Here is a 57,671-nt window from a genome sequence, read left to right on the forward strand (position 1 = left end):
CGGCGGTTTTTCAAAAGCGGGTAGACAGTGGGGGCGAGTCCATACATAGCAGCTGCCGAGCCCGCGAGGCTGCGTCCGGCTGCGAAGCAGTCGTGAAATCAGGCACTGCGGTCTTTCAGGTGAATCGCATGCGCAGGGTTTACGACTGCTCCGCAGCCGAACGCAGCCTCGCGGGCTCGGCAGCTGCTACAGGGCGTGCGTGCAACCCGGATTATCCGGTTTAACCCTAGCCAATCCTCGCGCAACAAGCGAGTTGGCGCGATGTGCCTGCTTATTGGCAGGGATTGCAGCCATGGATCGATTGTCCGGTTTCGGGTGAATGGCCGTGGGTTTCCTGAAGCACACATAAAAAAAACCTCACTGCCTTTCAGGGAGTGAGGTTTTTTGTACGACCGGTTTTAAGCCGCTTCCGGCGCCGGGGCGCGACGCACGTCCGGTTGTTTCCAGGAGTCGGCAGCACCTTCTTCGATCGCCTGCTGAATCGCACGTTTGCGACTTTCTTCAGCACGGCGGCTGAAGAACCAGACCAGGAACGTCATAAACGACACCGCCAGCAGAATCAGACTGGCCACGGCGTTGATCTCGGGTTTCACGCCCAGACGCACCGCCGAGAACACTTCCATTGGCAGAGTCGTCGACCCCGGACCGGACACGAAGCTCGCCAATACCAGGTCATCCAGCGACAGGGCAAATGACATCATGCCGCCGGCCCCCAACGATGGCGCGATCATCGGGATGGTGATCAGGAAGAACACCTTCCATGGCCGCGCACCGAGGTCCATGGCCGCTTCTTCGATGGACAGGTCCAGCTCACGCAAGCGCGCCGACACCACCACCGCCACATACGCCGCACAGAACGTGGTGTGGGCGATCCAGATGGTGATGATGCCCCGCTCCTGTGGCCAACCGATCATCTGCGCCATGGCCACGAACAGCAGCAACAGCGACAGACCGGTGATCACCTCGGGCATCACCAGCGGCGCGGTGACCAGGCCACCGAACAGCGTGCGTCCCTTGAAGTGGGTGATACGGGTCAGCACGAACGCCGCCAACGTACCCAGCGCCACCGCCGCCACCGCCGTGTAGCAGGCGATTTCCAGCGAGCGCACCACCGAGCCCATCAGTTGGGTGTTGTCCATCAAACCGACGTACCACTTGATCGACCAGCCACCCCAAACCGTCACCAGTTTGGAGGCGTTGAACGAGTAGATCACCAGGATCAGCATCGGCGCGTAGATGAACAGCAAACCCGCTACCAGCATGAAACTTGAGAAACGGAAGCGCTTCATTCCTTGCCCTCCATTTCTTTGGCCTGACTACGGTTGAACAGGATGATTGGCACAATCAGGATCAGCAACATAACCACTGCCAGGGCAGACGCCACCGGCCAGTCGCGGTTGTTGAAGAATTCTTGCCAGAGCACTTTACCGATCATCAGGGTTTCCGGACCGCCGAGCAGTTCCGGGATCACGAACTCACCCACCACCGGGATGAACACCAGCATGCAACCGGCAACAATGCCGTTCTTGGACAGCGGAATGGTGATCTTCCAGAAGCTGTTAAAAGTGCTCGAACCCAGGTCCGATGCGGCTTCCAACAGGCTGTTGTCGTGCTTCACCAGGTTGGCGTAGAGCGGCAGGATCATGAACGGCAGGTACGAATAAACCACGCCGATGTAAACAGCGAGGTTGGTGTTGAGGATCTGCAGCGGTTCGTCGATCCAGCCCATGGTCATCAAGAAACCGTTGAGCAGGCCGTTGTTGCTGAGGATGCCCATCCACGCGTAAACGCGGATCAGGATCGCGGTCCAGGTCGGCATCATGATCAGCAGCACCAGCACCGTTTGCATCTCTTTGCGGGCGCTGGCGATGGCATAGGCCATCGGGTAACCGATTGCGAGACAAAGGATGGTGCTGATCAGCGCCATCTTCAGCGAGCCGAGGTAAGCGGCAATGTACAGTTCGTCGCCGGCCAGCATCGCGTAGTTGCCGAGGTTAAGCAGCAACTGTAGTTTCTGTTCGGCGAAGGTATAGATCTCGGTGTACGGCGGAATGGCCACGTCGGCTTCGGCGAAGCTGATCTTCAAGACGATGAAGAACGGCAACATGAAGAACAGGAACAGCCAGATGAACGGAACCCCGATGACCAGCTGACGGCCACCGGGAATTATTCGATTGAGGCGACGTTTGAATTTGCGCATGTTCATGAGCGAAGTACCACGCCGCTGTCGTCTTCCCAATACACGTAAACCTGATCACCCCAGGTAGGGCGCTGACCGCGGCGCTCGGCGTTGGCGACGAAAGACTGGACGATCTTGCCGCTCGGCAGTTCGACGTAGAACACCGAGTGCCCGCCGAGGTAGGCGATGTCGTGCACCTTGCCGCTGGACCAGTTGTATTCGCAGGTCGGCATGGTCGGCGTCACCAGCAGTTTTTCCGGACGGATCGCGTAAGTCACGGATTTGTCCTGCACCGACGTGCTGATACCGTGGCCCACGTAAATCTGGCGGTCCAGGTCCTTGCAGGTGATGGTCGCGTGGCCTTCGGCGTCGTCGATCACTTCACCGTCGAAGATGTTGACGTTGCCGATGAACTCGCAGACCAGGCGGCTGGTCGGGGTTTCGTAAATGTCGATCGGGCTGCCGATCTGGGCGATCCAGCCCAGGTGCATGATCGCGATGCGCTCGGCCATGGTCATGGCTTCTTCCTGGTCGTGGGTCACCATGACGCAGGTTACGCCGACCCGCTCGATGATCTCGACAAGCTCAAGCTGCATTTGCGAGCGCAGCTTCTTGTCCAGAGCACCCATCGGTTCGTCGAGCAGCAACAGCTTCGGTCGCTTGGCCAGCGAACGCGCCAGGGCCACACGCTGTCGCTGACCACCGGACAACTGATGCGGCTTGCGCTTGGCGTACTGGCTCATCTGCACCAGTTTGAGCATGTCGGCTACGCGAGCATCGATTTCCGCGCCGGAAAGCTTGTCCTGCTTGAGGCCGAAGGCGATGTTCTGCGCCACGGTCATGTGCGGGAACAAGGCGTAGGACTGGAACATCATGTTGATCGGCCGCTCGTACGGCGGCATGTCGGTGATGTCTACGCCATCGAGGAAAATGCGCCCCTCCGTGGGCCGTTCGAAGCCCGCGAGCATGCGCAGCAACGTGGATTTGCCCGATCCCGAACCGCCGAGCAGGGCGAAAATCTCACCTTTCTTGATTTCCAGGGACACATCGTCCACGGCAATCGTCTCGTCGAACTTCTTCGTGACCCGGTCGATTTTGACCAACACCTGCTTAGGTGACTGGTCGCCCTCGAGGGCTTTCTTATAGGCGCCGGAGGCAACTGCCATTTACGAAACTCCCAACAAAATTTGCAGTTCGCCCGAGGCGAGCGAACCTTGGATAGCTTGAGCCTTGCAGCTATTTACCCGACTTGACCTTGGTCCAGCTGCGGGTCATCAAACGCTGAATGTTTGGTGGTAACTCGATAGACACGTAAGTCTTGTCGAGGACTGCTTGCGGTGGATAAACCGATTCGTCGGTGCGAATGGACTGCTCCATCAATTTGTCCGACCCTGGGTTAGGGTTGGCGTAACCCACGTAATCACTGACCTGGGCGATCACCTCAGGTTTGAGCATATAGTTGATGAAGGCGTGGGCTTCCTTGACGTTGGCCGCATCCTTGGGGATCGCCAGCATGTCGAACCAGAGCGCGCCGCCCTCCTTCGGAATCGAGTAGGCGATGTTCATGCCTTTGCCGGCTTCAGCCGCGCGGGCCTTGGCCTGGAACATGTCGCCGGAAAAACCGATCGCCACGCAGATATCGCCGTTGGCCAAGTCCGCGATGTATTTGGAAGAGTGGAAGTAGGTCACGTAAGGCCGCACCGACAGCAACTTGGCTTCGGCCTTTTTGTAGTCTTCGGGGTTGGTGCTGTTGGCGTTCAGGCCCATGTAGTTGAGGACCGTGGGCATCATTTCATCGGCGGAGTCGAGGAACGCCACGCCACAGCTGTGCAGCTTCTTGATGTTCTTCGGCTCGAACACCACGTCCCAGGAATCGATCTTGTCCAGGCCAAGTACTGCCTTCACTTTGTCGACGTTGTAACCGATGCCGTTAGTGCCCCACAAATACGGCACGGCGTACTGGTTACCCGGATCGTTTTGCTCCAGGCGCTTGAGCAGCACCGGGTCGAGGTTGGAATAGTGGGTCAACTTGGACTTGTCGAGCTTCTGGAAAGCGCCCGCCTTGATCTGCTTGCCCAGGAAGTGGTTGGACGGCACGACCACGTCATAACCGGTACGCCCGGCCAGCAACTTGCCTTCCAGGGTTTCGTTGGAATCGAAGACGTCATACACCGGCTTGATGCCGGTCTCTTTCTGGAAGTCAGCCAGGGTGGTCGAACCGATGTAATCCGACCAGTTATAAATATGCACAGTGCCAGCTGCCTGGACACTAACGGCAAGCGTCAGTCCGGCGCCGACCAGCAGTGCATGGCGCAACAAAGAAAAAATAGGCACGTGGAGGTCCCCTAAAATGAGTTGGGCCCAGTTGCCCCGCGTTACATGACAGCCATGGCTGCCTGGCAACAAAACCGGCGCGCAACTTACCCTCGAAAAACCGTTCCAGCAAAACTTTTATGCAGAGCCCTGTAGCAGCTGCCGAAAGCTGCGTTCAACTGCGAAGCCGTTGTGCTGTCGAAAAGCGGAGGTCCTTCGGACCTCAACGCAGCCTTCGGCAGCTGCTACAGGGTTTTACTTATTTACCGGATTTGATCTTGGTCCAACTGCGAGTCATGATCCGCTGGGTCGCGGCCGGCAAGTCGGCAATCGCGTACAGCTTGGCCAGCACGTCCGCTGGCGGGTAGATGCCTGGGTCGGCGGTGATGTCTTTATCAACCAATGCGGTGGCGGCCGCGTTACCGTTCGGGAAGCGTACGGCGTTGGTGATTTCAGCCATGATTTCCGGCTTCTGCAGGAAGGTCATGAACTTGTAGGCGCCTTCGACGTTTTCGGCATCTTTAGGGATAGCGACCATGTCGTAGAAACTGCCCGCCCCTTCTTTCGGAATGTTGTAGCTGACTTTCACCTTGTCACCAGCCTCAGCCGCGCGGGACTTGGCCTGGTAGATGTCACCCGAATAACCCACAGCGACACAGATGTTGCCGTTGGCCAGGTCAGAGATGTACTTGGACGAGTGGAAGTAGCCCACCGAAGGACGAATCTTCAGGAACAGTGCTTCGGCTTCGGCCAGTTGTTTTTTGTCCTGGCTGTCGGTTGGATAGCCCAGGTAGTGCAACGCCACCGGAATCATCTCGGTGGGCGAATCGAGGAAACTGATACCGCACGACTTCAACTTGGCGGCGTTTTCAGGTTTGAAGATCAGGTCCCAGGAATTGGTAGGCGCATCGGCACCCAGTGCAGCCTTGACCTTCTCGGCGTTGAAGCCAATACCGATCGAACCCCACATGTACGGGAACGCGTGTTCGTTGCCCGGGTCGCTCACGGAGACTGCTTTAAGCAGGTCAGTGTTCAGATTCTTCCAGTTAGGCAGCTTGGACTTGTCCAGCTTCTGGTAAACACCCGCCTTGATTTGCTTGGCCAGAAAGTTGTTCGACGGTACGACGATGTCGTAGCCGGACTTGCCTGCCAGCAACTTGGCTTCCAGGGTTTCGTTACTGTCGAATACGTCGTAAACAACCTTGATCCCCGACTCGGCTTCGAACTTCTTGACGGTATCCGGCGCAATGTAATCGGACCAGTTGTACACGTGAAGAACCTTATCGTCCGCCTGAACTGCGCCCGCCATCACGCCCATCAGGGACATGGCGAGGAGGGTCTTGCCAGCTATCTTCATACCTAATGCCTTCATGGGTAATGCTCCAATTTTTCTTATTAACCACGTTCTTGTTAACCAAGAGCCAGCGGCCTATTCCTGGGCAACTAAAACAACCGGTAGTCTGGCAAGATCCAAGGCAGGCTTTCAAGGAAAGACCCATCCTTTGTTTGCGCTGAGCGAAATGCAAACTTCACACCCCGCTCAGAGCCTAGCACTTAGCCCTGCAATGCACTCAGGGTCAGGTCCAGACACTTGCGTGCCTTGGTCACCAACTCATCGATTTCTGCCAGTGTAATCACCAGTGGCGGAGCGATGATCATGGTGTCGCCGACGGCGCGCATGATCAGGCCGTTTTCGAAGCAGAACGTGCGGCAAATCATGCCGACGCCCTTGCCTTCGTAACGCTTGCGAGTGGCCTTGTCCTGCACCAGTTCGATCGCCCCCAGCAGCCCCACCCCGCGGACTTCCCCCACCAACGGGTGATCGTTCAGTTCCCGTAGACGCTTTTGCAAATAGGGTGCCGTTTCTGCATGAACGCGCTCGATAATTTTTTCTTCGCGCAGGATGCGGATGTTTTCCAGTGCCACCGCAGCGGCGACAGGGTGCCCGGAATAGGTGAAACCGTGGTTGAAATCGCCCCCTTCGTTGAGCACCTCAACCACTTCATCACGCACGATCAGGCCACCCATAGGGATGTAGCCGGACGTCAGGCCTTTGGCGATGGTCATCATGTCGGGTTTGAGGTCGTAGAAGTCGGAACCGAACCACTCACCGGTACGGCCGAAACCACAGATCACTTCGTCCGCCACGAACAAGATGTCGTACTTGGCGAGGATTTCCTTGATGCGCGGCCAGTAGGTGTCTGGCGGAATGATCACGCCGCCGGCACCCTGGATTGGCTCGGCGATAAAGGCACCGACGTTGTCCACGCCGACTTCCAGAATCTTCTCTTCCAGCTGATTGGCCGCCCAGACACCGAATTCTTCCGGCGTCATGTCGCCGCCTTCAGCGAACCAGTACGGCTGGGCGATGTGGACGATGCCCGGAATCGGCAAATCGCCCTGCTCGTGCATGTACTTCATGCCACCCAGGCTCGCGCCGGCCACGGTGGAGCCGTGATAGCCGTTCTTGCGGCTGATAATGACTTTCTTTTTCGGTTGGCCCTTGATCGCCCAGTAGTGACGAACCATACGCAGCATGGTGTCGTTGCCTTCGGAACCGGAACCGGTGAAGAACACGTGGTTCATGCCTTGCGGCGCGATGTCGGCGATGGCCTTGGCCAATTCCAGCACTGGCGGGTGAGCCGTCTGGAAGAACAGATTGTAGTAAGGCAGTTCGCGCATTTGTTTGCTGGCGGCATCGGCCAGTTCATCGCGACCGTAGCCGATCGCCACGCACCACAGGCCGGCCATGCCGTCGAGGATCTTGTTGCCTTCGCTGTCCCAGAGGTAAACACCCTTGGCGCTGGTGATGATCCGCGGGCCTTTCTCTTTCAGCTGTTTGAAGTCGCTGAACGGGGCCAAGTGGTGATCGTTGCTCAGGGTTTGCCATTCACGGGTTTGCGGGTTGTTGCTGGTCATGCGAATTCTCCTTGGAATCGGTTAAAGCGCCGCCAAAAGCAGCGGCGCCCGGCGCATCAGACGGCGAAAAGCAGGAATTCCCGCTCCCACGAACTGATCACGCGCTTGAAGTTTTCATGCTCGGCCCGCTTGACCGCGACGTAGCCAGTGATGAATTTCTTGCCCAGGTATTTCTCGATAGTCGCGCTGTGTTCCATGCGTTCCAGCGCGTCTTCGATGGTCAGCGGCAGGCGCAAGTTGCGGCGTTCATAGCCACGCCCCACCACCGGCGCACTCGGATTCAAGCCTTCGACCATGCCGATGTAACCGCAGAGCAGGCTCGCGGCAATCGCCAGGTACGGGTTGGCGTCGGCGCCCGGCAGGCGATTTTCCACCCGACGGTTTTGCGGCCCGGCATCCGGAACCCGCAGCCCCACGGTGCGGTTCTCCTCGCCCCACTCCACGTTCACCGGTGCCGAGGTGTCCGGCAGGAAGCGGCGGAACGAGTTGACGTTAGGCGCAAACAGCGGCACCAGCTCGGGGATCAGTTTCTGCAAACCACCGATGTGGTTCAGGAACAACTGACTCATGCTCCCGTCTTCATTGGAGAACACGTTCTTGCCGGTTTCGATGTCGATAATGCTCTGGTGCAAGTGCATCGCACTGCCCGGCTCGCCGGTCATGGGCTTGGCCATGAACGTCGCCGCCACGTTGTGCTTGAGCGCAGCTTCGCGCATGGTGCGTTTGAACACTAGGATCTGGTCGGCCAGGGACAGGGCATCACCGTGACGGAAGTTGATTTCCATCTGCGCCGTGCCGTCCTCGTGGATCAGCGTGTCGAGGTCCAGCTCCTGCAATTCGCACCAGTCGTAGACGTCTTCGAACAACGGATCGAATTCGTTCGCCGCTTCAATCGAGAAGGACTGGCGACCGGTTTCCGGGCGACCTGAGCGGCCAACCGGCGGTTGCAACGGGAAGTCCGGGTCCTCGCAGCGCTTGGTCAGGTAGAACTCCATTTCTGGCGCTACGATCGGCTGCCAGCCCCTGTCGGAATAGAGTTTCAGAACCTTTTTCAGCACGTTGCGCGGCGACAGCTCGATCGGGTTGCCTTGCTTATCGTAGGTGTCGTGAATCACCTGGGCAGTGGGCTCGATAGCCCAGGGCACCAGGAACACCGCGTTCTGGTCGGGACGGCAGATCATGTCGATGTCGGCCGGGTCGAGCAGTTCGTAATAGATGTCGTCTTCGACATAGTCGCCGGTCACTGTCTGCAACAGAACGCTCTCGGGCAGGCGCATGCCTTTTTCGGCAATGAACTTGTTGGTCGGCGAAATCTTGCCCCGGGTGATCCCGGTCAAGTCGGCGATCATGCATTCGACTTCTGTGATCTTGTGGTCTTTAAACCAATCGGTGAGCTGGTCGAGGTTGTTACTCATAAATGCCTCTTAGGCTTGGTTTCCTGACTCTTATAAGTCAGGCGTTGTTTGACGCATCGGCGTCGCGTGATACAGATTGCCACGGCAATTGCCGCGCACAAATACCCGCCAGGGCAGTGGCGCGGGTCAACGAGAGCATAGTGGTACGTGCAGAATCATGAGCAGGACCTGACGCATTGGCTGGGCCGCTACAGTGAAACGGTTCTATATTGGAAGGAGAGCGAGTAAAGAGAATGCAATCCAGGCCGTCCAGAATATCAGACGGGGCCAGCAGAACCGCCGGGGAAGGAAGAGTCAACGGCACGCCTTGGGAAATGAAGGCCCCAGCGTGAACGCAACGATCGCCACTGATGTGGTAAGCATGCAGACCGATCTGCTTAGAGCAGATGGTGACGCCGATTAACGGCAGGCGAGACATGAAGCACCCCGGTATTATTGGTGTTATGGGTTTGAATCGAGCTTAGCCTTGTTCATTTTTTTACACAACACCCCCGTAAAAAATACAACACGGCCCGATCAAACCTGCGGACGCTAAAGCGCTCTAAGGCATAAAAACGCCCCAATGTGCCTCAAAAATGCCCAATGGGCGCTTTTTTAGGGCAAAAAAGGCCTCGCTTGACTTCGGCATGCCGTTCGGGTTGACTGAAACCCGAAGAGATCAATGATTGATATTTTTAACAACAAAGGTGTTGCATCATGTCGGTACCCCCGCGTGCCGTTCAGCTTAACGAAGCGAACGCGTTCCTTAAGGAACATCCTGAGGTTCTGTACGTTGACCTTCTGATTGCGGATATGAATGGTGTGGTGCGCGGCAAGCGCATTGAACGCACCAGTCTCCACAAGGTTTACGAGAAAGGCATCAACCTGCCGGCCTCTCTATTTGCTCTGGATATCAATGGCTCGACGGTCGAAAGCACCGGTCTGGGCCTGGACATCGGCGATGCTGACCGAATCTGCTATCCGATCCCTGACACCCTCTGCAATGAGCCTTGGCAGAAGCGCCCTACCGCGCAACTGTTGATGACCATGCACGAACTGGAAGGCCAGCCGTTCTTTGCCGACCCGCGAGAAGTGCTGGCCAATGTCGTGCGCAAGTTCGACGAGATGGGCCTGACCATTTGCGCCGCCTTCGAACTGGAGTTCTACCTGATCGACCAGGAGAACGTGAACGGTCGTCCGCAACCGCCACGCTCGCCAGTGTCCGGCAAACGCCCGCACTCGACACAGGTCTACCTGATCGACGACCTCGACGAATACGTCGACTGCCTCCAGGACATTCTGGAAGGGGCGAAAGAGCAAGGCATCCCTGCCGACGCGATCGTCAAGGAAAGTGCCCCGGCGCAGTTCGAAGTGAACCTGCACCACGTGGCCGACCCGATCAAGGCCTGCGACTACGCGGTTCTGCTCAAGCGTCTGATCAAAAACATCGCCTACGACCATGAGATGGATACCACCTTCATGGCCAAGCCTTACCCGGGCCAGGCGGGTAACGGTCTGCACGTCCACATCTCGATTCTTGATAAAGACGGCAAAAACATTTTTGCCAGTGAGGATCCCGAGCAGAACGCCGCACTGCGTCACGCGATCGGCGGTGTGCTCGAGACCCTACCGGCGCAGATGGCTTTCCTCTGCCCGAACGTCAACTCCTACCGTCGTTTCGGCGCACAGTTCTACGTGCCGAATGCACCGTGCTGGGGTCTGGACAACCGTACTGTTGCGGTGCGCGTGCCGACCGGTTCCGCCGACGCGGTCCGTCTGGAACACCGCGTTGCCGGTGCCGATGCCAACCCGTACCTGCTGATGGCTTCGGTCCTGGCAGGCGTGCACCACGGTCTGACCAACAAGATCGAGCCAGGCGCACCCGTGGAAGGCAACTCCTACGAGCAGAACGAGCAAAGCCTGCCGAACAACCTGCGCGATGCATTGCGCGAGCTGGACGACAGCGAAGTCATGGCCAAGTACATCGATCCGAAATACATCGATATCTTCGTCGCGTGTAAAGAGAGCGAGCTGGAGGAGTTCGAACACTCCATCTCCGACCTCGAGTACAACTGGTACCTGCATACCGTTTAAGCGATTGCAGTAAAAACAACGCCGCAGGCCTCACAGCTTGCGGCGTTTTTTTATGGTCAATCACCCAACCTTTATGGATCATCCCCAAGCTCTGCGTACAATGCCCGCTGCCCAGCAGGAGACTTCGATGACCCGACTCGCCACCCCACGCAAACCCCGCGCACGCAGCCAGGCCCGGATCGATTCGATACTCGACGCCGCCCGCACGCTGCTGGCTGCCGAGGGCGTGGCCAGCCTGTCGATCTACAGCGTCGCCGAACGCGCGGAGATCCCGCCCTCCTCCGTCTACCACTTCTTTGCCAGCGTCCCGGCGCTGCTCGAAGCCCTGACGGCTGACGTCCACGCGGCGTTCCGTGCCTGCCTGCAAGCGCCCATCGACCACGACGCCCTGAACGGCTGGCGCGATCTGTCGCGACTGGTGGAACAACGCATGCTCGACATCTACGACGAAGACGCCGCCGCCCGCCAACTGATCCTCGCGCAGCACGGACTGACCGAAGTCACCCAGGCCGACCGCCAGCACGACATCGAACTCGGTGACCTGATGCACAAGCTATTCGATCATCATTTCGAACTGCCGAAATTGCCGACCGACGTCGATGTGTTTGCCCTCGCCATGGAACTCGGCGACCGCGTCTATGCGCGCTCGGTGCAACAACACGGACAGATCACCCCGCGCATGGCCGAAGAAGGCATGCGGGTATTCGACGCCTATCTGGGCCTGTATTTGCCGCCCTACCTGCCGAAGCGCCCCGCGCTCTGATCGTTCCCACGCTTTGGTGGGAACAATCAGAGCTCGCACGCGCTTACAACTTGGCGATCGACACCTCGGTGGATTTCACAAACGCAATCACTTCGCTGCCGACCACCAGTTCCAGCTCTTTCACCGAGCGCGTGGTGATCACCGAGGTGACGATGCCGGAAGCGGTCTGTACATCGATTTCCGACAGCACGTCACCGAGTACGATTTCCTTGATGGCGCCTTTGAACTGGTTGCGAACGTTGATGGCTTTGATCGTCATGAGGTTGATTCCTGTCGTTGGATAAGGCTGGTTATTGAGCCCAACGCAATTGCGTGGGCAATGGTGAAACAGGTTCCGGCACCGGCGGTTCGCCGGGCAATGCCAGCACGCGATTGAGGACTTCGGTTTCCAGCGTCGCCAGCCGATGGGAGCCACGAACCCGAGGGCGCGGCAGTTCCACGTGCAGGTCGAGACCGACTTCACCCTCCTCGATCAGGATCACCCGATCGGCAATCGCCACCGCTTCACTGACGTCGTGGGTGACCAGCAACACGGTGAAACCGTGCTTCTGCCAGAGCCGCTCGATCAACTGCTGCATTTCAATTCGGGTCAGCGCATCCAGCGCGCCCAGCGGTTCGTCCAGCAACAGCAAACGCGGTTGATGGATCAGCGCGCGGGCCAGGGCCACACGTTGCTTTTGCCCGCCGGACAAGGCGGCCGGCCATTCATTGGCGCGGTCTGCGAGACCTACCGATTCCAAGGCTTCCAACGCTTGTGGCCACCAGTTGCCCTTGAGCCCGAGGCCGACGTTGTCGATGACCTTTTTCCATGGCAGCAAACGCGCTTCCTGGAACATCAGTCGGGTGTCTTCCCGCGCCTCACTCAGCGGCGCGGAACCGGCCAGCAATTCACCGCCCGTGGGTTTGTCGAGGCCGGCGAGCAAGCGCAGCAAGGTACTTTTGCCGCAACCGCTACGACCGACCACGGCGACAAACTGGCCCGCCGGGATGTGCAGATCGATCTCACGCAGCACCTGCCGCGAGCCGAAGGTTTTTTGCAGTTTGCGCACTACCAGCGGAGTGCCGCGCAGCAGGCGTGGAGGTTGTTGAGCCGTCATGCCGCACCTCCCTTGGTCACCTGATAGGCCGGGTGCCAGCGCAACCACACGCGTTCAAGTCCACAGGCCGCGAGATCGGCGAGTTTGCCGAGCACGGCGTACAAGAGAATCGCCAGCACCACCACGTCGGTCTGCAAGAACTCCCGGGCATTCATCGCCAGGTAGCCAATGCCGGAGCTCGCAGAAATGGTTTCCGCCACGATCAGGGTCAACCACATGAAACCGAGGGCGAAGCGCACACCGACCAGAATCGAAGGCAGCGCGCCCGGCAGGACCACCTGACGGAACAGGCTGAAACCGGACAAGCCATAACTGCGGGACATTTCCACCAGCGCCGGATCGACGTTGCGGATGCCGTGATAGGTATTGAGATAGATCGGGAACAACGTGCCCAATGCCACCAGGAAAATCTTCGCCGACTCATCGATGCCGAACCACAGAATCACCAACGGAATCAGCGCCAGGTGCGGCACGTTACGGATCATCTGCACCGAACTGTCGAGCAGGCGCTCGCCCCATTTCGACAAGCCGGTGATGAAGCCCAGCGTCAGACCGATGCTGCCGCCGATGGCAAAGCCCAGCGCTGCGCGCCAACCGCTGATCGCCAGGTGCGTCCAGATTTCACCGCTGCGCACCAGGCTGACGCCGGCTTCGATGACCGTAATCGGCGCCGGCAGAATCCGTGTCGACAACCAGCCCGCCGACACCGACAACTGCCACACCGCCAGCAGCAACACTGGCAACGCCCAAGGCGCGAAACTGTGGATGATTTTCTTCATAGCGCGCCTCAGCTCTGCGACGCGGCTTTGGGGAGGATGTCGTTGGCAACCATCTCACCAAACGGGCTGACGTAAGCGGCGCCATTTGGCAGCTCTGGACGCTCGATGTCCAGGTGCGGGAACAGCAACTCAGCAACGCGGTAAGACTCTTCCAGGTGTGGATAACCGGAGAAGATGAACGTGTCGATGCCCAAGTCCGCGTACTCCTTCACGCGGGCGGCCACGGTTGGACCGTCGCCCACCAGCGCCGTGCCAGCACCGCCGCGCACCAGGCCGACACCGGCCCACAGGTTGGGGCTGACTTCCAGATTGTCGCGGCTGCCACCGTGTAATGCGGCCATGCGTTGCTGACCGACCGAGTCGAAGCGCGCCAAAGAGGCCTGGGCACGCGCGATGGTTTCGTCATCCAGATGAGAGATCAGCCGATCCGCCGCTTGCCAGGCTTCGGCATTGGTTTCGCGAACGATCACGTGCAAACGAATGCCGAAGCGCACCGTGCGACCGAGCTTCGCGGCTTTGGCGCGCACTTGTTCAATTTTCTCGGCAACGGCTGCGGGTGGTTCGCCCCAGGTCAGGACCATCTCGACCTGCTCTGCCGCGAGGTCTTGCGCCGCGTCCGAAGAACCACCGAAATACAGTGGCGGGCGCGGTTGCTGGATCGGCGGGTAGAGCAACTTCGCCCCCTTCACGCTGATGTGCTGACCGTCGTAATCGACGGTTTCGCCTTCCAGCACGCGGCGCCAGATGCGGGTGAATTCCACCGAGGCTTGATAGCGTTCTTCGTGACTCAGGAACAAACCGTCGCCGGCCAATTCTTCCGGATCACCACCGGTGACCAAATTGAACAACGCACGACCGCCGGACAGGCGATCCAGCGTCGCGGCCTGACGCGCTGCCACCGTCGGGGAAATGATCCCGGGGCGCAGCGCGACGAGGAATTTCAAACGCTGGGTCACCGGGATCAGCGACGCCGCTACCAGCCACGAGTCTTCGCACGAGCGACCGGTAGGAATCAGCACCCCGCCGAAGCCCAGGCGATCCGCCGCTTGCGCGACTTGTTGCAGATAACCGTGGTCGACGGCGCGAGCGCCTTCGGCGGTGCCAAGGTAATGACCGTCGCCGTGGGTAGGCAGGAACCAGAAGATATTGAGGCTCATGGAGTGGTCTCCTTAGGGAATCGAATTATTGAGCTTTGGCAACGGCCGCCGGTGGCGTCCAGATCACGTCTTTGATACTCAGGGGCTTTGGAATCAGCTTGAGCTGGTAGAAGCTGTCGGCGATTTTCTGTTGCGCGGCGACCACTTCAGGCGTGAGGAACAGTGCGCCGTAGCCCTGGCGTTTCATCGACGTCAGGGTGATGTCCGCCGGCAGGCCGATAAGTGGCGAGACCTGTTTGGTCACGTCTTCGGGGTTGGCTTTGGTCCATTCGCCGACCGCGCGCACTTCTTCCACGAGGGTCTTGATCACCTCAGGATTTTTCTGCGCATAAGGCTTGGTCGCGAGATAGAACTGATGGTTGTCGACGATGCCTAGGCCATCACGCAAGGTGCGTGCTTGCAGTTGCTGTTCGGCGGCAGCCTGGTACGGGTCCCAGATCACCCAGGCATCGACGCTGCCACGCTCGAACGCGGTGCGGGCATCGGCCGGCGGCAGGAATACGGTCTGGATGTCGGTGTATTTGAGGCCGGCGTCTTCCAGTGCGCGGACCAGCAAGTAGTGAACGTTGGAGCCTTTGTTCAGGACGACTTTCTTGCCCTTGAGGTCCTGCACCGATTTGATCGGCGAGTCCTTCGGCACCAGGATCGCTTCGCTGTGAGGCGCAGGCGGTTCGTAGGCGACGTAGAGCAGATCGGCGCCGGCGGCTTGAGCGAATACGGGTGGCGTTTCACCGGTAACGCCAAAGTCGATGGAGCCGACGTTGAGGCCTTCGAGCAGTTGCGGGCCGCCGGGGAATTCAGTCCATTGCACGTCCACGCCTCGGGCGGCGAGGCGTTTTTCCAAAGTGCCTTTGGCTTTGAGCAGCACCAAGGTGCCGTACTTTTGATAACCGATCCGAAGCACGCCTTCCTGGGTAGAACGTGCTTGAGCTTGAGTAATGGCGCCGAAGGTTACAGCCGCAGCAAACAGAGCGACCAGACCACGACGCAAAATGACAGTGCGCATGGCGCTCTCCTTTTTGCAGTTGGGTTTTGGCTGCACCTGCTTGCCCGTTAGCGGGCGAGTAAGGCCAGTACATCAATTTCAGGTGTGGCTTAAGTGCTGGCTTAAATGCTCCAGCGAGCACTCAACAAACGTTCATTCAACAGGTTCGGATCGATCGGCTTGGGCCGTCGGGCCATGGCGCTGAAAAACAGCTCCAGCGATTCATTCAGTCGTTGTTCCAGCTCGGGTACCAACTGCGCCTGGGCGCTGCCTTCGCCGTAAGCGATCTGGCTGTCCACGGCGAAAATCCCGTGGAGCATTTCCTGGGCTTTCAACGCCGACAGCACCGGCTTGAGCGCGTAATCCACCGCCAGCATGTGGGCGATGCTGCCACCGGTGGCCATTGGCAAAACCACCTTGTGGGCCAGGGCGCGCTCGGGCAGCAGGTCCAGCACGGTTTTCAATGCGCCGGAGAACGACGCCTTGTACACCGGTGTAGCGATCAGCAGGCCATCGGCGTTTTCAATTTGCTGCAGCAGGTCGATGACCTTCGGGCTGTCGAAGCGTGCATGCAGCAAGTCTTCAGCCGGGAAGTCCCGCACCTGGTAACTCACCACTTCCACACCTTGCGCTTGCAACCAGCGTTGGGAGCGCTCCAGCAGCACCCCGGAACGGGAGCGTTGGCTGGGACTGCCACCGAGTGAGACGACCAGCATTCAGGCGATTCCTTGAACGGTGTTTGGCGATTCGCGGCTTGCGATCTCGCTGTGATGGAGTGACCTTAACAGGTGATTGTTATATCCATAAATCATATTTATTCATTTGGTTATTCTTTACTGATCTATACGGAATATCTTTCCCAGGCAAAAAAATAGGCCGTAAAAACGGCCTGAAATCCCCTGCTTTGTGGTGATCGTTCCCACGCAGAGCGTGGGAACGAGAGTTAGCTGAGTTACCTGTTCGGCTGTGGCGTCAGACGCAGGTACGGCTTCACCGCGCGATAGCCCTTGGGAAAACGTTTCTGGATTTCGTCTTCATCCTTGAGCGAAGGCACGATCACCACTTCATCACCGTCCTGCCAGTTGGCCGGCGTGGCCACCTTGTAGTTGTCGGTGAGTTGCAGCGAGTCGATCACCCGCAGAATTTCATGGAAGTTACGGCCGGTGCTCGCCGGGTAGGTGATGGTCAGCCGAACCTTTTTGTTCGGGTCGATCACGAACAGCGAGCGCACGGTCAGGGTGTCGTTGGCGTTCGGGTGGATCAGGTCGTAAAGGTCCGACACCTTGCGGTCGGCGTCGGCGAGGATCGGGAAATTGACGAGGGTGTTCTGGGTTTCGTTGATGTCCTCGATCCACCTGTGGTGCGAGTCCACCGGGTCCACGGAAAGAGCAATGGCTTTCACACCGCGCTGGGCAAATTCGTCCTTGAGCTTGGCAGTGAAGCCCAACTCGGTGGTGCACACCGGGGTAAAGTCCGCCGGGTGGGAAAACAGCACGCCCCAGCTATCGCCCAGCCATTCGTGGAAACGGAGAGTACCGGCGCTGGAATCCTGTTCGAAGTCGGGGGCGATATCGCCCAGTCTGAGGCTCATGGTGCTGCTCCTGGTGAGTGCTTGTTGAGGTCAACTGTGCCTGCATTTCTTATTCATTAAAAAGAATAAATATCGATTTGTTTAGATCGTAAATGAATATTAAAAATGTGTTCATTGGTCCTTGGCGACGATCAGGACGACCATCGCCCACAAGGTTCGAGAAGGCCTTGAGTTACTGCACAAAGAGGGGAATTTCGAGGAGGGTTTACGGGGGTGAGCCTGACTTGAAAACGCAAAAGCCCCGCCCGGCGTGATGCCGGGCGGGGCTTTTTTTCAGCGGTTACGCGAGCGCTATTACAACAGCGGGATCGAGTAGCTGACGATCAGGCGGTTTTCGTCCTGATCACGCACGCCCACCATGTCGGTGCGCCACATAGCGTTTCTCCAAGCAATGCCAAGGTTTTTCAGCGGGCCTTCCTGAATGACGTAAGCAACAGAGATGTCACGTTCCCACTCGGATTGACCGGTAGTCTTGGCGCGAGCAGCCGTGTTGGCCACGGTATCGATGTCGCTACCCTTCAGGTAGACAACACCGGCGGTCAAACCAGGAACGCCCACCTTGGCGAAGTCGTAAGCGTAACGAGCTTGCCAGGTACGCTCGCCGGCACGGGCGAATTTCTGGATCTGCATGTCGGTAGTCAGATAAGCCGACGAACCGTCACCCTGATTCAGCCAAGGGAAGTCGCTGCTGCCGTTGCTGACCTGATAGCCGCCTCCGAAGGTGTGACCGGCAACCGAGTACAGGAACAAGCCGCTATACAGGTTGTTGTCGACCTTGCCACGACCGGCGCGGAAACCGTCGTAATTACCCGATGTGTAGTAAGCGGTATCGTGACCGTTGGCACCGTCATCGGAGCTGTTGAAGTAACGCAGGTCAGACTTCAAAACGCCCGGACCGATCGACCAGTTATGGGTCAGACCGAGGAAGTGTTGTTTGTAGAAATCTTCCAGGTTGCCGTAGTAGTACTGGGCAGTCAGGTCTTTGGTGATTTTGTAGTCACCGCCACCGTAATAGAATTTGTTGCTGTCGCGACCAGCCGCAGTGCGACCGTTGGCACCAGCGATCGACAACTCTTCGTTGTTGCTGGAGTTACGGCCCTTGGCGTGCTCGATCTGACCACCGACCAGTGTAAGGTCCTTGATCTCGCCCGAAGTGATCTGACCGCCCTGGAAGGTTTGTGGCAGCAGACGACCGTCGTTGGTCACGATCACCGGCAGTTTTGGCTGCAAGGTACCCAGCTTCAGTTCAGTCTGGGAGATCTTGGCTTTGGCAGTCAGGCCCAGGCTGGAGAAATTATCAACCGCTTCGCCGTTGGACTTGCTCGGGAACACAGTGCCGCCATAAGCGTTACCAGGGGTGCCATTAGCGTTAACGTTGCCATTAGTGCCGCCGCCCGAATCCAGACGTACACCCAGCAGGCCGATAGCATCAATACCGAAGCCAACGGTGCCTTGGGTGTAACCGGAGATGAAACGCAGATCGAAGCCTTGGCCCCATTCTTCGTTTCTACTTGGATCGGCAGCACCGCTACGGTTATCGGTGTTGATGTAGAAGTTACGCAGCCCCAATGTAGCCTTGCTGTCTTCGATGAAACCGGCGGCGCCTGCCTGCTGCGCCAAAACCCCTACGGCCACAGCCAGGGCCAAGGTGGACTTGTTCATTTGTTTCGCTCCTATCGTTTCTAATTCTTGTGTTCCTGGTCCTGGGTCGAGTGCCCCGAATCCTAAGATGCGCGATTAGCGCCAGACCGTGACTGACAAGTCAATCGTAACTATGTGTGTCTACGACCAAGGTCTAACCGCAGTTATTTGGTCCCTGCAAGGGTAATGGCTTCTTAATAAAGCCAAAAAGAATTATTTCATTCTTTTTCATAACATTATGGAATATAGCCCCGCACTAGGCTTCTGAGCCGGACACAACGTATCGGCACATAAGCTAATTCCTAAATGGTATTTTTTAGCCTTTTTTTAGATCGATTAGCTTTGACGCATTCCCCAAACGTCAATCCCTATCGAAAAGGCGACGCCATGATGGCCAAACGCGCACTATCTAGTCGATTTGTTACAGTTTGTGTATCGCTCGCATTTTCTTTTACCGCCCATGCAGCGAACCTCACCGTCGGATATCAAACCGGTATCGACCCCAGCAAAGTCCCCTAGGCAGATGCACTGTACGAGAAAACCATCGGCCAGAAAAATGACTGGCGTCGTTTCAATAGCGGCCCGGAAGTGGTTACAGCCATTGCTTTCGGCGACGTGCAGATCGGCAACCGCGGCTCAGCCTTCCCGGATGCCAAGGCTCAACAGACCACCGCGCTGCTGGACAGCGGCACGGCGAAGGCCATTGGCGAAACGGCGAAGTTCTTGAAGGAACAAGGGAAGGTCGAGACGGTGCTGCCGGATTATTCGCCGTATGTCAGCGTGAGGTCCGTCACTGAATAACAGGCTGAACACCTGTGGCGAGGGGGCTTGTCGGACCGCCGCATCGCCACAGAGTTACAAGGTCTTTTCGAAGATCTTCGAATTACGCTGATAGTTGTATAGCGATGCCCGCGCCGACGGCAGGCGTTCAACGCTGCTCGGCACGAAACCACGCTCGCGAAACCAGTGAGCGGTCCGCGTAGTCAGTACGAACAGGGTTTTCAACCCTTGCGCCCGGGCGCGGGTTTCGATGCGCTCCAGCAGCTCATCACCCCGACCGCCATGGCGGTAGTCCGGGTTCACGGCCAGACACGCCAACTCCCCCGCATCCGAATCAGCAATCTGATACAGCGCCGCACAGGCGATGATCATGCCTTCGCGTTCGACCACACTGAACTGTTCGATCTCACGCTCCAGCACCTCACGGGAACGCCGCACCAGAATGCCCTGCTCTTCCAGCGGGCTGATCAAATCCAGCAAGCCGCCGACGTCTTCGATGGCCGCTTCGCGCACAATCTCGAATTGCTCCTGGGCCACCAGCGTACCGCCACCGTCACGGGTGAACAGTTCGGTCAGCAGCGCGCCGTCTTCGGCGTAGCTGACGATATGACTGCGCGCCACACCACCGCGGCAGGCCTCAGCGGCCGCATCCAACAGCTCAGCCTGATAGTTGCTGCCCAGGCGCTGCAGATGCGCCGGCACTTGTTGCGGACGCAACTCACGAACCAGGCGACCGTTTTCATCGATCAGCCCCAGGTCGGCGCCGAACAACAGCAGCTTGTCCGCCCCCAGATCGATGGCCGCGCGAGTGGCGACGTCTTCGCAGGCGAGGTTGAAAATCTCACCAGTCGGCGAGTAACCCAGTGGCGACAGCAGCACGATGGAGCGTTCATCCAGCAGACGATTGATGCCCTTGCGGTCGACCCGACGCACTTCGCCGGTGTGGTGATAGTCGACGCCTTCGAGCACGCCGATCGGCCGCGCCGTCACCAGGTTGCCGCCGGCCACCCGCAGACGCGAGCCCTGCATCGGCGATGAAGCCATGTCCATGGACAGTCGCGCTTCGATGGCGATACGTAACTGGCCGACCGCATCGATCACGCACTCAAGGGTCGCGGCATCGGTGATGCGCATCCCATGGTGGTAATGCGGGGTCAGGCCGCGCGCAGTGAGGCGGGTTTCAATTTGCGGACGGGAACCGTGAACCAGCACCAGTCGCACGCCCAGGCTGTGCAACAGCACCAGGTCATGGACGATATTGCCGAAGTTCGGGTGCTCCACGCCGTCGCCGGGCAGCATGACGACGAAGGTGCAATCACGGTGGGCGTTGATGTAAGGCGAAGCATGACGAAGCCAATTAACGTAGTCGGGCATGAACCTGGGCCTGTAATAAATAGCAGCCAAAAAATGGGCGAAACTGAAAACGCACAGCGGGCTGATGGTTATCGTCGGAACAGGCTTGGCGACACGCGCGCTCTCCTCATGAATACGGGTTGGGATGCTGGCAATTTATCCGGCTTGGGCCGGCGTCAGGCAGTAATGTTCAATCAGTTGTCGTAATAGATGCACGGTAGGCTGCAAACGTGACATTTCGAGGTATTCACCCGGTTGGTGCGCACAGGCGATATCGCCAGGGCCGAGCACCAGTGTTTCGCAGCCAAGACGCTGAAGATAAGGCGCTTCGGTGCCGAACGCCACTGCTTCGGCGCGATGGCCGGTGAGCTTTTCCGCGACCCGGACCAATTCGGCGTCCTCGGCTTGCTCGAACGGCGGCACTTCGGGGAACAGCGGCGCGTAATCGATCTTCACCTGATGCGACTCGGCAATGGGCTTGAGCTTCTGCAGAATCTCCGCGCGCAGGGCATTGGGGTCCATGCCCGGCAACGGACGCAGATCGAACTCCAGCGAACACTGGCCACAAATGCGGTTGGGGTTATCGCCACCATGGATGCAGCCGAAATTCAGGGTCGGCGTCGGTACACCGAACTGCGGATTACGAAATTTGCGCTGCCACAGCAGGCGCAAACCGCGCAGTTCACCGATGGCGTCGTGCATGGCTTCGAGGGCGCTATGGCCGAGGCGCGGGTCCGAGGAATGGCCGCTCTGACCGAGGATGTCGATGCGCTCCATCATAATGCCTTTGTGCATGCGGATCGGCTTTAGCCCGGTCGGCTCGCCGATGACAGCGGCACGGCCCAGTGGCCTCCCGGCTTCGGCCAGTGCGCGAGCGCCAGACATCGAGCTTTCTTCATCGCAAGTAGCGAGGATCAGCAGCGGTTGTTTGAACGGTTGGTCGAGCAGAGGAATGACGGCTTCGATGGCCAGGGCGAAAAAACCCTTCATGTCGCAACTGCCCAGCCCGATCCAGCGGCCATCGACTTCGGTCAGCTTCAGCGGATCGGTCTGCCACAGCGCGCCATCGAACGGCACGGTGTCACTGTGACCGGCCAGCACCAGGCCTCCGGGGCCAGAACCGAAACTGGCCAGCAGGTTGAATTTGCCGGGGCTGACCTGCTGGATGTCGCAGGTAAAACCCAGATCGCCGAGCCACGTCGCCAGCAGATCAATCACCGGGCGGTTGGATTGATCGAGGCTGGCCTGCGTACAGCTGACGGACGGCGTAGCGATCAGCGCAGCGAACTGATCTTTCATGGACGGCAAAGGCATCGCTGACTCCCAACTCCCGATGTGAAGTCCATCATAGAGCCATCCGGCGACAGGAATAAACCGCCGCGGCGCGTAGGACGAATGAGTCCTGTACACTGCACGGCCTTGGCAGCCACACATTCCCCCGGCTGCGCTCCCGATCCTGGATTTTCCGGCCATGCAGAAAGAAACCGAAATCAAACTCCGCGTCAGCCGCGAAACCCTCGCTGCCCTGCGCGAGCACCCGCTCCTGAAAAAACGCAACAAAAGTGGCTGGGAACGCCGAGAACTGATGAACCAGTATTTCGACACGCCTGAGCGCGACCTGGCCCGCGCGAAGGTTGCCCTGCGCTTGCGCCGCGATGGCGAAGAAGTGATTCAGACCCTCAAAACTCGTGGCCAGAGCGTCGCCGGACTGTCCGAACGTAACGAATACGACTGGAACCTGCCCAAAGCCAAGCTCGACGTGAAGAAACTCGACGGCGAATGCTGGCCCGAAGAACTCGCCGAGTTGGACAAGAAAACCCTGAAGGCGATCTTCACCACCGATTTCGTCCGCGAACGCGCTGAAATCGCTTGGGGGCGCGGCAAGACCAAAGTGGTCATCGAAGCCGCGCTGGACCTCGGCCACGTGGTGGTTGGCAAGCGTAAAGAAGAAATCTGCGAACTGGAGCTGGAACTGCGCGAAGGCGAACCGGCCGCGTTGCTGGAACTGGCCGCCGAACTGGCCGCGACCCTGGCCCTGATGCCATGTGACATCAGCAAGGCTGAGCGCGGTTATCGCTTGTACGACGCCAACAGCTATTCATTGAGCCTGCCGGCGCCGCAGATCACCGCCGAAACCCCGCTGGATGACGCCTTCGCCGCGCTGAGCTGGCACTTGCTGAGCAGCAGCCAGCGTCTGGCCGAGCAGTATCGCTTCAACGGCCACTGGCGCCTGCTGCAGGACTGGGTCGAAAACCTGGCTGAATTGCGCGCGCTGCTCAGCAGCCTGGGTCAAGCCGCACCGCGTCAGTCGACGCACGATCTGCGCATCGCGCTGGATGCCTTGCTCGAAGACTGGCGTCCGCTGGTTCAAGCCGGGATAGATGACGAAGACGTGCGCAAAGCCGCGCCGGAGCAGTTCCTCGAAGAACTGGAAGATCCGCGTTGGGGCCTGTTCTCCTTGAACACTTCGCGTTGGTTGCTCGCCCGCACCTGGGCGGCCGATCGCAACGTCCGTGGCAATCGTCAGGGCGCTGCGCAATTGGGTAGCTGGTTGCCACGCCTGCTGGGTGAGGAAGCGACCTCCCTGCAGTTGCAGCGTTACCAGCAACAGCCGGAAGACCTGGCCGAACAACTGCCGCGCATCGAGCGCATCCAGGCCTGGCTGCACCACGCCCGCAGCGTGTTGGACATCCCGGAAATGGATCGCCTGTATGGTGAGCTGAAACAGCTTGCTCTGCTCGCTAACGAGCCGATCACCGATGAATCGCTGGATGCGCGCAAGCAGCAGGCGATTGCGGTTTATCAAAATCGCGCCTGGAAAATGCTGCTGCGTATGTAACACCGCCTTCGCGGGCAAGCCTCGCTCCTACAGAGGATCACCGAAATCCTGTAGGAGCGAGGCTTGCCCGCGAAGAGGCCAGCCCATTCACCGCAAAACCTCAGACCGGCAAACTCGTCGTGGACTTGATTTCCGACAACGCCACGATCGAGTTAACCTCCTGAATCCCCGGCACCATCGACAGCTTCTCGAAGAAGAAGCGCTCATACGCTTCGATGTCCGCCGTGACGATGCGCAGCAAGAAATCCACCGATCCCATCAGCACATAACACTCCAGTACTTCGGGAAAGCCGCGAATCGCCTCGGTGAACTCGGTGAAGTTCGAACGCCCGTGAGCGTTGAGTTTTATTTCAGCGAAGATCTGCGTGTTAAGCCCGATCTTCTTGCGATCAAGCAACGTCACCTGCCCGCGAATGATCCCCTCTTCCTTCATCCGCTGAATCCGTCGCCAGCACGGTGACTGCGAGAGCCCCACCTGTTCGGCGATCTGTGCGCTGGAGAGTGAGGCGTCCTCTTGCAGCAACGCGAGAATCTTGCGGTCGTAGCCATCCAGCTCGCTATGCATAAAAAAACCTTTGATCGATAACTTTACGAATCAAGCAATTCAAATAACTGCCAATAATCCCAATCATAGATAAGAAATGCCGGGCACCTAATGTAAAAATTCCTCCAGTGATTTTGGAGTCCGACCATGCCGCATCTAGAAGCCGTGAACACCCCGCACACCCGCGCCGATGTCTGGAACGTCAGTAACGTCCACTGCCGCGTTCACTATCAATTGCTGGCCGAGGCCGAACCGGATCTGCTGTGCCGGGCACTCAACCTGTTCGCCTTACAGTGCCTGACACCGGTGCAGGTCAACGTGCAGCGTATGGACGATCTGCTGTCGATCGACATCGTGATAGACGGTCTGAGCTGGCACCGCGCCCAAGTGATCGCGGAAAAATTACGTAACCTGATCAGCGTCTGTTCGGTTGAGCTGCAAGCGGCTGATTGCGCGTGGGATGAACCGGCTCAGGCGGCAGGCTGAAAAAACTCGACACGGCTTCGTCGGGTAGTGGCCCAACGGTCTGCGGGTCCGCGACTATCCTTTGCGAACTGTTGTTCATGAGGAGCCCGCATGTCCGTTCAACTTACCATTCAGGACCGCTGGCTGGATCTCAATGATTTGCTGCGTGAACTGGTCGCCCAAGGCTTTATCAGCCAGGACGCGGCCGAACACGCGCTCAATGCTCGACGCCGTCACGCCGCCAATGGCCAGATGCACCCACTGGAATTCATCGCCAGCCAACACCTGGACGATTTCAGCCGTCCCGGCAAACACCTCGACCTGGAAAGCCTGACGCTTTGGCTGTCGCAGCAGGCCGGCCAGCCATATCTGCGAATCGATCCGCTGAAAATCAACGTCGCGGCGATTACGCCGCTGATGTCCTACGCCTTCGCCCAGCGCCACAAGATTCTTGCGGTCTCCATCGACCGCGACGCGGTGACCGTGGCCAGCGCCCAGCCCTACGTCACCGGCTGGGAAGCCGACCTGACCCACGTGCTGAAACTGCCGATCAAGCGTGTGGTGGCCAACCCGGTCGACATCCAGCGCTTCAGCGTGGAGTTCTTCCGCCTGGCCAAATCGGTCAGTGGCGCGACCAACGCCGATCAGCAGATGAGCACCTTGGGCAACTTCGAGCAGCTGCTTAACCTCGGCGCCAGCGACCAGGAACCGGACGCGAACGACGCGCACATCGTCAACATCGTCGATTGGTTATTCCAGTACGCGTTCCAGCAACGCGCCAGCGACATCCACATCGAACCCCGGCGCGAACAAGGCACGGTGCGCTTTCGCATCGACGGCGTGCTGCACAACGTCTATCAATTTCCGCCACAAGTGACCATGGCCATTGTCAGCCGCCTGAAAAGCCTCGGGCGGATGAACGTCGCGGAAAAACGCAAACCCCAGGACGGACGGGTCAAGACCAAAACCCCGGACGGTGGCGAAGTCGAGCTGCGGCTATCGACATTGCCCACCGCATTCGGCGAAAAAATGGTCATGCGGATCTTCGACCCGGAGGTACTGCTCAAGGACTTTGATCAGCTGGGCTTCTCCGCCGATGACTTGCGCCGCTGGCAGGACATGACTAGCCAGCCCAACGGCATCATTTTGGTCACCGGGCCGACCGGCTCCGGCAAAACCACCACGCTTTACACCACGCTAAAGAAACTGGCGACGTCAGAGGTCAACCTCTGCACCATCGAAGACCCGATCGAAATGGTCGAGCCGGCGTTCAATCAGATGCAGGTCCAACACAACATCGACCTGACCTTCGCCGCCGGTGTGCGCGCACTGATGCGACAGGATCCGGACATCATCATGATCGGCGAGATCCGTGACCTCGAAACCGCAGAAATGGCGATCCAGGCCGCGCTCACTGGTCACTTGGTGCTGTCGACGCTGCACACCAACGATGCGCCGAGCGCGATCAGCCGCTTGCTGGAGCTGGGCGTGCCGCATTACTTGATCAAGGCCACGGTGCTCGGCGTCATGGCCCAGCGCCTGGTCCGCACCTTGTGCCCGCATTGCAAGGCGCCGCTGACGCTGGGTGAAGAAGACTGGCAAACCTTGACCCGCCCCTGGCAGGCACCGTTGCCGAACAACGCACAGCGCGCCATTGGTTGCCTGGAATGCCGCGATACCGGTTACCGCGGCCGCGCCGGGGTCTACGAAATCATGCAGCTGACAGACGGCGTCAAAGCGCTGATCAACCCCGACACCGATTTGCTGGCAGTGCGGCGTCAGGCGTTCAAGGAAGGCATGCGCAGTTTGCGGTTGTCAGGGGCGCAAAAAGTGGCGGCCGGTTTAACGACGATTGAGGAGGTCTTGCGGGTGACGCCGCAGAGCGAGCAGAAATGAAGCCTTTTATGTCTCCTGATGATGCGAGGGCCGACTAACGGTTCTTATCCCCAACCGGCGCCGCTACACTCCTGCGATCGCAACTTCATTGATCAACAGGGAATCGTTATGCAGATCGGTAGCGTGCTTTTACTTTTTGTCGGCCTGGTGGTCGCCATTCTGTTCATGGGTTTCAAGGTCGTGCCTCAGGGGTACCAATGGACGGTCGAACGTTTCGGCCGCTACACCAACACGCTCAAGCCCGGCCTGAACATCATCATTCCGGTGATGGACCGCATCGGTCGCAAGATCAACGTCATGGAAAGCGTGCTGGATATTCCGCCCCAGGAAGTCATCACTGCCGACAACGCCACGGTGCAGATCGATGCCGTGTGCTTTTTCCAGGTGGTCAACACCGCCCAGGCCGCCTACGAGGTCAACAACCTCGAACACGCGATCCGCAACCTGCTGCAAACCAACATCCGTACCGTGCTCGGCTCCATGGAGCTGGACGCGATGCTCAGCCAGCGTGACGGGATCAACGAAAAACTGCTGCGCACCGTCGATGAAGCCACGGCGCCGTGGGGCATCAAGATCACCCGGATCGAGATCAAGGACATCAGCCCGCCGGCGGACTTGATGGCTGCAATGTCGGGGCAGATGAAAGCCGAGCGGATCAAGCGCGCGCAAATTCTTGAAGCCGAAGGCCTGCGTGCCGCGGCGATTCTGACTGCCGAAGGCAAGAAACAGGCACAAATCCTGGAGGCCGAAGGTGGCCGTCAGGCAGCGTTCCTTGAGGCCGAAGCCCGTGAACGCCAGGCCGAAGCCGAAGCCCAGGCCACCAAAGTGGTGTCCGAAGCCATCGCTGGCGGCAACGTGCAGGCCGTCAATTACTTCGTCGCGCAGAAGTACATCGATGCGCTGGGCAAACTGGCCTCGGCCAACAACAGCAAAGTGATTCTGATGCCGCTCGAGGCCAGCTCGATGATCGGCGCAGTCGGCGGCATCGGCGAAATCGTCAAGGCCACGTTCGATAACAAGAAAGCCTGAGGCACGATATGTGGGCATTCCTGCAGCATTTATCGTTCTGGGACTGGCTGGCATTAGGCACCGTGCTGCTGATTCTCGAAGTGTTCGGCGCCGGTGGCTACTTGCTGTGGATCGGTATGGCAGCCGCCGCCGTTGGCGTACTGATTTATGCAGCGCCGGACATCACCTGGGAATTGCAGTTTCTGCTGTTCGGCCTGCTGTCGATCGCTACCGCCCTGTACTGGTGGAGACGCCAGCGTAGCGCGGTGCGGATGAGTGATCAGCCGAACCTCAATCTGCGCGGTCAGGAATTGATCGGTAAAACCTTTGTGGTACATGAAGCGATTGTCGACGGTCGCGGCAAGATCAAGGTCGCCGACGGCGTGTGGATGGCCCGAGGGCCTGACGCCGCAGCGGGCCGCCGCGTTCGGGTGATCGGGCAGCAAGGGGCTATTTTGCTGGTTGAACCGGCTGAATGAGCCGTTACGGAACTCGACGGGGTGATTAGCAATCCAAGGCCGTAGATAACCCAGTGGAGTCACCCCTCATGCGTCTCAAACTTGCTGTCGCTACCATCGCCCTGTTGTCCCTTCCCGTCGGTTCGGCGATGGCCGATAGCTTTTGGCGTAACGTCATCTCGTCCGGTGCGACCACCGGCTCGACCTACCTGACCTTCAAGGATCACAAGCTGATCGTTGCCGCCCAGGACGACGCCGGCAGCTTTGTTGCCAGTGACGGCGGCATTCGTGGGCCATACCTGGAAGCCGCGATGCAGAAAGTCCGCGCCGACAACCCTGGCCTGCAGGCCACGGACATGGAATTGGCGAACGCGATCCTGGCGAAGAATGCCGTCGCTTCGGAATAAGCTTTTTGGCTGAACAAAAATGCCGCTCCCATGAGCGGCATTTTTTTGCCCGTGCGGTCAGCGGTAATCATCCACCGGTACGCAAGCGCAAAACAGATTGCGGTCACCGTAGACATTGTCCACCCGGTTCACCACCGGCCAATATTTATGCGCCTTGGTGTGAGCATCCGGCGTCACCGCCTGCTCGATGGTATAAGGCCGCTCCCAAATCCCGGTGATGTCCGCCAGGGTATGCGGCGAACGTTTCAGCGGGTTGTCATCGGCCGGCCAGTTGCCGTTCTGCACCTCGGTGATTTCCGCGCGGATACTCAGCATCGCGCCGATAAACCGGTCCAGCTCTGCCTTCGACTCACTTTCGGTCGGTTCAACCATCAACGTCCCCGGCACCGGAAATGACATGGTCGGCGCATGGAAGCCATAGTCCATCAATCGCTTGGCAACGTCCTCCTCGCTGATCCCGGTCAGCGCCTTGAGTGGCCGCAGGTCAAGAATGCACTCGTGAGCCACCCGTTCGTTACGCCCGGTATAGAGCACCGGAAACGCACCGGACAGATGCTGCGCCAGGTAATTCGCGGCAAGAATCGCCACCTCACTGGCATCCGCCAATTGCGGCCCCATCATCGCGATGTACATCCAGCTGATCGGCAAAATGCTCGCGCTGCCCCAAGGTGCTGCGCTGACCGCTCCGTTCTGCGGCAGTGGTCCTTCAATCGGCACCACCGGGTGATTGGCCACGAACGGCGCCAAATGCGCCCGCACCCCAATCGGCCCCATGCCCGGCCCGCCTCCGCCGTGGGGAATACAGAAGGTCTTGTGCAAGTTCATGTGGGACACGTCGGCGCCTATGTCCGCCGGGCGCGCCAGCCCGACCTGGGCGTTGAGGTTGGCGCCATCCATATACACCTGGCCGCCGTGACTGTGGATAACTTCACAGATTTCGCTGATGCCTTCCTCGTATACCCCGTGGGTAGAAGGATACGTCGCCATCAGGCAGGCAAGTTTGTCGCCCGCCTCCGTAGCTTTGCCTTTCAGGTCATCCAGATCGACGTTGCCCGCCTCGTCGCACTCGACGATCACCACGCGCATGCCGGCCATTTGCGCCGACGCCGGGTTGGTGCCGTGGGCCGAAGACGGAATCAGGCAAATATCCCGCGCGCCCTCATGACGACTCTCATGGTATTTGCGGATCGCCAGCAACCCGGCGTACTCGCCTTGGGCGCCGGAGTTGGGTTGCATACAGATTGCGTCGAAACCGGTAATCGCGCAGAGCCAGCGCTCCAGTTCTTCGATCATCAGTGAATAACCGACCGCCTGCTCTTTCGGCGCAAACGGGTGCAGGTTGGCGAACTGCGGCCAGGTGATGGGAATCATCTCGCTGGTGGCATTGAGCTTCATGGTGCAGGAGCCCAGCGGGATCATCGATTGATTGAGCGCCAGGTCCTTGTTCTCCAGTTGCTTGAGGTAACGCAACATTTCGGTTTCGCTGTGATGGGCGCTGAACACCGGGTGACGCAGATAAGGCGAGGTACGCAGCAGACCTGCGGGAATGCCGGAATCAAGGGCTTCAGCGTCCAGTTCGTCGACGTTAAGCCCGTGATCGGACCCGAGGAACACATCAAACAACTTCGCGACGGTGGCTTCGTCAGAGGTTTCGTCGAGGCTCAGACCCAACTGCCCACGCCCAAGAATGCGCAAGTTGATCTGTGCGGCCTGAGCGCTTTCGATAATTGCCGTCTGAGTACCACCGACCTCCAGCGTCAGCGTGTCGAAAAAGTGTTGGTTGTGGCGGTTGATGCCGTGGCGCTCAAGGCCGGCGGCGAGGATACAGGTCAGCCGATGGACGCGTTGGGCAATGCATTTGAGCCCTTCCGGACCGTGATAGACCGCATAGAAACTGGCGATGTTGGCCAGCAGCACCTGAGCGGTGCAAATGTTCGAGTTAGCCTTCTCCCGGCGGATATGTTGCTCGCGGGTTTGCAGGGCCATGCGCAAGGCGACATTACCGCGAGCATCTTTCGACACGCCGATGATCCGCCCGGGAATCGCCCGTTTGTACTCATCGCGACTGGCAAAAAACGCCGCGTGAGGCCCGCCGTACCCCATGGGCACGCCGAAACGCTGGGATGAACCGAACACCACGTCGGCGCCCAACTCCCCCGGTGGCGTCAGTAACAGCAAACTCAGCAGGTCGGTGGCGACACACGCCAAGGCTTGCTGAGCATGCAGATGATCGATCAACGGACGAAGATCGCGGATCTCGCCGTGGGTATCGGGATATTGCAGGAGCGCACCGAACACCTGGTGCTGTTTCAAGTTATCCACAGCGTCGATGATCAGCTCGAAGCCGAACCCTTCTGCTCGGGTCTGGACCACGGAAATGGTCTGCGGATGACAGTTCTCGTCGACGAAGAACAGATTGCTTCTGGACTTGGCGACACGCTTGGCCAGTGCCATGGCCTCCGCCGCCGCCGTGGCTTCATCCAGCAGCGAGGCGTTGGCCAGTTCCAGGCCGGTGAGGTCGATGGTCAATTGCTGAAAATTCAGCAGCGCTTCGAGCCGACCCTGGGCGATCTCGGGTTGATACGGCGTGTACGCGGTGTACCAACCGGGATTTTCCAGCACGTTGCGCACAATGACGGTCGGCGTGAGGGTGCCGTGGTAGCCCATGCCGATCAGGCTGGTCCAGACCTGGTTTTGCTCGGCGTAACCGCGCAGTTTCGCCAGCGCGGCTTCTTCGTCGAGGGCGGGTGGCAGGTCGAGCGGCCTGTTCAGGCGGATTCCCGGCGGCACCGTCTGCTCGATCAACTCGACCCGGCTGCCGAGGCCGAGGCTGTCGAGCATTGCCTGTTGCTCGGCGGCATCGGGCCCGAGGTGGCGGCGAAGGAAGGCATTGGGGTCGCGTAACTGGCTCAAGGACGGCAACTGGGACATGACGGGCTCTCTCTTGACTGGCGCTCAACGTCGATGCAACACGGTCAAACCAGCATAGCAGTCGATGCCGGGGAGCCTTGAAGATCAGGATCCCGGAAACTGAAAAGCCCCGACAAGTCGGGGCTTTGGGGATGGCGCTTAAGGCTTACTCGCCGATGGCGGCTTTGTAGCCAGCTGCATCGAGCAGCGTGTCCAGATCGGCTGTGTTGCCTGGTTTGAGCTTGAAGATCCAGGCACCGTACGGGTCGGAGTTGAGCAGTTCCGGGTTAGCGCTCAGTTCTTCGTTGATGGCAATCACTTCACCGGCAACCGGGGAGTAGATGTCCGAAGCCGCTTTGACCGACTCCACCACGCCAGCTTGATCACCGGCAGCGAAGACTGTTCCGACTTCGGTCAACTCAACGAACACCACATCGCCCAAGGCTTCCTGAGCGTGATCGCTGATGCCCACGGTGACGGTGCCATCGGCTTCGAGACGGGCCCATTCGTGACTTTCGGCAAAACGCAGGTCGGCAGGAATATCGCTCATGTTCTGTGTCCTCAAGAGAATTGTCAGCGGTCGTTGCCCGCCAGAAAAGATTAGATCAAGGTTTTGCCATGGCGTACGAAGGTCGGTTTGACCACTCGGACCGGGTACCACTTGCCACGGATTTCCACTTCTGCGCGGTCGGCTGTCGCCATCGGCACGCGCGCCAGTGCTATCGACTTGCTAAGCGTAGGAGAGAAACTACCACTGGTGATCTCCCCTTCGCCAACATTGGCGATGCGGACCACTTGATGAGCGCGCAAAACCCCACGCTCCTCAAGGACCAGCCCGACCAGTTTGTGCTGAACGCCACCCGCCCGTTCGGCTTCCAGAGCACTGCGACCGATGAACTGGCGAGTGGCCGGTTCCCAGGCAATGCTCCAGGCCATGTTGGAGGCCAGTGGTGAAACGTCTTGGTGAATGTCCTGACCGTAGAGGTTCATACCGGCTTCGACCCGCAAAGTATCGCGCGCGCCGAGGCCGATCGGCGAGATGCCCGCGCCCACCAGATCGTTGAAGAATCCCGGCGCTTGATTGGCCGGCAGAACGATTTCCAGGCCATCTTCGCCGGTGTAACCCGTGCGCGCGATGAACCAGTCACCATCGGCCTGGCCTTCGAAGGGCTTGAGCATCTGAATCAGGTTGCCCCGGGACTGGGTCACCAGTTCGGAGATTTTGTGCCGGGCCTGAGGCCCTTGAATGGCCAGCATCGCCAGCTCGGAGCGCTCGTTGAGCCGCACCTTGAAACCATCGAGGTGAGCCTGCATCCAGGCGAGGTCCTGATTACGGGTGGAGGCGTTGACCACCAGCCGATAACCGTCCTCGAGACGGTAGACGATCATGTCGTCGACGATGCCGCCGCGCTCGTTGAGCATGGTGCTGTACAAGGCACGGCCAGGGCTGTGCAGACGTTCGACGTCATTGGCCAGCAAATGCTGGAGCCAGGCCTTGGCCTGACGGCCGCTGACATCGATCACGGTCATGTGGGATACATCGAAAACCCCGCAATCGCGGCGCACCTGATGGTGTTCCTCGACCTGTGAGCCGTAATGCAAAGGCATATCCCAACCGCCAAAATCGACCATCTTCGCGCCGAGGGCGAGATGAAGGTCATACAGAGGCGTACGCTGTCCCATGGGTTTCTCCTTCCGGGCGTGGCGAAGGTGCGGGCAGGTGCTGCACGGAGTGAAAGCCTTGAAATATATGGCTTTCAGCCGATTTCAGCTACCTGGTCTGTAGGACGGACCGCACCGAATGCCGCGCATTGTAGCCTCAAGGTGTAGGACTGGCACCTAGGTGTTTCGATGCGCCGAACGTCGAATCAATCCGATGACCGGTAACAGCCCGACCAAAATCAGGGTCAGGGCCGGCAATGAGGCCCTCGCCCACTCGCCTTCACTGGTCATTTCGAAGATCCGCACCGCCAGCGTATCCCAGCCAAACGGGCGCATCAGAAGGGTCGCGGGCATTTCCTTGAGCACATCGACGAATACCAGCAACGCAGCGCTCAACGTTCCTGGCAGCAACAACGGCAGATACACTTTGAAAAACAGTCGTGGCCCACTGACGCCAAGGCTACGTGCTGCTTCGGGCAAAGATGGCCGTATTCGCGCCAGACTGCTTTCCAGCGGCCCATACGCCACCGCGATGAAACGCACCAGATAGGCCAGCAATAACGCCGACAAACTACCCAGCAGCAATGGCTTTCCGGCGCCGCCCAGCCAACCCGATAACGGAATCACCAGTTCGCGGTCCAGGTAACTGAACGCCAGCATGATCGACACCGCCAGCACCGAACCCGGCAAGGCGTAGCCGAGATTGGCCAGACTGACGCCGGAGCGGATTGCTCGGGTCGGCGCCAGGCGTCTCGCAAACGCCAGCACCAAAGCAACACTGACGGTGATCAGCGCCGCCATGCCGCCCAGGTACAAGGTATGAACGATCAGGCCCGCGTAACGCTCATCCAAATCGAAGCGCCCGCGCTGCCAGAACCACACCATCAGTTGCAGCATCGGAATGACGAAGGCGCAAGCGAACACCAGACCGCACCAACTCATGGCCGCCAGCGCTTTGAAACCGCGCAGGTGATACAGCGCGTTGACCCGAGGTCGTTCGTTGCTCGCCCGGTTGGCCCCGCGAGCACGACGCTCGCCATACAGCACGACCATCACCACCAGCAGCAACAGGCTGGCCAGTTGCGCGGCAGTGGAGAGGCTGAAGAATCCGTACCAGGTCTTGTAGATGGCGGTCGTGAACGTGTCGAAGTTGAACACCGACACCGCGCCGAAATCCGCCAGGGTTTCCATCAGCGCAAGCGCCACGCCAGCACCGATGGCCGGGCGCGCCATGGGCAACGCGACTCGCCAGAACGCTTGCCACGGGGATTGCCCCAAGACTCGCGCCGCTTCCATCAAGCCTTTGCCTTGAGCCAGGAACGCGGTTCGCGCCAACAGGTAAACGTAGGGATAGAAGACCAGCACCAGGACCAGAATCACCCCGCCGGTGGAGCGCACCCGCGGCAACCTCAAACCCGTGCCGAACCCTTCGCGCATCAACGTTTGAACGGGGCCGGCGAAATCCAGGAGGCCGACGAAAACGAATGCCAGTACGTAGGCGGGAATGGCGAATGGCAGCATCAGCGCCCAGTCCAGCCAACGCCGACCCGGAAATTCACAGAGGCTGGTCAGCCAGGCCAGGCTCACGCCCAGGAGCGTGACGCCGATACCGACGCCGAGCACCAACGTCAGCGTGTTGCCGAGCAGGCGCGGCATCTGGGTGTCCCAGAGGTGGGACCAGATTTGATGATCGATGGTTTGCCATGACAACAGCAAAACGCTAAGTGGCAGCAGGACCAGCGCAGCGATGGCGAAGACCAAGGGGTACCAGCGGCGTTGGGCGGGGTGGGCCAAGAAAGGTCTCTCGCGGATAAATCGTGAAGTTTAGGGAAAACGCAAAAAGATCGCAGCCTCGTTTCACTCGACAGCTCCTACATGGGTACGCCATCCCAATGTAGGAGCTGTCGAGTGAAACGAGGCTGCGATCTTTTGATCTTTAAAGATAGAGACTCAGTTCCAGCCAGCGCGATCCATCATCCGAATCGCTTCAGCCTGACGCTTGCCGGCAATTTCCACAGGCAAGGTATCAGCCACAAACTTGCCCCAACTCGCCACTTCTGCAGAGGGCTGAACCGCAGGGTTGGCCGGAAATTCCTGGTTCACGTCAGCAAAGATCTTCTGCGCTTCAGGCGTGGTCATCCATTCAACCAAGGCCTTGGCCGCTTCCGGGTGCGGGGCGTGTTTGGTCAGGCCGATGCCCGACAGGTTCACGTGCACGCCACGGTCGCCCTGGTTCGGCCAGAATAGCTTCACCGCCAGATCAGGCTTCTGCTTGTGCAGACGACCGTAGTAATAAGTGTTGACGATGCCGACGTCGCATTGACCCGCGTTGATGGCCTCCAACACCGCGATGTCATCCGAGAACACATCGGTGGACAGGTTACTCACCCAACCCTTGAGAATCTTCTCGGTTTTGTCGGCGCCGTGGACTTCGATCATGGTGGCGGTGAGAGACTGGTTATAGACCTTCTTCGCGGTGCGCAGGCACAAGCGGCCTTCCCAGTTCTTGTCGGCCAGACCTTCGTAGGTGGTCAGCTCACCGGGCTTCACCCGAACGGTGGAGTAAGCGATGGTCCGCGCCCGCAGGCTCAAACCGGTCCAGGCATGGGTGGAAGAGCGATATTGGAGCGGGATATTGGCGTCGATCACCTTGGAGGTGAACGGTTGCAGAATCCCCATTTGCTCGGCCTGCCAGAGGTTGCCGGCATCGACGGTCAGCAGCAGGTCAGCGGTGGCGTTCTCGCCCTCGGCCTTGATCCGCTGCATCAGCGGCGCTTCCTTGTCGGTGATGAACTTCACCTGCACACCGGTTTTCGCGGTGTAGGCATCGAAGACCGGTTTGATCAGCTCGTCGATCCGCGAGGAGTAAACCACCACCTCGTCAGCGGCCTGGGTAGCGGTGCTGCCAATCAGGGTCAGGGCGAGCGCGGTCAGTAGACGCTTCGGTATCAACATGGGAGCGATCTCTCGGTTGAAAAATTGAAGCCAAATGATATGGACTCACATTTACCTTCTCAATCGAACAGTTCGCGGAGGCGTTACCAGATGTTGCACGCAGGCCTACAAGGGTGAGTCAGGCTTTGGCCAGCGCCGGCAGATCCCCGATCAAACCCAGCGCTTCGCGCACAAACAGCGCCTTGGCTTCAGGCATCTGGTCGACCATATTCAACCCGGCATTGCGCAACCAGCGAATCGGCAACGGATCAGCCTGGAACAAGCGCTCGAAACCCTCCATCGCCGCCATCAATGCCAGGTTGTGAGGCATGCGCCGACGCTCGTAACGGCTGAGCACTTTCACATCCGCCAAACGCTCGCCACGCGTGGCCGCTTGCAACAGCACTTCGGCCAGCACGGCGGCATCGAGGAAACCGAGGTTCACGCCCTGTCCGGCCAATGGGTGAATGGTGTGGGCCGCGTCGCCGATCAGCGCCAGGCCTTCAGCCACGTAACGCTTGGCATGGCGCTGACGCAGGGGCACGCACAGACGCGGATCGGCGCTGAGCACCGTGCCGAGTCGGCCTTCGAAGGCTCGCTCCAGCGCTTTGCAGAAACCTTCGTCGTCCAGCGCCATCAGGCGTTCGGCTTCGCCCGGGGTGGTCGACCAGACGATCGAACACCAATCCTGCTGACCATCACGCTCCAGCGGCAGAAACGCCAATGGACCGTTGTCGGTGAAACGCTGCCAGGCGGTCAGTTGATGAGGTTTTGAGCTGCGCACGCTGGTCACGATCGCATGGTGCAGATAGTCCCACTCGCGAGTCGCCACACCGGTCAGCCGCCGCACTGCGGAGTTGGCGCCATCCGCCGCAATCACCAGCGGTGCGCGCAACGTGCGCCCATCGGCCAGGGTCAGCAGCCAATCGTCGCCGGAGCGACGCATTTGCTCCAGGCGCGCGTTAGCCAGCATTCCCAGATCACAGTCATGCAAACGGTCGAGCAAGGCATCTTGAACCACGCGGTTCTCGACGATATGCCCCAGCACTTCGGCATGCACACTGGTCGCCGAAAAATGAATGTGCCCGGTGCCACTGCCGTCCCAGACGTGCATGTCGGTATACGGGCTGCTGCGCCGGTTGGCGATACCGTCCCAGACACCGAGGCGTTCGAGAATCCTATGGCTGGCCGTCGACAAGGCGCTCACTCGCGGTTCGAACGGCGATTGCTCGTCGAAGGGCTTAACGCTCATCGGGCTGCCGTCCAGCAGCAGGACTTCCAGTCCGCTGTCCTGCAACGCCAGCGCCAGGGTGCTACCGACCATTCCGGCCCCGACAATCAGCAGATCTGCGCGCATTTCCATGCTTTAAGCCTGTCTCGCTTGCGGCTTGAGCCGCACGTAAAGGGTTTTTCCGGCAATGTACCGGTGACCGAGGTTCTCCAGCAGCATCTGCATGAAAAACGGATCGACCATAGAGTCGAGTCTTGCAGTCAGCCACTTAAGCATCGGGTCGAGTACCCAAGCCCATGGCTTGCCGGGCGAACCAGCGTTTGGCCGGCGGCAGCAGATCGAGACCGAGCAGGCCGATGTTACGGACCAAGGAAACCAGCGGTTGAGTGCTGCCGAACAAACGGGTGACCTGATCGGAGAAACCCACGGTCAGGTTCTGATCCAGACGCTGACGTTCGCGGTAAGCCTGCAAGGTCGCAAAATCGCCGGGAGAGGTTTCGCTCGCCAGCAGCGCATCAGCCAGCGCTTGAGCATCACGCAGGGACAGGTTGAAACCCTGGCCGGCAATCGGGTGCAGGCTGTGAGCGGCGTTACCGAGAATGGCCAGATGCGGACGCACCTGCTCTTCGGCTTCGATCAGCGTCAGCGGGTAAAGATGTCGCGCCCCCACCTGCTTCAAGGTGCCGAGGCGATAACCGAACACGCCCTGCAACTCGCTGAGGAAGCTGCGTTCATCAAGCGCGGCCAGCCGTTGCGCGTCCATGCCCAATCGAGTCCACACCAGTGCGCAGCGGTTTTCCGGCAGCGGCAACAACGCCATCGGGCCGTCATCGGTGAAACGCTCGAAGGCCATGCCGTTGTGCGCTTCGCTCGGGGTGATGTTGGCAATCAGCGCGCTCTGGTTGTACGGGCGCTTTTTGATGCCGATCCCCAGTTGTTCGCGCAGGCCGGAACGGCCGCCATCAGCCAGCACCGCAAGGTCGCATTCCAGGGTGGTTTCATCGTTGAGGGTCAGGCGATAGCCGTCGGTCAGTGGCTCCATGCGCGTGACTTCCGCCGGGCAACGCCATGTGATCACGTCCTTATCCAGACCTTGCCAGAGGCATTGGCCGAGCCAGGCGTTTTCCACCACATAACCCAGCGCCGGAACGCCCTCTTCCATCGCCGACAGTCGCGCGGTGGAAAAACGTCCACGGTCGGAGACATGAATCTGCTTGATCGGCTCGGCGCGGCGGGAGATTTCCTGCCACACGCCCAACCGTTGATAAATCTGCTTGGCGCCGTAGGACAACGCCGAAGAACGGGCGTCGTAGCTCGGTTGATAAGTGTGGCCGGGGGCAAAGGGTTCGATCAACACGATCTTCCAGCCACGCGCCTTGGCCCCTGCTTGCAACGCTAACGCCAGGCTGGCGCCGACCAGACCACCACCGATGATTGCCAGATTGACTCGACTCATGCCGCTTGTGCCCGCGCGGCGGCCATCAAGGCCTCGATCTCGGCGACCGTTTTCGGCACGCCTTTGGTCAGGATTTCACAGCCGGTTTTGGTGACCACTACGTCGTCCTCGATGCGCACGCCAATGCCGCGCCATTTCTTCGCCACATTCTGGTTGTCCGGGGAAATGTAGATACCCGGTTCCACGGTCAGCGCCATGCCAACTTCCAGCACGCGCCATTCCCCGCCGACCTTGTATTCGCCGACATCATGCACATCCATGCCCAGCCAGTGGCCGGCGCGGTGCATGTAAAACGCTTTATAGGCTTCGCTGGCAATCAACTCGTCGACGTCGCCTTGCAACAAGCCCAACTTCACCAGCCCGGTGGTAATGACCCGGACGGTGGCTTCGTGGGCCTGATTCCAATGTTTATTTGGGGCGATTTCGGCAAACGCGGCTTCTTGCGACGCCAGCACCAGTTCGTAAATCGCCTTCTGTTCCGCTGAATACTTGCCGTTGACCGGCCAGGTGCGGGTGATGTCGCTGGCGTAGCAATCGATCTCGCAACCGGCATCGATCAACACCAGATCGCCGTCCTTGAGCACGGCGTCATTCTGCTGGTAATGCAGGATGCAGCTGTTGCGCCCCGCGGCGACGATCGAGCCGTAGGCCGGCATCTTCGCCCCGCCCTTACGGAACTCATAATCGAGCTCGGCTTCGAGGCTGAATTCATGCAGCCCGACCCGGCTGACCTGCATCGCGCGGATATGCGCCTGGGCAGAAATTCGTGCGGCTTCGCGCATCACCTTCACTTCTGCCGCCGATTTATACAGGCGCATGTCGTGAAGCAGATGATCCAGGGCAACGAATTCGTTCGGCGGCTGGGCGCCGAGGTGCGCTTTAGAGCGGATCACGTTGATCCAGTCCATCAGGTGCCGGTCGAATTCCGGGTTGCTGCCCATGGCCGAATACACCCGGTCACGGCCTTCGATCAGGCCCGGCAGGATGTCGTCGATGTCGGTGATGGGGAAGGCGTCGTCGGCGCCAAAGTCGCGAATCGCGCCTTCCTGCCCGGCGCGCAGACCGTCCCACATTTCTCGCTCGGCGTTGCGTTCACGGCAGAACAGTATGTATTCGCCATGTAAACGTCCAGGCATCAAAACGATGACCGCCTGAGGCTCGGGAAAACCGCTGAGATACTGGAAGTCGCTGTCCTGACGGTAGACGTGCTCGACGTCGCGGTTGCGGATGGCAACGGCGGCGGCGGGCAGAATGGCGATGCTGTTGGGTACCATCTGCGCCATCAGGGCCTTGCGGCGCCGGCTGTATTCCGATTTCGGGATATGAATCATGGGCAGATGGCTTTCCCTGGCACGCGATTAATGCAGCGATGGTTTGGCAGCAGCCGGCGCGTCTGGCTTCTTGGTTTCGGTGAACAACAGCAGCGGCGCAACACGCAGGTACTCCATCACTTCCATGTAATCGCTTTCGCCGTCGTCGGACTCTTCCAGAGCGTCTTGCACCTGCGAGATAGCCGCCAGATCCTGCAAAACTTCAGTGGCCTCGGTGCTCAGCATGCTGCTGTCACGGCAGTTCAGGCCGAAACCGCTGAGGAAGCCCTGGCACCATTGGCCCAGTGCGGCGGCGCGATCAGCCAGTGGCTCGTCATCGGTCGGAAGCAGCAGAACGACGGTCACGTCGTCGCCGGTGAGCTCGCCCTTGACCATCTCTTGCAGGCCGATCAAGGCATTGCGAATGTTGTCCTGCGGCTCGCCTTCGAGCAGCTCGGCGGCATCAACCAGCCAGCCTTCGGCATCGAAGCCGGCACCGGCGCAACTGCGGCCGAGCAGCAGGCCATGCAGTTCGGCAGGCGAGACGTTATGACCGCTGGAAGTCAGCAGTGTGACGAAGGCTTGGTACGGGGAATTCTGAATGGGCATGGGCAGCTAGGCGCCAGACGGCGCTATGTCTAGAATGAAGGCCTTGTATCCTACATCGACAGACTCGCCAAGACTATTAAAGGCTGTCCGCCAGCTATCACCCATCTGACATTTCAGTGGACCCAATGGAAGACACCGACCTGCAAGCGCTAATGGCCAGACTCGAACTGCTAATTACCCGCGTCGAGCAACTAAAGAGTCAAAACGGACTCCTATTAGCTCAGGAAAAGACCTGGCGCGAGGAACGCGCTCACCTCATTGAAAAGAACGAAATCGCCCGGCGTAAGGTCGAATCAATGATTTCGCGCCTCAAGGCCCTGGAGCAAGACTCATGAGTTCAAGCAATAGCGTTACCGTGCAGATCCTCGATAAAGAGTATTCGATCATCTGTCCCCAGGAAGAGCGCAGCAACCTGGTGAGCGCCGCCCGTTACCTGGACGGCAAGATGCGCGAAATCCGCAGCAGCGGCAAAGTCATTGGCGCCGATCGCATCGCCGTGATGGCCGCGCTGAACATCACGCACGATCTTCTGCACAAGGAAGAACGCCCGGATGCACAGGCCAGCGGCTCGACCCGTGAGCAGGTTCGTGACCTGCTGGACCGCGTCGATCTGGTGCTCGCAACCGACCCGGACGTCACCAAGGGCTGAAACGCGAAACCGCTTGGGGTATACTCGCAACACTCCCTGGGGTGCTTGCCAGTTGGCGATGTCCCTGAGCCGATTTGCTATACCCTGGAGGTTGCACGTTGGGCTGGTGTGCATGTCCGCTAGACGGAAAGCCTTAAAGCCTACTGCATCTTCCACCTTGAACTTTCGGGTTCAAGGGCTAAGTCGACAGCGGTACATCCGGGGAGCCTGATTCCAGTCCGATGCCGGTTTAAATACCGGCATCGGCTTTTTTACGGGTACGCTTCAGGTACTTGTCCCGCGAGCCCGAATCCATGAACGAACCTGCGCTGCTACCCCGCCCGCAACTTCGACGCATGCTGCGCAAGGCCCGCCGCGCACTGACTCCCAGTCAGCAACGCCAGGCTGCACGCGGGCTGTACAAGCAATTGGCCCAGCAGCCGCTGTTTCGCCGCGCAAAACATATCTCTCTGTATCTGCCCACTGACGGTGAAATCGATCCGCGTGTTGTGCTGCGTGCCGCTCAACGTCGGGGCAAGGCAACTTATCTGCCGGTGCTCAGTGCCTGGCCACGAACCAAAATGGTGTTCCAGCGAATTCGCCCCGGTGAAAAACTGAAACCCAACCGTTTCCGTATTCTCGAACCCCGGCACAACCTCGCCCGGCAACGCAAAGTCTGGGCGCTCGATCTGGTGCTGTTGCCATTGGTGGGATTTGACGATGTCGGCGGACGCCTGGGCATGGGCGGTGGTTTTTATGATCGAAGCCTGGCGTACCTGGCACGACGAAAAAACTGGCGCAAGCCGACGCTATTGGGGCTGGCCCATGAATGTCAGAAGGTCGAGCGATTGGCTCAAGCGAGCTGGGATGTGCCGTTACAGGGAACGGTGACAGACAAGGCGTGGTATTTCGCAGGCTAGACGCCGCAGGAATCAGCGGCGTCCCAAAACAGGTTCAGCGTTTGAACGCCGACGGCTGCTGTTGCTGCGCGATTTCGATCGGAGCATCGGTCTTGTTGCTCCACAGGCTTTGGGCATAGCCAGTGGTCACGACGCCGAGGCCGAACAAAATAACCAAAATCCATAGTAAATCCGGTTTGCGTTTCATCGATTGCCCCCCAAAGGCACATCAACACGATGACAGCAGCGGTTTCCGTTATAGGTGTAGGCCGTGCAGCAGCGTCATGCTTAGAAGGCCGGCATTCTGCGACAACGTGAACCGACACGCAAACGCTGGCGTCAACCGACCGTCGGTTTGTCATAAAATTGCCCGACAACTTGCCCACCCACCTCGCAAGGAGCAAAAACCATGGCTTATTGGCTGATGAAATCCGAGCCCGACGAGCTCTCAATCAAGGGCCTGGAGACGCTTGGCAAAGCGCGCTGGGACGGAGTGCGCAACTACCAGGCGCGTAATTTTCTGCGGGCCATGGCCGGGGGCGACGAGTTTTTCTTCTATCACTCCAGCTGCCCCGAACCGGGAATTGCCGGGATCGGACAGATTGTCGAAGCCGCGTATCCGGACCCGACGGCGCTGGAGCCGGAGAGCGTTTACTTCGATCCGAAATCTTCACCCGAGAAAAACGCCTGGAGCGCGATCGATGTCGCTCACGTCGAGACGTTTCCCAAGGTGCTGAAGCTGGAGTATCTGAAACAGCAGGCGGCGCTGGCCGAGATGCCGCTGGTGCAGAAAGGTTCGCGACTGTCGGTGATGCCGGTGACGGCCGAGCAGTGGGCGGCGGTGATTGCGCTCAAGCCGTAAAATCTCCTGCGTTTACCGGAATGAGGCCCGCCGCAACAACGAACGTCTTACTGAATAATCAGGTTGTTGAACAACAGATCCTCAACCACCGGCTTACCGGTTTCGTCGTTCATAATTTGCTGGGTCTGTTTCAGGGCTTCCTGACGCAGCTTTTCCTTGCCTTCGATGCTGTTCATCGCCTCGGTGGTCTGCTGGGTGAACAACGCGACCAGTTGATTGCGAATCAACGGTTCATTGGCCTTGACCAGTTTGGTCGATTCTTCACCGGTCACCCGCAACGCCACGTCAGCCTTGAAGACCTTCAACTTCGGCGTGCCATCCAGGCCATAGTTACCCACGAATGGCGGACTCAGGGTCAGGTAGCTGACTTTCGGGGCTTCACCTTCTTTGGCTTCTTCGGCCATCGCTGCCACGGGCAGAGACAGGGCCAGCAGCAACATGATCCACGCTTTCACAATTCGCTCCTTATCCGGTTTGCGGTCTAGCATAACGACCCGTCGCACAAGCACAAGCTTATGGCTGACTATCAGGGCCGGGCATGCTCGTTGACCCATCGACTTACACACCTACACTTATCGGCCATCACTCCCAAAGGAATAGCCCTGATGAAAGCCGTGCTGTGCAAAGCCTTCGGCCCTGCCGAATCGCTGGTGCTGGAAGACGTCGCCAGTCCTGTTGCGAAGAAGAATGAAATCCTGCTGGACGTGCACGCCGCCGGGGTGAATTTCCCGGACACGTTGATCATCGAGGGCAAATACCAGTTCAAGCCGCCCTTCCCGTTTTCCCCGGGTGGCGAAGCCGCCGGCGTGGTCAGCGCGGTGGGTGAAAAGGTCAGTCACCTCAAGGTCGGTGATCGGGTCATGGCCCTGACCGGTTGGGGCAGTTTCGCCGAACAGGTCGCGGTGCCAGGCTACAACGTGCTGCCAATCCCACCCTCAATGGACTTCAACACCGCCGCCGCTTTTAGCATGACCTACGGCACTTCGATGCACGCGCTCAAGCAACGAGGCCATCTGCAACCCGGTGAAACCCTGCTGGTGCTCGGCGCTTCCGGTGGTGTCGGCCTGGCGGCGGTGGAAATCGGCAAAGCCATGGGCGCCCGCGTGATCGCCGCCGCCAGCAGCGCCGAAAAACTCGCGGTGGCCAAGGCCGTCGGCGCCGATGAGCTGATCAACTACAGCGAAACCAGCCTCAAGGACGAAATCAAACGCCTGACCGATGGCCAGGGCGCCGACGTGATCTACGACCCGGTGGGTGGCGACCTGTTCGACCAGGCCATCCGCGCCATTGCCTGGAATGGACGCCTGCTGGTGGTCGGCTTTGCCAGCGGTCGCATTCCGGAATTGCCAGTGAACCTGGCGCTGCTCAAAGGTGCGGCAGTGGTCGGCGTGTTCTGGGGTTCGTTTGCTCAGCGCCAGCCTCAAGACAACGCAGCGAACTTCCAGCAATTGTTTGGCTGGTTTGCCGAAGGCAAGTTGAAGCCACTGGTGTCGCAGGTGTATCCGCTGAGTAATGCGGCGCAGGCTATAAATGATCTGGGCCAGCGCAAGGCAGTCGGGAAAGTGGTGGTGCAGGTTCGCTGAGCCCAATGAAGCGGTCTGGACTTCAAATCAAAGTGTTCAGACTGCTTACTTCCCTTTCAAACGAAGGACATTTCCCAAAGCCTCGTCCTACCCTGGACCGAAATGCGGCATGAAGACCTGCAAGTAACGTTTCCCACAGCGTCCTTCATTTATACCTGAGCGACATGTTCATAAAGGAACACCGAATCTCCAGAATTTCCGCTATTTGGTCGGTGCGAACCGGTGCTATTTTCGGTAACGAAACTGTAACATTCGCATCCGCAGTCAAAACAAGAAATCTGGAGCTCTTGAATGTTTGCTTTCTTTCGTCCTGCCGCACATCAGGCTCCATTGCCTGAAGAAAAAATAGACAGCACCTACCGACGCCTTCGCTGGCAGATCTTCGCCGGGATTTTCTTTGGCTATGCGGGTTATTACTTGCTGCGCAAGAACTTCTCCCTGGCCATGCCATACCTGATCGACGAGGGTTACACCCGTGGTCAGTTGGGGTTGGCGATGTCGGCGATCGCGATTGCCTACGGCCTGTCGAAGTTCCTCATGGGCCTGGTGTCCGACCGCTCCAACCCGCGTTACTTCCTGCCCTTCGGCCTGCTGGTATCGGCGGGGGTGATGTTCATTTTCGGTTTCGCACCGTGGGCTACGTCCAGCGTCACCATGATGTTCATCCTGCTCTTCATCAACGGCTGGGCCCAGGGCATGGGCTGGCCACCGAGTGGCCGGACCATGGTGCACTGGTGGTCGCAGAAGGAACGCGGTGGCGTGGTGTCCGTGTGGAACGTGGCGCACAACGTCGGCGGTGGCCTGATCGGCCCGCTGTTCCTGCTCGGCATGGGCTTGTTCAATGATTGGCGCGCGGCATTCTACGTACCGGCGGCGGTGGCTCTGGCGGTGGCAGTGTTCGCCTTCATGACCATGCGCGACACCCCGCAATCGGTTGGCCTGCCGCCGATCGAGAAGTACAAAAACGATTACCCGGAAGGCTACGACGCCAGCCACGAAGACGAATTCAGCGCCAAGGAAATCTTCGTCAAATACGTGCTGCACAACAAAATGCTCTGGTACATCGCCATGGCCAACGTCTTCGTCTACCTGCTGCGCTACGGCGTATTGGACTGGGCTCCGACTTACCTGAAGGAAGCCAAAGGCTTCACCGTGGATAAGACGTCGTGGGCGTACTTCCTCTACGAGTGGGCAGGTATTCCGGGCACGCTGCTGTGCGGCTGGATGTCGGACAAGATCTTCCGTGGCAACCGTGGCCTGACCGGCATGGTGTTCATGGCGTTGGTGACTGTGGCGACCCTGGTGTACTGGCTCAACCCGGCCGGTAACCCGACCGTGGACATGATCGCGCTCGTCTCGATCGGCTTCCTGATTTACGGCCCGGTGATGCTGATCGGCCTGCAAGCGCTGGAACTGGCGCCGAAGAAAGCCGCCGGTACGGCAGCGGGCTTCACGGGTCTGTTCGGGTATCTGGGTGGTTCGGTCGCGGCCAGTGCAGCGATGGGCTACACCGTGGACCATTTTGGCTGGGACGGCGGCTTTGTACTGCTGATCGGTGCATGCCTGCTAGCGATGGCCTTCCTCGCGCCGACGCTGTGGCACAAGCAAGTCGCCAGTCAGAGCCGCGAAGCAATCGCCTGATCGGCGTTTGATTTGCAGCGCTTGAGCCGCGCCTCCAGATTCCGGTCTGGCATGGCGTGGCTACGCAGGGCGTTGGCGGTCTGCTCGACATAATCTCGAGTGGTGCCGTAACGCCCGCAAGCGTTTTCGAACACATGGCTCAGCACGTGATCCGGCAAGTTGCCGGCATAGCTGGGCAGGTGTCGCTCCAATACAAATCCCAATGCCTGAACCTGGCTTCCGTCTTCGAGGCGGCAGTTGAGCCAGTGTGGACGATATGACGGGAATGGCATTTCGCGCTGCCACAAGGCGTAGAGCGAAGCGTCGAGTTGTTCTTCGGGCAAGCGGTAAGCGAAACCGCTGCAAGAGCCGCCGCGATCCAGACCAAACACCAGGCCAGGCACTTCCGGCGTGCCGCGATGTTCGTGGGACCACAGGTACAAACCGCGATGGTAGCCATGCACCCGCCCCCGCACACGCTCCACCGCCGGGCATTCAGGCCGCCAGATCAGCGAGCCGTAAGCGAACAGCCAGACCGGCCCGCCCTTGTGGCGCGCCATGGTCGACTGCATCGAGCGGAGCAATTGTTCGTGCGTGAGCTGCGGCCCCAGATCGAGCCGCGGAGGGTAAGCCAGATTCAAAAAAGCAGATTCGATGGCGCTCATGGCGAATAGCGTTCAGCTCCCCCACGGGTAAAGAATTACTTAATAGAACGCACCGCTGTAACAATAAGGCACATATGTTTCGAGGCAATTTAAGTGCCATGGCACAGTTTTTAAACAATTGCCTGAATGACATATAACCTACCGGAATTTATATGATTGTATAAATACCGATCGGCTATATAGGGAGTTATAACGATTAACGGGGAGCGTACGCAAACACATCCGCGCGCATCTGATGAGCGTCCATCCCGGCTTCGACCAGAGCATCCAGCGTGCCGTAGACCATGGCCGGCGAGCCGCTGGCGTAGACATGCAAGGATTTCAGATCAGGGAAGTCCTCACACACCGCCTCATGCAACATACCGCACCGCCCCTGCCAGCCACATTGATCGCTGACGACTTTATGCAGGAACAGATTGGGTAGTTTCAGCCATTCATCCCAATGTTCAATGTCATAAAAATCTTCAGGGCGACGCACGCCCCAATACAAATGCACCGGATGTTTGAAGCCCGCGGCACGGCAATGTTCGATCAGGCTATGGATCTGGCCCATGCCGGTGCCAGCGGCAATCAGCACCAGCGGACCGTCCGGCAACTCCGCCAGATGGGTGTCGCCGAACGGCATTTCAATCCGCACCATCGGGTTGCGCTGAAGTTGCTCGATCAGGCTCAGCGCACTGCTTTCGCGCGCCAGCACCTGGATTTCCAGATCGCGCCCGCCGTGCGGCGCCGAGGCCAGGGAGAACGCGGATTTCTCGCCGTTCTCGCGCTCGATCATCAGGTACTGACCGGCGTGATAGCGCGGTGGCTTGCCGGCCGGCGCTCGCAGACGCACACGCCAGGTATCGCCGCCGACGTCCCTGCATTCAATGACCTGACACGACAAGCTGCGCACCGGCAATTCTCCCCGCGCGAGCACGCCATCCCACAGCACGATGCAGTCTTCCAGCGGCTCTGCTATGCAAGTGTAGAACTCGCCATGGTCGCGCACACCGCCTTCCTGTTCGACCCGCCCTTCCACCAGCAGCGCGGCGCACACATGACAATTGCCGTTTCGGCAGCTTTGCGGGCATTCATAGCCCAGACGCCGCGCGCCATCGAGAATCCGCTCGCCGGGCAGAATCTGTAGCACTGCTCCGGAGGGCTGCAAGGTTACACGCATCAATCTATTCCTAACTGATTCCAGATGGCATCGATCCGTTGGGTCACGGCTTCATCCTTGACGATCACCCGGCCCCACTCGCGAGTGGTTTCGCCCGGCCATTTATGCGTGGCATCGAGCCCCATCTTCGAACCCAGGCCGGAGACCGGCGAGGCGAAGTCCAGGTAATCGATCGGCGTGTTGTCGATCATCACCGTGTCGCGCTTGGGGTCCATGCGCGTGGTGATGGCCCAGATCACGTCGTTCCAGTCGCGTGCGTTGATATCGTCGTCAGTGACGATAACGAACTTGGTGTACATGAACTGTCGCAAAAACGACCAGACACCGAGCATTACCCGCTTGGCATGGCCGGGATACGACTTCTTCATGGTCACGATGGCCATGCGGTACGAGCAGCCTTCGGGCGGCAGATAGAAGTCGGTGATCTCCGGGAACTGCTTCTGCAGGATCGGCACAAACACTTCGTTCAGCGCCACGCCGAGAATCGCCGGCTCATCCGGCGGACGGCCGGTGTAGGTGCTGTGATAAATCGGTTTGATCCGGTGGGTGATGCGTTCGACGGTGAACACCGGAAAGCTGTCGACTTCGTTGTAGTAGCCGGTGTGGTCGCCGTACGGGCCTTCATCAGCCATTTCGCCCGGATGGATCACGCCTTCAAGGATGATCTCGGCAGTCGCCGGAACCTGCAGATCGTTACCGCGGCATTTCACCAGTTCGGTGCGGTTGCCGCGTAACAAGCCAGCGAAAGCATATTCGGAAAGGCTGTCCGGTACCGGCGTTACAGCGCCAAGAATGGTCGCAGGGTCGGCGCCCAGCGCCACGGACACCGGGAACGGTTGGCCAGGATGCTTCTCGCACCATTCGCGGTAATCCAGCGCGCCGCCACGGTGGCTCAGCCAACGCATGATGACCTTGTTGCGGCCGATCACTTGCTGACGGTAGATGCCGAGGTTCTGGCGATCCTTGTTCGGGCCTTTGGTGACGGTCAGGCCCCAAGTAATCAGCGGGCCGACGTCGCCCGGCCAGCAGGTCTGCACTGGCAGCATCGCGAGGTCGACATCGTCGCCTTCGATGACCACTTCCTGGCAGACTGCGTCTTTGACCACCTTCGGTGCCATAGCGATGATCTTGCGGAAGATCGGCAGCTTGGACCAGGCATCTTTCAGGCCTTTCGGCGGCTCGGGCTCCTTGAGGAACGCCAGCAGCTTGCCGATCTCGCGCAATTCGCTGACCGCCTCTGCGCCCATGCCCAGCGCCACGCGCTCAGGGGTGCCGAACAAGTTGCCGAGCACTGGGATGTCATAACCCGTGGGCTTTTCGAAAAGCAGCGCCGGACCTTTGGCACGCAAGGTGCGGTCGCAGACCTCGGTCATTTCGAGCACTGGGGACACCGGAACCTGGATGCGCTTGAGTTCGCCGCGCTTTTCCAGGCCGCTGATAAAGTCGCGCAAGTCGCGATACTGCATGCGTGAGCCTCGTGTTGGCCGTGGCGTTCGGGGGGAGGCAGTTTAGCGCCGAACCCCTCTATTCAGAACCACGAACTGCCGGTTCATCAAAAATCAGATAGCAAAAAGCCGGGTTTCCCCGGCTCTAGTGCCCTGTATGGCTGTCTCTGTTAGTCAACTTCGGCGCCGCAAGCTCATATCCTGCGTTGCTGCTCCTCGCCATAGCCAGCTATGACTCGTCGCAGCGCCTTGGCTATGAGCCTGCGGCATCCGAATTTGAACTAACGAGACAGCCACACAGGGCACAGCCCTTATCGACTTACTTGCGCTTCATCGACAGGAAGAACTCATCGTTGGTCTTGGTCGTTTTCAGCTTGTCGACCAGGAACTCAATGGCAGCGATTTCGTCCATCGGGTGCAGCAGCTTGCGAAGGATCCACATGCGTTGCAACTCGTCGTCGGCCGTCAGCAACTCTTCGCGGCGGGTGCCGGAACGGTTGATGTTGATGGCCGGGAAGACGCGTTTTTCGGCGATGCGGCGATCCAGAGGCAGTTCCATGTTGCCCGTGCCTTTGAATTCTTCGTAGATCACTTCATCCATCTTCGAGCCGGTTTCAACCAGCGCGGTGGCGATGATGGTCAGCGAACCGCCTTCTTCGATGTTCCGCGCGGCGCCGAAGAAACGTTTCGGTTTCTCCAGGGCGTGAGCATCGACACCACCGGTGAGTACTTTGCCGGAGCTCGGGATCACGGTGTTGTAGGCGCGAGCCAGACGGGTGATGGAGTCGAGCAGAATCACCACGTCCTTCTTGTGTTCGACCAGGCGCTTGGCCTTCTCGATCACCATTTCGGCAACCTGCACGTGGCGGGTTGGCGGCTCGTCGAACGTCGAGGCAACCACTTCGCCGCGCACGGTGCGCTGCATTTCGGTGACTTCTTCCGGACGTTCGTCGATCAGCAATACGATCAGATGAACTTCAGGATTGTTACGCGCGATGTTCGCTGCGATGTTCTGCAGCATGATGGTTTTACCGGCTTTCGGCGGTGCAACGATCAGACCGCGCTGGCCTTTGCCGATCGGGGCGCACAGGTCGATGACACGACCGGTCAAGTCTTCGGTGGAACCGTTGCCGGCTTCCATCTTCATGCGCACGGTCGGGAACAGCGGGGTCAGGTTCTCGAAGAGAATCTTGTTTTTCGCGTTCTCGGGACGATCGTAGTTGATCGTGTCGACCTTGAGCAGCGCGAAATAACGCTCGCCTTCCTTTGGAGGACGGATCTTGCCAACGATGGTGTCACCGGTGCGCAAGTTGAAGCGACGGATCTGGCTCGGCGAGACGTAGATATCGTCTGGGCCGGCGAGATAGGAAGCGTCAGCGGAGCGAAGGAAGCCGAAGCCGTCCTGGAGAATCTCCAGCACGCCATCACCGGAGATTTCCTCGCCGCTTTTAGCGTGCTTTTTGAGCAGGGAGAAAATCACGTCCTGCTTGCGCGAACGGGCCATATTTTCTATGCCCATCTGTTCGGCCAATTCGAGCAGTTCGGTAATCGGCTTTTGCTTGAGTTCAGTCAGATTCATATAGGAATGACGTAATCATTTATGGAGGGGGGGAAATTAAGCTTTTGGCTTAATGAGGCCGCGCCGCAGAGAAGGCGACAGGATCGCGTACTTATTCGAAAAGGAGTGCGTCGGCGACGGCTAGTAGGGGGCAGTGGAGAAACCAGTGCGGGGCCGAATGTACCACCTGAGTTTCGGAGCGTCTAGCCCTCAATAACGAAAAGGCCCCGCGATATGCGGGGCCTTTTTGATGACGCTTTAAACGACGCTTAGATGTTGGCGTCGAGGAAAGCAGCCAGTTGCGACTTCGACAGGGCGCCGACCTTGGTCGCTTCAACGTTGCCGTTCTTGAACAGCATCAGCGTCGGGATACCACGCACGCCATGCTTGGCCGGAGTTTCCTGGTTTTCGTCGATGTTCAGTTTGGCAACGGTCAGCTTGCCTTTGTAGGTTTCAGCAATTTCGTCCAGAACAGGAGCGATCATTTTGCAAGGGCCGCACCATTCAGCCCAGTAGTCGACCAGTACAGCGCCTTCGGCCTTGAGGACGTCGACGTCGAAGCTAGCGTCGGTGACGTGTTTAATAAGATCGCTGCTCATGGAAGTCTCCAGGTTGTAAGCAAAAAAACGTGGCCCATCATAGCCGCCCTTCCCTCGTTCAGGAAGGTGCAGATGATTGAGTCTCGCTATGGTGGCGCATGAGTTTGGGTATAGCTCAAGTCACGAGGTGGCGGGAGCGACGAAGGCAATTGCGGTGCGCAGGGCGGCGTTGCGTACATGTTCGTGCATGGCCTTCTGCGCCGCTCCGGATGCCCGCCGGGCCAGTGCGCGGAGGATTTTTTGGTGTTCCCGCCAGGTTTCCATGGCGCGCTCGGGCCGGATGAACGGTAGCTTTGATCTCCAGCCTCGGCAAGAACCCCGAGCGCGAGAAGGTCGTTGACTTCTCCCGTGCCAAAAATCCCTGCCCCGCTGCTTCGCCCGCACCTCCATCGAGCTGTTCCAGGGCACGCCGCACCGTGCACTTGGAAGGCCGCTACCCATTGGCGCAACGAGGAAAAATCCACCCCGTGACGATGCGCGACCTCTCTAAATCCCGCTTTGCCGGAACAGTAATCCTGTACCGCTGATAACTTTGCTTGATCAGTGTACTTACCCATGAAACACCCCATCAGTTGTGTCCAACTTTTGGGGTGCAGACCACTCTGCGTGGGAATGTCTCAACGGACGCTCTGCGTCCGCTTTTGGGACGCGGAGCGTCCCGGGCTGCATTCCTTTGCTGCGCGTGGGAACGATCGGCAATAAACCGTACGCGTTGGCGGCAGCGTTTGATCGTGGCACGATGTCGAGGTTATCGACCGAGACCCCCTGACCATGCCGCAATCTCAAGCCAAGAATCTGTCCCTGATCGCCGCAATCGACTTGGGCTCCAACAGCTTTCACATGGTCGTGGCCAAGGCCCAGAACGGCGAAATCCGTATTCTCGAACGACTCGGGGAGAAGGTTCAACTGGCCGCTGGCATCGACGATGAGCGCCAGCTCAGTGAAGAATCCATGCAGCGCGGGCTCGATTGCCTGAAGCGTTTTGCCCAACTGATCAACGGTATGCCGCCCGGCGCCGTACGGATCGTCGGCACCAACGCCCTGCGTGAAGCCCGTAACCGTGGCGAATTTATCCGCCGCGCTGAAGAAATTCTCGGCCACCCGGTGGAAGTCATCTCCGGCCGTGAAGAAGCGCGTCTGATCTACCTCGGCGTTTCCCACACCCTCGCCGACACCCCGGGCAAGCGCCTGGTGGCCGATATCGGCGGCGGCAGCACCGAATTCATCATCGGCCAGCGCTTCGAACCGCTGCTGCGCGAAAGCCTGCAAATGGGCTGCGTCAGCTACACCCAGCGCTATTTCAAGGACGGCAAGATCACCCCGGCCCGCTACGCCCAGGCATACACCGCGGCGCGGCTGGAGATCATGAGCATCGAACACGCCCTGCATCGCCTGACCTGGGATGAAGCCATCGGCTCCTCGGGCACCATTCGCGCCATCGGCCTGGCGCTGAAGGCCGGCGGTCATGGCACGGGCGAGGTCAACGCACAAGGCCTGGCCTGGCTCAAGCGCAAGCTGATCAAGCTCGGCGACGTCGAGAAGATCGACTTCGAAGGCATCAAGCCTGACCGCCGGGCGATCTTCCCGGCCGGCCTGGCGATTCTCGAAGCGATCTTCGACGCGCTCGAACTGCAACGCATGGACCACTGTGAAGGCGCCCTGCGCGAAGGTGTGCTTTATGACCTGCTGGGCCGTCATCATCACGAAGACGTCCGTGAGCGCACCCTCAGTTCGTTGATGGAGCGTTATCACGTCGATCAGGAACAAGCGCTGCGCGTTGAGCGCAAGGCGTTGCATGCCTTCGATCAAGTGGCTGAGGATTGGGACCTGGATGACGGCGTCTGGCGCGAATTGCTCGGTTGGGCGGCCAAGGTCCATGAAGTGGGCCTGGACATCGCTCACTATCACTACCACAAGCACGGCGCCTACCTGATCGAGCACTCGGACCTGGCCGGGTTCTCCCGCGAAGACCAGCAAATGCTCGCGCTATTGGTGCGTGGCCACCGACGCAATATTCCCCGGGACAAGTTTGCCGAGTTCGGCGATGAAGGCATCAAGCTGATTCGCCTGTGCGTGCTGCTGCGCTTTGCGATTCTGTTCCATCACATCCGCGGCACTCAGGAAATGCCTCAGGTCGTGCTGCACGCCAATGGCGACAGCCTGGATGTGCTGTTCCCGGAAAACTGGCTGGACGAAAACCAGCTGACCCAGGCCGACTTCGGTCTGGAAGCGGAATGGCTGACCCGCGTCGGCTTCGTGCTCAACGTTCGCTGAAACCTTCTGAAAGAAAAAAGGGCGATCCACCTGGATCGCCCTTTTTTTGCGCAAAATAATTCGCGTTAACGAACGGTCAGAATCGGGCTCCCCAAACGCTCCAGCAGCGTAGCCTGCGCACTGCGCGGGTTCTGGTTGCCGGTCGGTGTGTTGCGGATGTAACGGCCGTCCGCCTGCAAGCTCCAGCTGTGAGTGTTATCGGTGAGATAAAGCTCCAGCTCTTTCTTGACCCGCATGATCAGCTTCTTGCCCTCGACCGGGAAGCAAGTCTCAACGCGCTTGTCGAGGTTGCGCTCCATCCAGTCGGCACTGGACAGGAACATCTGCTCTTCACCGCCATTGAGGAAGTAGAAGACCCGGGTGTGCTCCAGGAAACGACCGATGATCGAGCGCACGTGGATGTTATGCGAAACCCCGGCGATGCCCGGACGCAGGCAGCACATGCCACGCACCACCAGATCGATACGCACCCCGGACTGACTGGCCTTGTACAGCGCGCGGATAATCTTCGGATCGGTCAGCGAGTTGAACTTGGCGATGATGTGCGCCGGTTTGCCGTCGAGGGCGAACTGGGTCTCACGGCCAATCATGTCGAGCATGCCCTTCTTCAGCGTGAACGGCGCGTGCAACAGCTTTTTCATGCGCAGGGTTTTACCCATGCCGATCAACTGGCTGAACAGTTTGCCGACGTCTTCGCACAACGCGTCGTCGGATGTCAGCAGGCTGTAGTCGGTGTACAGACGGGCATTCGCCGCGTGGTAGTTGCCGGTACCCAAGTGGGCGTAACGGACAATCTCACCGGCCTCGCGACGCAAGATCAGCATCATCTTGGCGTGGGTCTTGAAGCCCACCACGCCATAGATCACCACCGCACCGGCCGCTTGCAGACGGCTGGCCAGTTGCAGGTTGGACTCTTCGTCGAACCGCGCACGCAACTCGATCACCGCAGTGACTTCCTTGCCGTTACGCGCCGCATCGACCAGCGCATCGACGATTTCCGAGTTGGCGCCGGAGCGGTACAGGGTCTGACGGACCGCCAATACATGCGGGTCCTTGGCCGCCTGGCGCAGCAGGTCGACCACCGGCGTGAACGACTCGAACGGGTGCAGCAACAGGATGTCCTGCTTGCTGATCACACTGAAAATGTTCTCGCTGTTCTGCAGCAGTTTCGGGATCTGCGGGGTGAACGGCATGTATTGCAGCTCACGCTGACTGTCCAGACCGGTGATGCTGAACAGGCGGGTCAGGTTGACCGGACCGTTGACCTGGTACAGCTCGGTTTCGTGCAGGTTGAACTGCTTGAGCAAGTAGTCGGACAACTGTTTCGGGCAGGTGTCGGCGACTTCAAGACGCACCGCGTCGCCGTAGCGACGGGAAAACAACTCGCCGCGCAGGGCGCGGGCCAGGTCTTCTACATCTTCGGTGTCGACGGAAAGGTCGGCGTTACGGGTCAGGCGGAACTGGTAGCAGCCCTTCACCTTCATGCCCTGAAACAGGTCATCGGCGTGAGCGTGAATCATCGACGACAGGAACACATAGTTGTCGCCAGAGCCGCCGACTTCTTCCGGCAATTTGATGACGCGCGGCAGCAGACGTGGCGCCGGGATGATCGCCAGACCGGAATCGCGGCCGAAGGCGTCGATACCTTCGAGCTCGACAATGAAGTTCAGGCTCTTGTTGACCAGCAACGGGAACGGGTGCGTCGGGTCGAGGCCGATCGGGGTAATGATCGGCGCGATCTCGTCGCGGAAATAGCGGCGCACCCAGGTTTTGATCTTGGTGGTCCAGTGACGCCGACGGATGAAGCGCACCTGATGCTTTTCCAGTTCCGGCAACAGAATGTCGTTGAGGATCGCGTATTGGCGGTCGACGTGACCGTGTACCAGTTCACTGATGCGGGCCAGGGCCTGATGCGGTTGCAGGCCATCGGCGCCAGCCTGTTCACGGGCGAAGGTGATCTGCTTCTTCAGACCCGCCACACGAATCTCGAAGAACTCGTCCAGGTTGCTGGAGAAGATCAGCAGAAACTTCAGCCGCTCCAGCAACGGGTAGGACTCGTCCAGCGCCTGCTCCAGCACGCGGATGTTGAACTGCAGTTGCGAGAGCTCGCGATGGATGTAGAGGCTGCTGTCATCCAGGCCGGGAATGGCAATCGCCGGCGCCGCATGTGCGGGTTCGGCCACCACCGCGGGTGGAGCAGGCTCCAGTTCCGGCGGGGTCTCGGCGATTTGCTCCACCACAGGTTGAGCGTCTTTTACGGCAACTTCAGTGAGTCCTTCGGTATTCATCGAATGTTCCTGGGAGGGCTATTTTTGCTCTCGTAACAATTGAGCAGCACGGACGGCAAAGTAAGTCAGGATGCCATCGGCGCCTGCACGTTTAAAAGCAGTCAGGGATTCGAGGATAACCCCTTCGCTCAACCAGCCATTCTGGATTGCCGCCATGTGCATGGCATATTCACCGCTGACCTGATAAACAAAGGTCGGCACTTTAAATTCTTCTTTGACCCGGTAAAGGATGTCCAGATACGGCATGCCTGGCTTGACCATGACCATGTCCGCGCCTTCTGACAAGTCCGCCGCCACTTCATGCAGGGCTTCGTTGCTGTTGGCCGGGTCCATCTGATACGAGGCCTTGTTGGCCTTGCCCAGGTTCAGCGCCGAACCGACCGCATCGCGGAACGGGCCGTAATAGGCGCTGGCGTACTTCGCCGAGTAGGCCATGATCCGCACGTTGACGTGATCGGCCAGTTCAAGCGCTTCGCGGATCGCCTGGATGCGACCGTCCATCATGTCCGACGGGGCCACCACCTGAGCGCCGGCTGCGGCGTGGGACAACGCCTGCTTGACCAGTGCATCGACGGTGATGTCGTTCTGCACGTAGCCTTCTTCGTCGAGGATACCGTCCTGACCGTGGGTGGTGAACGGGTCAAGAGCGACGTCGGTGATCACGCCCAGTTCAGGAAATTGCGCACGCAACGCACGGGTGGCGCGCTGGGCGATCCCGTTGGGGTTCCAGGCTTGCGCGGCGTCCAGCGATTTGAGCTCCGGCGGCGTCACCGGGAACAACGCCAAGGCCGGAATCCCCAGCTCGACCCACTTGGCCGCTTCTTCAAGCAACAGATCGATGGTCAGGCGCTCGACGCCTGGCATCGACGCCACCGCTTCGCGACGGTTTTCACCGTCCAGCACGAACACCGGCAGGATCAGGTCGTCGACGGTCAGAACGTTCTCACGAACCAGTCGACGCGAGAAATCATCACGACGGTTGCGACGCAGGCGGGTTGCTGGAAACAAACGGTTGGCAGGGGTAAAGCTCACGGCAGACTCCTGAGCCCGCGCTGGCGGGCGAGCGTGACAGTTATAAGCGGGCATTATGACGAACAGATGACAGTTATGCTTAGCCCTGTGACACGTAGCCGCATCCATTGTCCTTGTAGGAAATGTTCACGTCGAGACACATTTGGACACTTTCATGAATGTGCCCGAAGGGTTAGGCTGCGCGTTCATTTCGCCAGCATCCAGACAATGCTCCAACAATTTCTTCAGGAATTCGGCTACTTCGCCCTCTTTCTTGGCACGTTTTTCGAAGGCGAAACCATT

General features: G+C 59.2%; 52 protein-coding genes, 1 other RNA gene and 4 pseudogenes (1 of these 57 running past the window's edge). 18 read left to right on the forward strand and 39 right to left on the reverse strand.

The genetic code is table 11. From position 1 onward, the window contains the following. Positions 1-398 precede the first annotated feature (398 nt). From QK293_RS05485 to QK293_RS05520, 8 genes and pseudogenes are all read right to left on the reverse strand, one after another. The gene (locus QK293_RS05485) at positions 399-1,289 is read right to left on the reverse strand and encodes an ABC transporter permease subunit (RefSeq protein ID WP_282376093.1); all 891 of its coding nucleotides are present in this window, start codon (positions 1,287-1,289) and stop codon (positions 399-401) included. After that, positions 1,286-2,167 (reverse strand): ABC transporter permease subunit, encoded by an 882-nt coding sequence (locus QK293_RS05490; protein ID WP_282376366.1) that lies wholly within the window; start codon positions 2,165-2,167, stop codon positions 1,286-1,288. Before QK293_RS05490 ends, QK293_RS05485 begins: the two co-directional genes overlap by 4 nt. A 35-nt stretch (positions 2,168-2,202) precedes the next feature. Next, entirely contained in the window at positions 2,203-3,345 is a 1,143-nt protein-coding gene (gene potA / locus QK293_RS05495) for a polyamine ABC transporter ATP-binding protein (protein ID WP_282376095.1), read from the reverse strand. A 70-nt stretch (positions 3,346-3,415) separates the two neighbouring features. Further along, positions 3,416-4,513, reverse strand: a complete 1,098-nt coding sequence (locus QK293_RS05500; RefSeq protein WP_282376097.1) for a polyamine ABC transporter substrate-binding protein — start codon at positions 4,511-4,513, stop codon at positions 3,416-3,418. Between the two features lie 238 nt (positions 4,514-4,751). Next, positions 4,752-5,849, reverse strand: coding sequence for a polyamine ABC transporter substrate-binding protein (locus tag QK293_RS05505; RefSeq protein WP_282376368.1), 1,098 nt, complete (start codon positions 5,847-5,849; stop codon positions 4,752-4,754). Positions 5,850-6,046: 197 nt separating this feature from the next. Next, entirely contained in the window at positions 6,047-7,411 is a 1,365-nt protein-coding gene (locus tag QK293_RS05510; protein WP_282376098.1) for an aspartate aminotransferase family protein, read from the reverse strand. 56 nt (positions 7,412-7,467) lie between these two features. Next, positions 7,468-8,826, reverse strand: coding sequence for a glutamine synthetase family protein (locus QK293_RS05515; RefSeq protein ID WP_282376099.1), 1,359 nt, complete (start codon positions 8,824-8,826; stop codon positions 7,468-7,470). A 100-nt stretch (positions 8,827-8,926) separates the two neighbouring features. Continuing rightward, positions 8,927-9,244, reverse strand: a pseudogene (locus QK293_RS05520) (gamma-glutamyl-gamma-aminobutyrate hydrolase family protein); the annotation flags it as partial. Between the two features lie 278 nt (positions 9,245-9,522). On the opposite strand from QK293_RS05520, the gene QK293_RS05525 reads away from it, so the two are divergent. Beyond that, a complete protein-coding gene (locus QK293_RS05525) occupies positions 9,523-10,899 on the forward strand; it encodes a glutamine synthetase family protein (RefSeq protein WP_282376101.1) in 1,377 nt (458 codons plus the stop codon). Between the two features lie 127 nt (positions 10,900-11,026). Next, the gene (locus tag QK293_RS05530; RefSeq protein ID WP_282376102.1) at positions 11,027-11,662 is read left to right on the forward strand and encodes a TetR/AcrR family transcriptional regulator; all 636 of its coding nucleotides are present in this window, start codon (positions 11,027-11,029) and stop codon (positions 11,660-11,662) included. A gap of 43 nt (positions 11,663-11,705) precedes the next feature. Here the strand turns inward: QK293_RS05530 and QK293_RS05535 are convergent, their stop codons facing one another. The 8 genes from QK293_RS05535 to QK293_RS05570 form a co-directional block, all read right to left on the reverse strand. Next, positions 11,706-11,921 (reverse strand): TOBE domain-containing protein, encoded by a 216-nt coding sequence (locus QK293_RS05535; RefSeq protein ID WP_007942473.1) that lies wholly within the window; start codon positions 11,919-11,921, stop codon positions 11,706-11,708. A gap of 31 nt (positions 11,922-11,952) precedes the next feature. Continuing rightward, a complete protein-coding gene (gene ssuB, locus QK293_RS05540) occupies positions 11,953-12,759 on the reverse strand; it encodes an aliphatic sulfonates ABC transporter ATP-binding protein (RefSeq protein ID WP_282376103.1) in 807 nt (268 codons plus the stop codon). Continuing rightward, entirely contained in the window at positions 12,756-13,538 is a 783-nt protein-coding gene (gene ssuC / locus QK293_RS05545) for an aliphatic sulfonate ABC transporter permease SsuC (RefSeq protein ID WP_282376104.1), read from the reverse strand. The genes ssuB and ssuC overlap by 4 nt, the downstream gene beginning before the upstream one ends. Positions 13,539-13,546: 8 nt before the next feature. Further along, positions 13,547-14,695, reverse strand: coding sequence for an FMNH2-dependent alkanesulfonate monooxygenase (gene ssuD / locus QK293_RS05550; protein ID WP_282376105.1), 1,149 nt, complete (start codon positions 14,693-14,695; stop codon positions 13,547-13,549). A gap of 25 nt (positions 14,696-14,720) precedes the next feature. After that, positions 14,721-15,701, reverse strand: coding sequence for a sulfonate ABC transporter substrate-binding protein (locus QK293_RS05555; protein ID WP_282376106.1), 981 nt, complete (start codon positions 15,699-15,701; stop codon positions 14,721-14,723). A gap of 101 nt (positions 15,702-15,802) precedes the next feature. Continuing rightward, a complete protein-coding gene (ssuE, locus tag QK293_RS05560; RefSeq protein ID WP_282376107.1) occupies positions 15,803-16,396 on the reverse strand; it encodes an NADPH-dependent FMN reductase in 594 nt (197 codons plus the stop codon). 236 nt (positions 16,397-16,632) lie between these two features. Continuing rightward, positions 16,633-17,271 carry a peroxiredoxin gene (locus tag QK293_RS05565; RefSeq protein WP_282376108.1) on the reverse strand — a complete coding sequence of 213 codons (639 nt, stop codon included), beginning with the start codon at positions 17,269-17,271 and terminating at the stop codon, positions 16,633-16,635. 294 nt (positions 17,272-17,565) lie between these two features. Beyond that, entirely contained in the window at positions 17,566-18,933 is a 1,368-nt protein-coding gene (locus tag QK293_RS05570; protein ID WP_282376109.1) for an OprD family porin, read from the reverse strand. 366 nt (positions 18,934-19,299) lie between these two features. Between QK293_RS05570 and QK293_RS05575 the strand changes: the two are divergent. Then, positions 19,300-19,713: pseudogene (locus tag QK293_RS05575) on the forward strand (hypothetical protein). A 54-nt stretch (positions 19,714-19,767) separates the two neighbouring features. Here the strand turns inward: QK293_RS05575 and argA are convergent. Together argA and argE are read right to left on the reverse strand one after the other, a co-directional pair. Continuing rightward, on the reverse strand, positions 19,768-21,066 hold the full coding sequence (argA, locus tag QK293_RS05580; protein WP_282376110.1) for an amino-acid N-acetyltransferase: 1,299 nt from the start codon (positions 21,064-21,066) through the stop codon (positions 19,768-19,770). Positions 21,067-21,201: 135 nt separating this feature from the next. Further along, positions 21,202-22,359: an acetylornithine deacetylase gene (gene argE, locus QK293_RS05585; protein ID WP_282376111.1), complete on the reverse strand. Its 1,158-nt coding sequence runs from the start codon at positions 22,357-22,359 to the stop codon at positions 21,202-21,204. Positions 22,360-22,516: 157 nt separating this feature from the next. On the opposite strand from argE, the gene QK293_RS05590 reads away from it, so the two are divergent. Beyond that, the gene (locus QK293_RS05590; RefSeq protein WP_282376112.1) at positions 22,517-23,884 is read left to right on the forward strand and encodes a CYTH domain-containing protein; all 1,368 of its coding nucleotides are present in this window, start codon (positions 22,517-22,519) and stop codon (positions 23,882-23,884) included. A gap of 100 nt (positions 23,885-23,984) precedes the next feature. On the opposite strand, the gene QK293_RS05595 is transcribed toward QK293_RS05590, so the two are convergent. After that, a complete protein-coding gene (locus tag QK293_RS05595) occupies positions 23,985-24,449 on the reverse strand; it encodes an Lrp/AsnC family transcriptional regulator (protein ID WP_046045137.1) in 465 nt (154 codons plus the stop codon). Positions 24,450-24,575: 126 nt separating this feature from the next. Here QK293_RS05595 and QK293_RS05600 point away from each other — a divergent pair, with 126 nt between their 5' ends. The 5 genes from QK293_RS05600 to QK293_RS05620 all read left to right on the forward strand — a co-directional run bounded on the left by QK293_RS05600 (position 24,576) and on the right by QK293_RS05620 (position 28,662). Next, entirely contained in the window at positions 24,576-24,914 is a 339-nt protein-coding gene (locus QK293_RS05600) for a hypothetical protein (protein ID WP_282376113.1), read from the forward strand. A 90-nt stretch (positions 24,915-25,004) separates the two neighbouring features. Beyond that, on the forward strand, positions 25,005-26,789 hold the full coding sequence (locus QK293_RS05605) for a type II/IV secretion system protein (RefSeq protein WP_282376114.1): 1,785 nt from the start codon (positions 25,005-25,007) through the stop codon (positions 26,787-26,789). 108 nt (positions 26,790-26,897) lie between these two features. After that, positions 26,898-27,818, forward strand: coding sequence for an SPFH domain-containing protein (locus QK293_RS05610; RefSeq protein ID WP_008150402.1), 921 nt, complete (start codon positions 26,898-26,900; stop codon positions 27,816-27,818). Between the two features lie 8 nt (positions 27,819-27,826). Beyond that, entirely contained in the window at positions 27,827-28,276 is a 450-nt protein-coding gene (locus QK293_RS05615; protein ID WP_282376115.1) for an NfeD family protein, read from the forward strand. Between the two features lie 68 nt (positions 28,277-28,344). Beyond that, on the forward strand, positions 28,345-28,662 hold the full coding sequence (locus tag QK293_RS05620; protein WP_010466645.1) for a DUF2388 domain-containing protein: 318 nt from the start codon (positions 28,345-28,347) through the stop codon (positions 28,660-28,662). 57 nt (positions 28,663-28,719) lie between these two features. On the opposite strand, the gene gcvP is transcribed toward QK293_RS05620, so the two are convergent. The 9 genes from gcvP to QK293_RS05665 form a co-directional block, all read right to left on the reverse strand. Next, entirely contained in the window at positions 28,720-31,593 is a 2,874-nt protein-coding gene (gene gcvP / locus QK293_RS05625; RefSeq protein WP_282376116.1) for an aminomethyl-transferring glycine dehydrogenase, read from the reverse strand. 145 nt (positions 31,594-31,738) lie between these two features. Then, a complete protein-coding gene (gcvH, locus tag QK293_RS05630; RefSeq protein WP_282376117.1) occupies positions 31,739-32,122 on the reverse strand; it encodes a glycine cleavage system protein GcvH in 384 nt (127 codons plus the stop codon). A 50-nt stretch (positions 32,123-32,172) separates the two neighbouring features. Then, positions 32,173-33,255: a glycine cleavage system aminomethyltransferase GcvT gene (gcvT, locus tag QK293_RS05635; protein WP_131063329.1), complete on the reverse strand. Its 1,083-nt coding sequence runs from the start codon at positions 33,253-33,255 to the stop codon at positions 32,173-32,175. Positions 33,256-33,411: 156 nt separating this feature from the next. Next, positions 33,412-35,028, reverse strand: coding sequence for an iron ABC transporter permease (locus tag QK293_RS05640; protein ID WP_282376118.1), 1,617 nt, complete (start codon positions 35,026-35,028; stop codon positions 33,412-33,414). 156 nt (positions 35,029-35,184) lie between these two features. After that, on the reverse strand, positions 35,185-36,189 hold the full coding sequence (locus QK293_RS05645; RefSeq protein ID WP_282376119.1) for an extracellular solute-binding protein: 1,005 nt from the start codon (positions 36,187-36,189) through the stop codon (positions 35,185-35,187). A 118-nt stretch (positions 36,190-36,307) separates the two neighbouring features. Beyond that, positions 36,308-37,525, reverse strand: coding sequence for a 2-octaprenyl-3-methyl-6-methoxy-1,4-benzoquinol hydroxylase (locus QK293_RS05650; RefSeq protein WP_282376369.1), 1,218 nt, complete (start codon positions 37,523-37,525; stop codon positions 36,308-36,310). A gap of 142 nt (positions 37,526-37,667) precedes the next feature. After that, complete coding sequence (gene ubiH, locus QK293_RS05655; RefSeq protein WP_282376120.1) at positions 37,668-38,855, reverse strand: 2-octaprenyl-6-methoxyphenyl hydroxylase; 1,188 nt, start codon at positions 38,853-38,855, stop codon at positions 37,668-37,670. Next, complete coding sequence (gene pepP, locus QK293_RS05660; protein WP_282376121.1) at positions 38,852-40,186, reverse strand: Xaa-Pro aminopeptidase; 1,335 nt, start codon at positions 40,184-40,186, stop codon at positions 38,852-38,854. The genes ubiH and pepP overlap by 4 nt, the downstream gene beginning before the upstream one ends. A 27-nt stretch (positions 40,187-40,213) precedes the next feature. After that, positions 40,214-40,774 (reverse strand): YecA family protein, encoded by a 561-nt coding sequence (locus QK293_RS05665; protein ID WP_282376122.1) that lies wholly within the window; start codon positions 40,772-40,774, stop codon positions 40,214-40,216. A 125-nt stretch (positions 40,775-40,899) separates the two neighbouring features. On the opposite strand from QK293_RS05665, the gene QK293_RS05670 reads away from it, so the two are divergent. The 4 genes from QK293_RS05670 to QK293_RS05685 all read left to right on the forward strand — a co-directional run bounded on the left by QK293_RS05670 (position 40,900) and on the right by QK293_RS05685 (position 42,322). Beyond that, entirely contained in the window at positions 40,900-41,109 is a 210-nt protein-coding gene (locus QK293_RS05670; RefSeq protein WP_007982902.1) for a TIGR02449 family protein, read from the forward strand. Beyond that, positions 41,106-41,423 (forward strand): cell division protein ZapA, encoded by a 318-nt coding sequence (locus QK293_RS05675; RefSeq protein ID WP_053163708.1) that lies wholly within the window; start codon positions 41,106-41,108, stop codon positions 41,421-41,423. The genes QK293_RS05670 and QK293_RS05675 overlap by 4 nt, the downstream gene beginning before the upstream one ends. 30 nt (positions 41,424-41,453) lie before the next feature. Continuing rightward, a non-coding RNA gene (gene ssrS / locus QK293_RS05680) (6S RNA) lies at positions 41,454-41,632 on the forward strand. 84 nt (positions 41,633-41,716) lie between these two features. Further along, positions 41,717-42,322, forward strand: coding sequence for a 5-formyltetrahydrofolate cyclo-ligase (locus QK293_RS05685; RefSeq protein ID WP_282376124.1), 606 nt, complete (start codon positions 41,717-41,719; stop codon positions 42,320-42,322). A gap of 34 nt (positions 42,323-42,356) precedes the next feature. Here QK293_RS05685 and QK293_RS05690 read toward each other — a convergent pair whose 3' ends face one another. Next, positions 42,357-42,509 carry a hypothetical protein gene (locus tag QK293_RS05690; RefSeq protein WP_008024268.1) on the reverse strand — a complete coding sequence of 51 codons (153 nt, stop codon included), beginning with the start codon at positions 42,507-42,509 and terminating at the stop codon, positions 42,357-42,359. 201 nt (positions 42,510-42,710) lie between these two features. On the opposite strand from QK293_RS05690, the gene QK293_RS05695 reads away from it, so the two are divergent. Further along, the gene (locus tag QK293_RS05695; RefSeq protein WP_282376127.1) at positions 42,711-43,163 is read left to right on the forward strand and encodes an EVE domain-containing protein; all 453 of its coding nucleotides are present in this window, start codon (positions 42,711-42,713) and stop codon (positions 43,161-43,163) included. Between the two features lie 47 nt (positions 43,164-43,210). Here the strand turns inward: QK293_RS05695 and QK293_RS05700 are convergent, their stop codons facing one another. Then, a complete protein-coding gene (locus QK293_RS05700; RefSeq protein WP_282376129.1) occupies positions 43,211-43,618 on the reverse strand; it encodes a flagellar basal body-associated protein FliL in 408 nt (135 codons plus the stop codon). A gap of 150 nt (positions 43,619-43,768) precedes the next feature. On the opposite strand from QK293_RS05700, the gene QK293_RS05705 reads away from it, so the two are divergent. Both QK293_RS05705 and glpT read left to right on the forward strand, forming a co-directional pair. Next, positions 43,769-44,746, forward strand: coding sequence for an NADPH:quinone oxidoreductase family protein (locus QK293_RS05705; RefSeq protein ID WP_282376131.1), 978 nt, complete (start codon positions 43,769-43,771; stop codon positions 44,744-44,746). Positions 44,747-45,037: 291 nt separating this feature from the next. Further along, positions 45,038-46,387, forward strand: a complete 1,350-nt coding sequence (gene glpT / locus QK293_RS05710; protein WP_282376132.1) for a glycerol-3-phosphate transporter — start codon at positions 45,038-45,040, stop codon at positions 46,385-46,387. Here glpT and QK293_RS05715 read toward each other — a convergent pair. The 7 genes and pseudogenes from QK293_RS05715 to QK293_RS05745 all read right to left on the reverse strand — a co-directional run. Then, positions 46,363-47,031 (reverse strand): gamma-glutamylcyclotransferase, encoded by a 669-nt coding sequence (locus tag QK293_RS05715; RefSeq protein WP_282376133.1) that lies wholly within the window; start codon positions 47,029-47,031, stop codon positions 46,363-46,365. The two genes, glpT and QK293_RS05715, sit on opposite strands and share 25 nt — an antisense overlap. A gap of 196 nt (positions 47,032-47,227) precedes the next feature. Then, positions 47,228-48,193, reverse strand: a complete 966-nt coding sequence (locus QK293_RS05720) for a CDP-6-deoxy-delta-3,4-glucoseen reductase (RefSeq protein ID WP_282376134.1) — start codon at positions 48,191-48,193, stop codon at positions 47,228-47,230. Beyond that, positions 48,193-49,659 (reverse strand): 4-hydroxy-3-polyprenylbenzoate decarboxylase, encoded by a 1,467-nt coding sequence (ubiD, locus tag QK293_RS05725; protein ID WP_056738783.1) that lies wholly within the window; start codon positions 49,657-49,659, stop codon positions 48,193-48,195. Before ubiD ends, QK293_RS05720 begins: the two co-directional genes overlap by 1 nt. Positions 49,660-49,957: 298 nt before the next feature. Beyond that, the gene (rho, locus tag QK293_RS05730; protein ID WP_007942421.1) at positions 49,958-51,217 is read right to left on the reverse strand and encodes a transcription termination factor Rho; all 1,260 of its coding nucleotides are present in this window, start codon (positions 51,215-51,217) and stop codon (positions 49,958-49,960) included. A 248-nt stretch (positions 51,218-51,465) separates the two neighbouring features. Then, positions 51,466-51,795: a thioredoxin TrxA gene (gene trxA, locus QK293_RS05735; protein ID WP_008150340.1), complete on the reverse strand. Its 330-nt coding sequence runs from the start codon at positions 51,793-51,795 to the stop codon at positions 51,466-51,468. Between the two features lie 120 nt (positions 51,796-51,915). Further along, a pseudogene (locus QK293_RS27575) lies at positions 51,916-52,089 on the reverse strand (FCD domain-containing protein); the annotation flags it as partial. Positions 52,090-52,202: 113 nt separating this feature from the next. Further along, positions 52,203-52,352: pseudogene (locus QK293_RS05745) on the reverse strand (transposase); the annotation flags it as partial. A gap of 214 nt (positions 52,353-52,566) precedes the next feature. On the opposite strand from QK293_RS05745, the gene ppx reads away from it, so the two are divergent. Further along, entirely contained in the window at positions 52,567-54,069 is a 1,503-nt protein-coding gene (ppx, locus tag QK293_RS05750) for an exopolyphosphatase (protein WP_282376137.1), read from the forward strand. A gap of 65 nt (positions 54,070-54,134) precedes the next feature. Here the strand turns inward: ppx and ppk1 are convergent, their stop codons facing one another. Then, entirely contained in the window at positions 54,135-56,357 is a 2,223-nt protein-coding gene (gene ppk1, locus QK293_RS05755; protein ID WP_282376138.1) for a polyphosphate kinase 1, read from the reverse strand. An 18-nt stretch (positions 56,358-56,375) separates the two neighbouring features. Then, the gene (gene hemB, locus QK293_RS05760; protein WP_282376139.1) at positions 56,376-57,389 is read right to left on the reverse strand and encodes a porphobilinogen synthase; all 1,014 of its coding nucleotides are present in this window, start codon (positions 57,387-57,389) and stop codon (positions 56,376-56,378) included. Positions 57,390-57,596: 207 nt separating this feature from the next. Between hemB and QK293_RS05765 the strand changes: the two genes are divergently transcribed. Continuing rightward, positions 57,597-57,671 carry the 5' portion of a DedA family protein gene (locus QK293_RS05765; RefSeq protein WP_282376140.1) on the forward strand. Its footprint extends 549 nt past the window's final position, so 75 of the gene's 624 nt are visible here — the first part of the coding sequence; its start codon is at positions 57,597-57,599; its stop codon lies off the right edge, out of view.

The sequence above is a fragment of the Pseudomonas sp. AL03 genome (genome assembly GCF_029960815.1).
Lineage (GTDB): Bacteria > Pseudomonadota > Gammaproteobacteria > Pseudomonadales > Pseudomonadaceae > Aquipseudomonas.

Bases quoted from the DNA above. Each gene is read 5' to 3' on its own strand.
- QK293_RS05485 (WP_282376093.1), bottom strand. From the start codon at position 1,289: ATGAAGCGCTTCCGTTTCTCAAGTTTCATGCTGGTAGCGGGTTTGCTG.
- potA (WP_282376095.1), bottom strand. From the start codon at position 3,345: ATGGCAGTTGCCTCCGGCGCCTATAAGAAAGCCCTCGAGGGCGACCAG.
- QK293_RS05505 (WP_282376368.1), bottom strand. From the start codon at position 5,849: ATGAAGATAGCTGGCAAGACCCTCCTCGCCATGTCCCTGATGGGCGTG.
- QK293_RS05510 (WP_282376098.1), bottom strand. From the start codon at position 7,411: ATGACCAGCAACAACCCGCAAACCCGTGAATGGCAAACCCTGAGCAAC.
- QK293_RS05515 (WP_282376099.1), bottom strand. From the start codon at position 8,826: ATGAGTAACAACCTCGACCAGCTCACCGATTGGTTTAAAGACCACAAG.
- QK293_RS05525 (WP_282376101.1), top strand. From the start codon at position 9,523: ATGTCGGTACCCCCGCGTGCCGTTCAGCTTAACGAAGCGAACGCGTTC.
- QK293_RS05530 (WP_282376102.1), top strand. From the start codon at position 11,027: ATGACCCGACTCGCCACCCCACGCAAACCCCGCGCACGCAGCCAGGCC.
- QK293_RS05535 (WP_007942473.1), bottom strand. From the start codon at position 11,921: ATGACGATCAAAGCCATCAACGTTCGCAACCAGTTCAAAGGCGCCATC.
- ssuB (WP_282376103.1), bottom strand. From the start codon at position 12,759: ATGACGGCTCAACAACCTCCACGCCTGCTGCGCGGCACTCCGCTGGTA.
- ssuC (WP_282376104.1), bottom strand. From the start codon at position 13,538: ATGAAGAAAATCATCCACAGTTTCGCGCCTTGGGCGTTGCCAGTGTTG.
- ssuD (WP_282376105.1), bottom strand. From the start codon at position 14,695: ATGAGCCTCAATATCTTCTGGTTCCTGCCTACCCACGGCGACGGTCAT.
- QK293_RS05555 (WP_282376106.1), bottom strand. From the start codon at position 15,701: ATGCGCACTGTCATTTTGCGTCGTGGTCTGGTCGCTCTGTTTGCTGCG.
- ssuE (WP_282376107.1), bottom strand. From the start codon at position 16,396: ATGCTGGTCGTCTCACTCGGTGGCAGTCCCAGCCAACGCTCCCGTTCC.
- QK293_RS05565 (WP_282376108.1), bottom strand. From the start codon at position 17,271: ATGAGCCTCAGACTGGGCGATATCGCCCCCGACTTCGAACAGGATTCC.
- QK293_RS05570 (WP_282376109.1), bottom strand. From the start codon at position 18,933: ATGAACAAGTCCACCTTGGCCCTGGCTGTGGCCGTAGGGGTTTTGGCG.
- argA (WP_282376110.1), bottom strand. From the start codon at position 21,066: ATGCCCGACTACGTTAATTGGCTTCGTCATGCTTCGCCTTACATCAAC.
- argE (WP_282376111.1), bottom strand. From the start codon at position 22,359: ATGCCTTTGCCGTCCATGAAAGATCAGTTCGCTGCGCTGATCGCTACG.
- QK293_RS05590 (WP_282376112.1), top strand. From the start codon at position 22,517: ATGCAGAAAGAAACCGAAATCAAACTCCGCGTCAGCCGCGAAACCCTC.
- QK293_RS05595 (WP_046045137.1), bottom strand. From the start codon at position 24,449: ATGCATAGCGAGCTGGATGGCTACGACCGCAAGATTCTCGCGTTGCTG.
- QK293_RS05600 (WP_282376113.1), top strand. From the start codon at position 24,576: ATGCCGCATCTAGAAGCCGTGAACACCCCGCACACCCGCGCCGATGTC.
- QK293_RS05605 (WP_282376114.1), top strand. From the start codon at position 25,005: ATGTCCGTTCAACTTACCATTCAGGACCGCTGGCTGGATCTCAATGAT.
- QK293_RS05610 (WP_008150402.1), top strand. From the start codon at position 26,898: ATGCAGATCGGTAGCGTGCTTTTACTTTTTGTCGGCCTGGTGGTCGCC.
- QK293_RS05615 (WP_282376115.1), top strand. From the start codon at position 27,827: ATGTGGGCATTCCTGCAGCATTTATCGTTCTGGGACTGGCTGGCATTA.
- QK293_RS05620 (WP_010466645.1), top strand. From the start codon at position 28,345: ATGCGTCTCAAACTTGCTGTCGCTACCATCGCCCTGTTGTCCCTTCCC.
- gcvP (WP_282376116.1), bottom strand. From the start codon at position 31,593: ATGTCCCAGTTGCCGTCCTTGAGCCAGTTACGCGACCCCAATGCCTTC.
- gcvH (WP_282376117.1), bottom strand. From the start codon at position 32,122: ATGAGCGATATTCCTGCCGACCTGCGTTTTGCCGAAAGTCACGAATGG.
- gcvT (WP_131063329.1), bottom strand. From the start codon at position 33,255: ATGGGACAGCGTACGCCTCTGTATGACCTTCATCTCGCCCTCGGCGCG.
- QK293_RS05645 (WP_282376119.1), bottom strand. From the start codon at position 36,189: ATGTTGATACCGAAGCGTCTACTGACCGCGCTCGCCCTGACCCTGATT.
- QK293_RS05650 (WP_282376369.1), bottom strand. From the start codon at position 37,525: ATGCGCGCAGATCTGCTGATTGTCGGGGCCGGAATGGTCGGTAGCACC.
- ubiH (WP_282376120.1), bottom strand. From the start codon at position 38,855: ATGAGTCGAGTCAATCTGGCAATCATCGGTGGTGGTCTGGTCGGCGCC.
- pepP (WP_282376121.1), bottom strand. From the start codon at position 40,186: ATGATTCATATCCCGAAATCGGAATACAGCCGGCGCCGCAAGGCCCTG.
- QK293_RS05665 (WP_282376122.1), bottom strand. From the start codon at position 40,774: ATGCCCATTCAGAATTCCCCGTACCAAGCCTTCGTCACACTGCTGACT.
- QK293_RS05670 (WP_007982902.1), top strand. From the start codon at position 40,900: ATGGAAGACACCGACCTGCAAGCGCTAATGGCCAGACTCGAACTGCTA.
- QK293_RS05675 (WP_053163708.1), top strand. From the start codon at position 41,106: ATGAGTTCAAGCAATAGCGTTACCGTGCAGATCCTCGATAAAGAGTAT.
- QK293_RS05685 (WP_282376124.1), top strand. From the start codon at position 41,717: ATGAACGAACCTGCGCTGCTACCCCGCCCGCAACTTCGACGCATGCTG.
- QK293_RS05690 (WP_008024268.1), bottom strand. From the start codon at position 42,509: ATGAAACGCAAACCGGATTTACTATGGATTTTGGTTATTTTGTTCGGC.
- QK293_RS05695 (WP_282376127.1), top strand. From the start codon at position 42,711: ATGGCTTATTGGCTGATGAAATCCGAGCCCGACGAGCTCTCAATCAAG.
- QK293_RS05705 (WP_282376131.1), top strand. From the start codon at position 43,769: ATGAAAGCCGTGCTGTGCAAAGCCTTCGGCCCTGCCGAATCGCTGGTG.
- glpT (WP_282376132.1), top strand. From the start codon at position 45,038: ATGTTTGCTTTCTTTCGTCCTGCCGCACATCAGGCTCCATTGCCTGAA.
- QK293_RS05715 (WP_282376133.1), bottom strand. From the start codon at position 47,031: ATGAGCGCCATCGAATCTGCTTTTTTGAATCTGGCTTACCCTCCGCGG.
- QK293_RS05720 (WP_282376134.1), bottom strand. From the start codon at position 48,193: ATGCGTGTAACCTTGCAGCCCTCCGGAGCAGTGCTACAGATTCTGCCC.
- ubiD (WP_056738783.1), bottom strand. From the start codon at position 49,659: ATGCAGTATCGCGACTTGCGCGACTTTATCAGCGGCCTGGAAAAGCGC.
- rho (WP_007942421.1), bottom strand. From the start codon at position 51,217: ATGAATCTGACTGAACTCAAGCAAAAGCCGATTACCGAACTGCTCGAA.
- trxA (WP_008150340.1), bottom strand. From the start codon at position 51,795: ATGAGCAGCGATCTTATTAAACACGTCACCGACGCTAGCTTCGACGTC.
- ppx (WP_282376137.1), top strand. From the start codon at position 52,567: ATGCCGCAATCTCAAGCCAAGAATCTGTCCCTGATCGCCGCAATCGAC.
- ppk1 (WP_282376138.1), bottom strand. From the start codon at position 56,357: ATGAATACCGAAGGACTCACTGAAGTTGCCGTAAAAGACGCTCAACCT.